A 57,671-nucleotide genomic window follows, 5' to 3' on the forward strand; every position below is an offset into this window, starting at 1 on the left:
GATGTGACATTAACCTATCACGTTACTTTAGCAGACGCACAATCAGGTGCTAACCCAATAGCTAACGTCGGTAATTATACCAATACTAGTAATCCACAAACGATTTATGTGAGACTAGTAAGCAATACTAATGGTTGTGTCGATACAGGTATGTTTGATATTAGAGTAGAATTACCACCAGTAGCAGTACAACCAACACCATTAGAATTATGTGATGATGAGGTTGCAGATGAAATCACAGTCTTTGACCTAACCGTAAAAGACAATGAAATCACTGGAGGCGAAGGCAGTTGGAGTGTAAGTTACTATGAAACTCAAGCAGATGCTAATGCACAAGACAACGCAGTAGATGCAGAAGCCTATACCAATACAGCAATAGGCATAGCACCAGCAAACCCACAAACCTTATATGTAGTCGTAACAGATACCGATACAGGATGTACAGATCAAGTTACTCTTACGATACGAGTATTACCAAATCCTACACCAACAGAAGTGCTACCAGATTTAATTCTCTGTGATGATATCAATCCAGGAGATATGGAAGAAGTGTTTGATTTAACCACAGACGAAGTCTTATTACTCAATGGAGAATTAGGTGTCACACCAACCTATCATGAAACAATAGAAGATGCCGAAGATGGCATTAATGCCATAGCAGACCCAACGATGTACACCAATACGAGTACACCACAAGTGATCTATGTACGAGTGACCAATGATATCACACAATGTTATACGATAGTGAATTTCACCATCATCGTTAACCCGTTACCAGATGTGATAGCAGTAACCGATTTTATCGCCTGTGAATTAAATAATGATGGTTTCTACGATTTTGACTTAACAATGAAAGATGCAGAAGTCTTAAACGGACAAGATGCCAGCTTATTCACCGTGACCTATCACGTGAACCAACAAGATGCAGACGATTTAATGAATGCACTAGTTAGTCCATATACCAATGTGACCAATCCACAACAGATTTTTGTAGCCATTACCAATAATGATACAGGCTGTTCTATTAGCACACCAAGTTTCAATGTAGAAGTCCAAGAAGCAGCCGAAGCCAATAGTGATATGGAAACGATACTATATGAGATTTGTGATGATGAAATGGATGATGATAACGATCCAACCAATAACAGTGCACAATTTGATTTAACACTAGTTACAGACCTAGTAGATTTAGATCCAGATAGTGTTCAAGCACAAGTGTTAGATGGTCAAGACCCAGCCAACTACATCATCAGTTATTATGAAACAGAAGCTGATGCCGAGTTAGGTGTAAACCCATTACCATTCTTGTATGAGAACTTAGTGAACCCACAAGTGATTTGGGCAAGAGTAGATAATGATACACCAGATGTTGCAGGTATGGATACCTCTATTTGTTATGCAGTAGCACCATTAACTTTAGAAGTTAATCCGTTACCAGTATTTGATTTAGAAGACAGTTATATCTTATGTGTAGGACTTAATGGAACAGAAGTGTTAAGCCCATTAGTTATAGATACAGGCTTAAGCACACCAACCTATACATTTGAGTGGTTATTAAACGGAACAACAATACCAGGCGCAACCGAAGGCAGCTACATGCCAACCCAAGGAGGAACCTATACTGTAAACGTTACCGATATTACCAGCTCACTAAACACGATGTGTGTAGGTACAGACACGACAGAAGTTATAGAAAGTGCACCACCATCAGTATTGGCAACCGTAACAACAGATGCCTTTGCAGATACTCACGTTATAGAAGTTACAGCAGACGGACCAGGAGTATACGAGTATAGCTTAGATAATGGACCATGGCAAGAAGAACCAATCTTTGTAGATGTTTCATTAGGAGAGCATGTTGTCACAGTACGAGACATCAATGGATGTGGAGAGGCAAGTGCAAATGTTACCGTGATGGATTACCCAAAATTCTTCACACCAAATGGAGATGGATATAATGACACATGGAACATTAGTGCAATAAATGGACAACCAAACGCAAAAATTTATATATTTGACAGATACGGAAAGTTACTCAAACAACTCAGTCCAACAGGAGCAGGCTGGAATGGTACCTACAATGGTAACCAACTGCCTTCTAGTGACTACTGGTTTGTAGTAGAGTACAATGAGCCTAATACAGGTGACCGTAAAGAATTTAAAGCCCATTTTACCCTGAAAAGATAAATCGATATGAATCTAAAAAAGTTTTGTTTAATAGCAATTTTAGCTCTGTTCAGCCAAATAGGAACAGCACAAGAAGGATTACCCATTTACTCAGATTATTTAACTGATAATTATTATTTAATCCACCCTTCAATGGCTGGAGTAGCTAATTGTGCTAAAGTGAGATTGACTGCTCGTGCACAATGGTTTGGTCAAGATGAAGCACCAAATCTTCAAACTTTAAGTATTAATGGTAGAATAGGAGACTCTCCTTCTGCAATTGGTGGTATTGTTTACAATGATAAAAATGGATATCATTCTCAAACAGGTGCTTATTTTACGTATGCTCATCATTTAATGTTTTCTCGTAACACGATTGATTTAAATATGTTGTCATTTGGTTTAAGTGCTGGATTTATTCAATATAAATTAGATGAAACAGAATTTCTAGCAGATGGCTTTGATCCAATTATTGCAGGAGTGGAGCAAAGTGCTACTAACTTTAATGTTGACGTTGGACTTTCATATCACTTAATTGATTTTTATGCACATGCAACGGTTAAGAATGTATTAAGTAACGAAGGTATTAACTTTAATGAACAAGGTTTGAGTTATGATAACTTAAGAACTTATATAGTCTCTGCTGGAAATACATTTAGTAAATTTAATAGCGATTGGAGTTTTGAACCGTCAATGATGTTTATTTATAAAGACGCAACTGAAGAAGCATCTATTGATATCAATGCTAAAGCTTATAAAAAAATGGACTTTGGTAACGTTTGGGGTGGATTATCATATAGAAGAAGTTTAGATGGTGCAGAGTTTTTAGATGGATCTGGAGTAAGCAGTCAAAAACTACAATATTTCACACCATTTGTAGGTGTAGATTACAATAACTTTGTATTTGCATATACATATTCATACCAAGCAAATTCTGTAGTGTTTAATAATGGTGGATTTCACCAAATAACTTTAGGTTATAACTTTAATTGTAAGAGAGAGAAATACGAATGTAATTGTCCAGCAATTAATTAGAAAATCAACTTTATATACATAACAAAAAGTCCCGATCATTAGTCGGGACTTTTTAGTTTAACACATAAGGAATTGATTATTACCATGTGTATTTCTTTGCTTTGGCTTGAGTTTTAATAGCGTTAATCATAGCTTTCTCTAAACCATTATCCTCTTCTTTTTGTTGTGTTTTAATATACTGTCTACGCTTTTCATTTAAGTTTTGAATTTCTGTTTGAATTGCCTCACGTTCGCTGCTTTTTTTTGCGATATAAGCTTTAATTTCTTTGGTGCTCTTATCTTTTAGTTCTGCTGGTAACTCTTGCTTTTTTAAATCACTGTATTTGAAATCTTTTTCTTTTTCAGCATCTACTAAATCCCAAGAGGAGTTTTTATACAAATGTGAACTTTTACTTACTGTTCTACTCACAGCATTTTCTTCGCTATAACCTTGTGCATTATCATCTTGTTCTGCTTGAAGCGCCATTTTTGTTCGTCCGATATTTCCGTAGGCAACATAAGTCTTATTAAGTTTATGATTTAATTTTAATATTTTATCATCATAAGGTGTAGCAACATAAGTTGTTGCATGGTTGTGATTAATGGCCATATAATCACCATGTGATAAGTCTGCACCATCTTTCCAATAGGATGAAATGCCTTGATTATAGTCACCACAAAAAATAGTATTTACACTAACACCATTTTTATGCGCTTGTTTTGCAGCATCTTGATAACTGATTTTACCTTGTGAAAAAGGTTCGTTACCTGCAATGAATATAAGTTTTAAATCATCTTCATTTTCTCCCCATTTTAATTGGTTTAATGAGGTTTGTATCACCTGACCGCAATATTCATTTCCTCCATTTGTAGTGAGAGAAAATAATTGTTTTGAAATTTCATCTAAATCGTCACTAAAAGCAATGACTTGTCTAATAAAACCTTCTTCTCCATTGAGATTATCATTACCATATTCATAAAGAGCAATGTTAAGATTTGGTTGTTCATTACCACATTTTGCATAGGATAATTCATTAACTATGTCCCAAAGTTGCGCTTTTGCTTGGTCAATTAATCCATCCATACTATTACTTGTATCGAGCAATAGAGCCACTTTAATAGATTGCTTATTTGGATGGTGTGTTTCGGTTTCTAAAAGTGCTATTTGCTCTTTTTCTTTTTTCTCATTGGCATTGCAGGACATAAACCCAATCATGCAGAATAAGAAGACGAGTGTTTTAAATTTTGTTTTCATGTGTTCGTTATTTATTATTTATTGTTGTGTATTCTTGATTAATTGTAGTGCCTTCATACACGATTCTTTGATCTAGGATGGAGATTAATTCATCTAACTCGTAGACGTTTTTATAACCGTAGCCATATAAATTGATATAGGTTGGAATATTTAATGCCAATGATAATGTCTTCTTTTTGTCTTCTTCGGAAGGAGGAAGCAACAAAGTTTTGCTCATAAAGTGAACTTCGTCTCCATCAAAATTATTATTGCAATAAATTAGAATGGTCGTGTTTGTATCTGGAATTAGCTTTGCCAGATTACTTTGAGAAAAGTCTGAGAAATTTAAATGCAGAGCACCTTTTACATGTTTCTTGTCATACATATCCTTAGAACGTGTGTCTAGAATAATGACATTTGGATTTTTGCTTTTCTCTGAAAATTCTTCAAAACTTATTAGTCTTTTTGCTCTGTGATCTTTGACTACATTCACCAAATCTTCAAAATCGCTATAACTTACTTTAGCTTTTGGGAAGTTGGGTTTTTGAGTTTCCGAAGTAGAACACATTAAGAGTGTCATTGATAATAAAATAAATGTTTTCATTATGGTTTTGGTTTAATCGGTTTGTAATGCTTTAATATCTAAAGTTCCGTTTGGAGACACCACATAGTATTTGTGTTTGATTTCTGTCTTAACTACAGGCTCAGCTTTAGCTTCCTTAGGTTTTGGTGTGTATTGTAATCTTATATTCATACCTATTTGTACAACAGGCTCCAAAATTGACGGATTTACAACCACATCATAATTTTCATAAGACAAAGGTTGGTAGTAATACGACGTTTGCTTTTTAACAGCAGTAACTCCTTTTTTCTTATGAATAGCTTCAAAAGAAACGCTGTTAAATGCTTGGTAGCTTTGGTAAAAATCTTTTGGGAAATAACAATATTGATCATCTGCAATGGCTACATTATAATCTGCTAAATCAAAACCTAAAATCTTGTAATACGCTTTCTTCTCTTCTATAAGTTTAAGGAGTTTGGTTTGTAAGTTTTTATAGACTTCGGCAATGTTTTCAATGTAGTAATCCACTTTTACCAAATTGTAGATTTCGCTTTTAGCGCAAGCAGTTAAAATGGTTTCAAATTGATTGGTTTTTGTAAACTGAATGTGTAAATTTTGCTGTAATTCAAATCCGTTAGGAACTTCAGTATACGTTTTACTAAATAACTTTTTTTGTACCTCGATTTCATAGTTTGGAACAAATGAAATCACATCAACAGCAAAATCATCATCTGTAATCCCAACCGATTTTAATTGGCTTTTAATTTTATCAATTCTTTGATTGATTAATAGGTTGGTACTATCTGCTGTTGGACCAATTTGTGAAATATTAAAAATAGCAGTGTAGGTTGTGGCTTCTACATTTTGTAATGCCTTAACATCAATAAAAACATGTGTACTTGGACTAAGAACTTTATTGATTTGTTGTTGTACAGTAGGATTGTAAATGGTTGCATTACCAGAGTGTAATACATTTTGGCGAGAAATTTGATCGTAATTTCCTTTGTGTTGTGCTGTTACATTTCCGAAGAAAAATAAAATGAGTAACACACTTAATACATTGTTTTTCATTCTTTGATTTGTTTTTTGAATTGCTGTAAATCTAGAAGCATCTTAATTTGAAAAAAAACTAGAATGAGTAAAGAGGTCGTTTGATTTAGGCAAACCGATTGGTAAATGAGTGAGTTCGCACATTTTGAAGTTCAAATGTGATGTATTGGTACGACTCCATTTTATTTAATCAATTAAAGTATGTAAGTTTATTCCGTTCAATAAAAATAGACCCAATTAAATGGGCATAAGATGAAACAATTAGTTACATATAGTCTCTTAGTTTTACTGTTTTTTTCCTTCGGAAATATTACTGCTCAACAAGATGATAAAGCTTACGAGAAAAAAGAAACTACATTATTTACAATTAGAGGTTCGGTTAGAGAAAGTGATACTTACAAGCCCATTTCAAAAGTAAATATTGAAGTTAATGGAGGCGCATATACGATGACGAGTATAGACGGAAGTTTTATTATTAGAGCTAGAAAAGGTGACGAATTAGTGTTAAGACATAAAGACTTTGAAACAGTTTATTACACGATTGAAGATGATGAACGGATTACTGTAGAAGTAGAACCAGCAATAAAAAGCAAACAATCTAGATCAAAGTTTAAAACAGATGTAAAAACATTTAATGCATTAATTGATTCTATTGGTAAATACAAAAAACTAAATATTGGTAAGAGTATAAATTTTGCAGGTGAAGCCATATCTCAAAGTGGATCACAGCAACAAAATGCTGAAGCATATTTAGTTTTAGCCGAAGTCTACATGCATTGGAAACAATTTGATTTGGCAGTTACAAATTATCGAGTAAGCCTACAAAACAATGAATCCAATGAAGCAAAATTAGGATTAGCAAAAGCCTACGAACGTAATAAAAACTATCAAGAAAGTATTGATACTTATAAAGCGATAGATAAAAAACAATTGAGTAATTATCAATTGGTGACTTTATATGAAGGTTTGGGAGATACTTATTTTAGTATTAAAGATTATGATGCTTCAATAAACGCTTACAAAAAGGGACTTGAAATTTCTAACAAACATTTGATCAAACCTAAGGTTGTTGATTTAAATTCAAAAATTGCGCAATCTTATAATAGTAAAGGTAGCGTTGATGAGGCAGAGTATTTTTTTGATAATTCTCTTAATCTCGCTGAAGAAGGTACCAAAAAACGAGCCCTAGAAGAAAAAGAAACGGTAGCAGAATTTAATAATACCAATCGCAATTATTCCGAAGAAATTCAACTTAGAAAAGAAATTGTAAAAGATGTTGAAGATGTAGAACGCGATTCTATCGTAGAAAACGAAAGTGCACTTACACTTCAAAAGCAAAACTATAAAATTGGTAATGCTTATTTCTTGCAAAAGGATTATGCAAATGCTATCCCTTATTTAGAGAAGAGTAGAGAAGAGGCAGATGCAAAAGGAGATTTAGTTGTAAAAAAGGATGCGATTCGTAAAATCTCTGATGTATATGTTGATGCAGGAGATTTTGAAAACGCTAAACTAGCTTTTGAAGCTTATAAATTAGTCGTTGATGAGTTATATATAAAACGTGAGCAAGAGTTGTCTCAATCTGATCGTTTTAGACGCAATATTGTAGAACAACAAAATAGAATCACCAGTTTAGAAAGTGATCGTCAGCTCAATTCTAGTTTAGCAAATGAGCGTAGTAAAAATCAAGAATTAATTATTTATTCTTTGGTTGCAGGTTTGGTGTTATTGACTATTACAGCATTTTTTATGTATAAATATATTAAGCAACAGCGTTTTGCTAATAATTTGCTGGCTTTAAAATCATTGCGTAGTCAAATGAATCCGCATTTTATTTTTAACGCCTTAAATTCAGTAAATAGCTTTATTGCGAGTAATGATGAACGTACTGCAAATAAATATTTAAGTGATTTTTCACATCTTATGCGAGCAGTTTTAGAAAATAGTGAGGAAGATTTTATACCGTTGCAAAAGGAAATTGAACTGTTAGAACTATATACTAAGTTGGAGCATTTCAGATTTCAAGATAAATTTGATTATGATATTACGGTAGATGCCAATGTGGTTGTTAGTGAGTATCAAATTCCGCCAATGCTATTGCAACCCTATATAGAAAATGCAGTTTGGCATGGATTACGTTATAAGACCGAAAAAGGCCATCTACAAATTACAGTAGCAAAAAAGAGTGCTAACGAAATAACAATCACAGTAGCAGATGACGGTATTGGACGAACAAGATCTAAAGATTTAAAAACCGAAAACCAACAGAAACAAAACTCAAAAGGCATGGGTAACATTAAAAAACGTGTTGCTATTCTTAATGATATGTATAAAGATAAGGTAGATGTGTTTATTGATGATAATTCTGCGGATGAAGATGCAGGAACAAAAGTGGTGGTAACTTTAAAAAAAGATTAATTATGAGAAATTGGATTTTATTGTTTTTGGTTTTTTTATCAGGAATATCATTTGCTCAAACAGATGACAAGCTAAAATTAGTTTATACTGAAAAAAGAGTAATGTATTCTGATAGTTCTCAATTAAAAGTATATGACAATACTAGCAAAAGTGTAATAGAAGATCCTAAAGTGGCATTTTATATAAACGGAGATTTTATAAGTAATGCTTCAATATTGAAAACTATAAACCCAAAAAAGATACAATCGTTATCGGTAGAAAAAGATTCAATAACAATTAATGATGATTTATATATTGGAAAAATATTTATCAATTTAGTTGATGGTTATCAGCCAAAATTAATTTCCTTGAAGGATTTTATTGCAACTCATTTAGAATTGAATGATCTACCACAAATTTTTCAATTAGATGAAACTATACTTAATGTTAATAGTGATGACTTTTTGATTGATGAACATTTTATAATGGTGGTTTCTGTAGAAGAAATTAAAACTTCCGAAGAAAATGTAAGTGTAAATCTCATAAGGCTTATTACTAGAACGGAAGAAAATATTAAAAAAGGTAATACTGTCATTATTAAGTAAGAATTTATACTATGAAACTAAAATCAATAATCGTAGAAGACGAAGAAACTAGCAGAAAAATCCTGAGGAATTATCTCAACAAGTATTGTCCAAATGTTGAAGTTTTAGGAGAAGCTGCCAATGTAGAAGAGGCTTTGGTTTTAATTCGTAATACAGAATTAGATTTAGTATTTCTAGATGTAGAGATGCCTTATGGTAACGCGTTTGATTTATTAGATAAAGTTGGTGATGTTAATTTTGAAACGGTCTTTGTAACCGCATATAATCATTATGCAATTGATGCTTTAAATGCACATGCATCGTATTATTTGATGAAGCCTATTTCTATAGACGAACTCATTAAAGCTGTAGATTATGTGACCGAAATTAGAACCAAAGAAGACGCACTACAAGATCAAGTTCTAGTTCCAAAAATGACAACTGTTAATGGTAAAATTACGATTCCGCAGCAAGATGGGTTTGAAGTCCTGCAAACCGCAGATATCATGTATTGTAAAGCAGATGATAATTACACCGAAATTTATCTCAACAACAATAAAAAGAAACTCGTTAGTAAAACCTTAAAGTATTTTGAAGATGCCTTGACAGAAAGTGGTTTCGCCAGAGTTCACAAAAGTTACCTCGTCAACGTTAATGAAGTGACTAAATACATCAAAGGAAAAGGCGGAAGCGTTGTTTTAAGCAGCGGAAAGGAAATTATGGTATCTGCCTCTAAAAAGTCTGATTTGTTGTCTTATTTTAAGTAGTATGAGTTTTAAAAACCAAATTTATATGTTATCTCTTTGTATCTCATTTTTTATGTCATGCAATTCTAATGAAAAAGTGGAAAAAGTAGATGTAACTACAAGTGAAATTAAAACAGATAATAAAACTGAAATCACATCAACTAACATTGAAAAGCTAAGTAAGATTCTAGATTTCGAAACGCATAAACCAATTAAAGTCCATTATAAATATGTGTTTATTGACAATTCTGGGCAACATGAAAGGCTTTCCGTTTCTGGACCATCAGATTATTATTTAGAAGCTATTTTATATTTTGATGAAGAAACGTTTAAAGCAATGAACGATTTTGAATTGAATTTAGAATGGATGGAACAAAATCATAATAAGCGAGATTTCAATTTTGATTGGTTGCCAAAATCCATAAAAAAAGAGTTAGCAAATCACAACATTAAAAATTATAAAGGACATCCAGATTTTTTCTTCGGAACAGGAGTAAACGGAAAAGTTTGGTATCTAGACAATAAACTATTACTTCAAGAATACACCAACTAATACCAACAAATCATGCCAATTATAAAACCAGTAAAAGGAAAACATCCACAAATTTCAGATGATTGTTACATCGCAGAAAACGCAACCATTGTTGGTGATGTTTCTATAGGAAAACAATGCAGCATTTGGTTTAATGCAGTCATTAGAGGCGATGTGCATTTTATAAAAATAGGAGATAAGGTTAATATTCAAGATGGAGCTGTGATTCATGCAACCTATCAAAAATCACCTACAACTATTGGAAACAATGTCTCAATTGGTCATAATGCAATAGTTCACGGTTGCACGATTCATGATAATGTACTTATTGGTATGGGAAGCATTGTCATGGACGATTGTATTATTGAAAGCAATAGTATTATTGCTGCAGGAGCAGTGGTTACAAAAAACACGATTGTTGCGTCTGGAAGTATTTACGCAGGTGTTCCAGCGAAAAAGGTAAAGGATATTAGTCAAGAATTAATTTCGGGTGAGATTAATCGTATTGCAGATAATTATGTAGAGTATTCTAGTTGGTTTAAAGAGTAAATGAAATGTCATTCAGAAGGAAGAATAACTGAAGAATCTAATATTAATCAAGAGTTTCTACGCTCACGCTTTGAATGACAATGATTTTTTAACAATAATTTCAGTCCCGATAATTATCGGGATGAATACTTAAAAATCTAACCCTTTCACAGTAAACTTATCCTCTAAAATACTTTTCAAGACCGTTACATTTCCGTTGGAATAAAACATATTCTTAGTGTTTTGAGTCGTGATATTTAGAAGTTCATGTTGCCTTAATACAGCTTTAGTTTGTTTGGCAACCGCTAAACCAGAATCTATAATTTTAACATGCTTTGGAAGCATTTCTAGTAACTGCGGAATGAGATAAGGGTAATGTGTGCAACCTAAAACCAGATAATCTATATTTGCCTTTAGCATTGGTTTTAGATACTCGTGCAATAGTGATTTCATGGCATCACTATTAGTTTTACCTTGTTCAATTAGAGGAACAATGCCTTCGCCAACTTGTTCAATAACGGTGATGCCATTACTATATAGATCTGTTGTTTTATGAAACAAGTCGCTACTAAGTGTACCTTTAGTTGCAAGAATTCCAATAGCTTTCGTTTTAGTGTTTAACGCAGCTGGTTTTATTGCAGGTTCAATACCAATAAACGGTACATTAAAAGTTTCTCTGAGTGTTTTTATAGCATTGGTTGTCGCTGTATTGCAAGCCACAACAATAATTTTACAATTTTTTTCTAGAAGTAACTCAGTGTTTTTGATACTTAAAGCAATAATCTCATCCTTTGATTTATTACCATAAGGTGCATTTTTACTATCTGCTAAGTACATGGTGTGTTCATGAGGTAATAGCGCATTAATTTCTTTGAAAATGGATGTACCTCCAATTCCAGAATCAAAAATGCCTATTGCTTGTGTACTCATATTACAAAAATAAAAAAGCCACTTATTAAAAGTGGCTTCTTTGTATTTTATTTAAGATGTTCTTATTAGAATCCTAATTCTTTCTTTACATCTGCTAAAAGGTCTTTTCCATCTGCTACTAAAACACCACCACCTTGAGTAGAGTCTAATACATATTCATAACCTTGAGCTTTAGCTACTGCTTGAATAGCTGCTTTAGCTTTTTCAAAGATAGGTTTTAATAAAGCTGCTTCTTTTTTACCAAGATCTTCTTGAGCACCTGCTTGAAACTCACGAATACTTTGTTCCATTTGTTGTACTTCTTGAGCACGTTTAGTGTTCTCTTCTTCTGTTTTAGTATCAACTTCTGCTCTATACTGTGTTACTTTGTTTTGAAGCTCAGTCACATTATCTTTATATTGAGCATCATAAGTTTTAGATAATTTTTCAATTTCTGCTTGTGCTGCTTTCATTGCTGGCATAGATTGAACTAGCTCAGTCGTGTTAATATGTGCAATTTTACTTTGTGCTGTTGCAAGACTTGTTGTTCCAACAAATAGTATAGCTACTAATACAAGGGTTTTTAAATGTTTCATTTTTAAATTTGTTACGTGTTATAATTATTATTTTTAGTTATCGTCAGGAACGGAGTCGTTTTCTTTTGCTTTTTCCTCTCGTTCTTCTTTAGCTTTTTTACGGTCTTCTAATATTTTCTTTTTTCTCGCTTCGAGTGCTTTTTTACGCTCTTCACGATCTTTTGCTTTTTGTTGTTTCTTCTCTTCGGCTATTTGAGCTGGTGTTTTTTCACCTGTACTCACTTTAGCTTTCGTAGAATCTGTTTTTTTAGTGTTCTCACCTTTTTCTGCAGTTGGTACCGATTTACCACTTGCACTATCTCTCTTTGCTTTGGCTGCTGCTCTTTCGTCTAATATTTTTTGACGCTTCTCTGCTGCAGCTGATTTTAAAGAATCTCTTCTTTTTAATTGTGCTTCTTGTCGTTTAGCAATTTCTGCTTCACGAGCTGTTTTTTTATCTTCAATGGCTTGTTGACGCTCATCTAATTCCTTATTTACAACTGGTACAACATCTTCCTCTTCAGCTTTTTTACGTTCAGATCTAGATTTTGCTTGAGTTCGTTTAGATGATCTAGTAATGCTTCTAATAACAAGTTCACTAAGGTCAAAACGTTCTGCTGAATACAACATCACTACATCTGCAGATTTATCAAATATAAAATCATATTTTTTTCCACCTGCAATTTCTTGTACAGCTGCAAAAATTTGATCTTGGATAGGTTGAATCAATTGCTTCTTTTGAATCATCAAATCTCCATTTGGTCCAAATCGCTTTTGTTGGTAATCTAAAATCTCTGCTTCTTCAAATGAGATGTCTTCTAAACGTTCTTCGTATAACTCTTTCGTTAACAGAACACTTTCACTATTTAATTGTTTCTTTTTAGAATCAATTACACTAAGACGTTGTTCGATCTCTGTTTTCCATTGTTGAACTTTACTCTCTAGTTGTGAATTAGCTTCTTGATATTCTGGAATATTCTCTAAAATATATTCAGTATCTATATAACCTATTCTTACACCACGTTGTGCATTGGAAACAAAGCTCATTAGACTTATTATGGCCACTAAAAAAAGAACTTTACTTTTCATCTGTTTTATTTTATTAGTTATGTAATTACTATAAACTTTTAAAACGACAGATTAAATTACGATTCTGTCATTGTGTTTAGTTTTTCAAATTAACGAAATATATTTAGAAAAATTTTAACACACACATTAAATCGTCAAATTGTTATTAGAAAAAATCGTGCCAAGATTAAAATTGCTGTCCAATAATGAAGTGAATTTCTTGACCGTTCTTTTGAGTTTCTCCAGGTAGAGCGTCAAATCCATAACCAAAATCAATACCTAATAATCCAAATGCTGGCATGAAAATTCTAAGTCCAACACCTGCAGATCTTTGAAGGTTAAATGGGTTGTAATCTCTAAAGTTATCAAATGAAGCACCTGCTTCTACGAAGGTTAAACCATAAATTTTTGCTTGTGCACCTAAAGTTATTGGGTAACGTAACTCCATAGAGAATTTGTTGTAAATCGTACCACCATCTTGAGAAGATAATGATTGATTAGGATATCCACGAAGTTGTACAACCTCTCTACCATCTAGTGCAAAGTTACCTAAACCATCACCTCCTAAGAAGAAACGTTCAAAAGGTACTACTCCTCTATCTTGGTTGTAAGCACCAAGGAAACCAAATTCCATTCCAGATTTGATAACCAATTTATCCCAAATTCTAGTATACCAATCTCCTTTGAATTTTACTTTGTAAAATTCTAACCAATTAAAACGTTCTTGATCTATTTCTCCAATTCTAACTAGATCATCAGCATTGGTTTGATCAAGCCCATCACGTTCGTTCTTTAGAGCTTCATAATCCACATCATTAAATAATGAATATGGTAATGATAATTTACCTGTTAATGAAAAACTAGAACCTCCAGTTGGATAAATTGGATCAACAGATAAGTTATTTCTAGATAAACCTATAGTATATGATAGGTTATTAGAATACCCATTTCCAAATGTAAATAATCCAGTATTATAATTTTTTAAATTATAGTGTTGAAAAGCTACAGCTTGAGATAATGTAAAGTAATCATCTGGTACTTTTAAACGTTTTGCAATCCCAACAGAAATACCTGTGATATTAAATCGTTTGTCTTTATCAGCATCTCTAGTTACAGCATTATATAAAAACTGTCTTGTATGTGAAAGAGACGTAGATAATTGCACAGGACGTTTTCCTCCTAACCAAGGTTCAGAAAACGAGAAGCTATACGTTTGGTAAAAACGAGACGCTTGTAAACGTAATGCTAAACTTTGACCATCACCAGAAGGGATTGGTTTATAAGCCTCTTTATTAAAAATATCTTTTATTGCAAAGTTGTTAAATGATAATCCTAAGGTTCCAATGAAACCACCACCACCATAACCACCTTGTAGTTCAATTTGGCTAGAGCCACGTTCTACAACTTGATAATCAATATCTACAGTACCATCCTGAGTATTGAAATTTTTCATGTTAGGTGTTAACTGCTGTGCATCAAAGAATCCTAATTGACCTAATTCTCTAATAGTTCTAATAACATCACTTTTGCGATATAGTGTACCTGGTTTTGTTCTTAATTCTCTGTAAACGACGTGGTCATTTGTTTTATCATTTCCACTAACACTTACATTATTGAAGTAGGCTGGTTTTCCTTCGGAAATTCTAATCTCCATGTCAATAACATTCCCATCAGCACTTGTTTCTACTGGGTTTATAGTAGAAAATAAATAACCATTATCTTGATATAGGTTAGTAATGTCTACTGCATCAGGTTTAGTGTCATCAGCAATACGTTTACGTAATTCAACACCATTATAAGTAGTCCCTTCTTTAATTTTTAATATAGAATGTAATTGTTGGTCAGTAAATACAGCATTACCTACAAACTTAATTTCACCAAACTTGTATTGTTCACCTTCTTCTACATCTATAAATAGACTAATCGTTTTATCATTTTGATAAACGATAGAATCTCCAATAATTCTAGCATCACGATAACCGTTTTCTTTGTAAGTATCAATGATGCTTACTAAATCTTCTTTGTAATCGTCCTTGATATATTTTGAACGTTTTAGAATACGGATAGGATTTTTTTGCTTGGTATTCTTCATAGATTTTCTGAGTTTTTTATCAGAAATCTTATCATTACCATTAAAGTTGATTTTATCAATTTTCACCTTTTGTCCTCTATCAATGAAAACAAGCATATCAACTCTTAATTTTTCAACTGAATCATTCGTAACTTCTTTAGTCGTTACTGTTGTCTTCGCATTTAAAAAACCTTGCTTTTTATATTTGTTAGAAATGTAATTACGTGTAGTCGTAACTAAGTTTTCAGTGACTTTAGCTCCTTTAGATAGGTTGTTTTCAGTTTTTAAACCGTCAATTTTACCTTTTTTAACACCTTGAATAGTAACTTCATTTAATTCTGGTAAGTCAACAAGATTAATTTCTAAATACGCTTTGTCCCCATCTGTTTTAGCTAAGTAAACATCAATACTACTAAAAAGGTTAGAGTCCCAAAGTTTTTTAATAGCATTACTAATTTGTTCTCCAGGAATAACAATTTCTTCTCCTATTTTTAATCTAGAAAAAGAGATGACAGTTGATGGATTAAAATTTGTGTTACCAGTAACCTGAACATCTTCTAGGATGTATTTTTTACCTTGATTAAAATCTGATTGTTGTGCAGTTACTACAAAAGATGTAATAAAAATAAATGCTGTAAGTAGTGACTTAATATATGTTTTCAAAAGTAAGTTGTTAGCTAAGTTGTTCACTTGTTTTTCCAAATCGTCGTTCTCTATTTTGATAATTAATCAAAGCTTCATAAAGGTCCTTCTTCTTAAAATCAGGCCAAAGAATGTCTGTAAAATATAATTCAGCATAAGCAATTTGCCATAGCAAAAAATTGCTTATCCTTTGTTCACCACTGGTTCGAATTAACAAATCAACATCTGGTAAATTTTGCGTGTAAAGATGCTTATTAATAATTGATTCGTCAATACTTTCAACAGAAATTATATTATTTTTAACTTTATCTGTTAATTCTTTGATAACGTTAACAATTTCTTCTCTAGAACCGTAACTAAGAGCCAAAGTCAAGGTCATTCTTGTATTATCTTTTGTTTTATCAATAACCTCTAATAATTCTTTATGAGCATTTTTAGGTAGGTCACTAAGATTTCCAATGGCAGATAACTTTATGTTGTTTTCTTGAAGTGTTTTAATTTCTTTTTTTAATGACTTTACTAAAAGCTTCATAAGGGTTTGAACTTCTAATTTAGGACGTTTCCAGTTTTCTGTAGAAAACGCATAAAGCGTTAAGTTTTTAATCCCAAGTTCTGCACTAGCTTCAATAACATCTCTTACAGATTTTGTGCCATTTTCATGACCAATGACTCTAATCAACCCTTTTTGTTTAGCCCAACGACCATTGCCATCCATTATAATGGCGACATGTTGAGGTAATTTATTGAGTTGTATTTGGTCTTTTAAATCCATTTAAAAATTGCAATAACAAGGTCGTTGACCAAATGTATAAGTTAATGTAAAGCCTGTAAAGACATACCAATCATTACTGTTGATGTTTCCAAATGAAAACACTTCTAATCCTTCAGAATCTGGTACACTACCATCTAATTCATCAGAAAATGTATAACGTGCACCAACCTCAAATCCTAAAATTAAATGATTAGTAATATTAGATTTTACGCCTAAAACCATTGGGATTCCAAATGCCCAACTGTCTGTACCTTCAGATGTGTATGTTCCTGTAGCATCAAAATAATAGTTGCCATGTTTCGCAACAGAAATTCCAGAGTACATATAAGGTACAGCTTTTAATCCACTAGTATGTAAATCAAAATCCCAAAATGTATATTCCATTCCTGCCGAAATTTCAAGCAGATTACTATCAAAAGAATAATTTCGTTCTTTACGTCTTGGGTCATCAGATTTTGAATCCTTTCCCACTAAATCTGAATAAATCAATGATACTCTCCAAGAATGTCTAGGGCTACGATTCCATTTTAAAAGTAATCCTAAAGCAGGAGCATCTGGTGCGATATAGGTTGTTGAACCAATATCACCAATAAAATTACTTCCACCTCCAAACACACCAACCTCATAGATTTGTGAGTGGCTCGTCTGAGTAAAAAGTATACTAAATAAAAATAAGATTAAATACCTCATAAATTTTTAAAAGTTTGCAAATATAATAATTCTGAATTGCCTTTGGTAATTTGAGGCAAATAGTCTTACTAAAAACAGAATATATAAGGTTTTATTGCATACAAAAATAGTGTAACTCTTAATTTCGTTTGTCTTCTCCCCAAAGCATCTTTTGTCTTAAGGTATCAATAAAACGCTCATCAAGGAGTTCCACCATTTTAATTTTAAATGTTGCTTTTTTGATTGTAATTACCGTAGCGTTAGATAAGGTTACGATTCTAGAGTCTAAAGACATTAAGTGCTGATCTTCACGGCCATCAACTTTTAATTGTATCTCTGTATCATCTCTTAAAACTAAAGGTCTTGCGTTTAAATTATGAGGCGCAATTGGTGTCAATACAAAACTGTTAGCATCAGGAGTTATTACAGGACCACCACAACTTAAAGAGTAACCAGTAGATCCTGTTGGTGTAGCAGCAATGAGACCGTCAGCCCAATATGATGTTAGGTATTCACCATTAAGATGAGTTTCTACAGTAATCATTGACGTTGTATTTTTTCTACTCACTGCAATTTCATTGAGTGCAAAATTTGTTTCGGTTAAATCTGCATTTTTAGGGTCAGTCTCAACACTTAACAACGTGCGTTCAGAGGTTTTGTAATTACCATGTAAAATGTGCTCAATAGCAGTTTCTATTTCATCAGTTTGTATGGTTGCTAAAAATCCTAGTCTACCAGTATTGATGCCTACTATTGGGATAGAATAATCTCGTACATAAGTAATCGCTCTTAAAATAGTTCCATCACCTCCAACGCTAATTAAAAGGTCAAAACTTTCGTTTAATTCTGAAAATGTCTGGATATCATTTATTTTTTTTACTTCGGAAATGAGCTGTTCATAAAATTTAGTCTCAATATGAATGTCAACGTTATTTTTCCGAAGCACACCAATAAGTTCATCAAAAGCTTCTGAAGATTTATCTGGATAATACAAACTGTAAACGGCTACCTTCATAATTATATGTCTAAATATTTTTTGAGGTAATCAGACCGTTCCTTCAAATTTTCTATATAGGAGTCCTCTTCATGACCCGAAATGATATTATAGCTATAACGTCTAAACGTTTGTGCCACATCATTAATGCCAGCATTACCAATTTTAAGTGTAATCTGAACAAGATCATTATCCATTTTAGATACAAACGCTCCTAATAGTTTAGCATCATTAGATTCTACAATTTGACTAATTTCACTAAATGAATAATCTTGGATTCCTTTTTCAACAATTAAAATCCCACCAGGTTCAGCAAAAAAAGGTGTTTCATTAAATAAACCAATAATATCACCAAGCTCATAATACCCTAAATAATTATTATGCTTATCAAGAACAGGCATAATGTTACATGAGTTTTGAGCAAAATTCTCAAGTACGTCAAGCCAATTGGTTTCTGGTCTAACAAAAAAACCTTCTATAGAGTAATTACAGTCGGCAATAATTTTATGAGACTCAAAGCAATGTGCATCATTTTCTGAGATGCAACCTTGATAAACACCATCTTTTTCTACAGGAATGTGAGAGTATGTCAACTCATTAAATAGGAGTTGAGCATCACTAACCTTCTCATTAATGTTAAGTGGTTTTATGTCGTTTATAATGTATTCTTGTAATGGCATATTCGTGTTTAATTCTATTGCAAATTAATTAAAAATAACCACAATAAGCAGTACGGACTTTGTATTTTTGTGATTGTAAAATAAGATGCAATGACAAAATTAAGTGTAAATATTAATAAGATTGCTACGTTAAGAAATTCTAGAGGTGGTGACACACCAAACGTAGTGCAGTTTGCAAAAGATGTACAGCGTTTTGGAGCGCAAGGTGTTACGGTTCATCCAAGACCAGATGAACGACATATTCGTTATCAAGATACGAGAGATTTAAAACCAGTTGTGTATACAGAGTTTAATGTAGAAGGGAATCCTATAAAATCATTCATGGATTTAGTTTTAGAAGTCAAGCCAACACAAGTCACTTTAGTTCCAGATGCTGTTGATGCGTTAACTTCAAATGCAGGATGGGATACGATTAAGCATAAGGATTTTTTAGCAGAAGTGATTCAAGAATTTAAATCCAACGGCATACGTACCTCCATATTTGTAGATCCCGTTTTGAAAATGATTGAAGGTGCTAAAATAACAGGAGCAGATCGTATTGAGCTGTATACCGAAAGTTTTGCTCACCAATACAGTCTTGGAAACAAAAGTGCTATTGAGCCTTTCGCTAAAGCTGCCGAATTATCAAATCAAATTGGTTTAGGTGTTAATGCAGGACATGATTTATCATTAGACAACATTAAATTTTTTAAAGAAAACATTCCTGGATTATTAGAAGTATCGATTGGTCATGCTTTAATTGCTGAAAGTTTATACTTAGGAATTGAAAATGTGGTGCAGATGTATTTACAACGACTAAAATAAAAATTTATAGTTGCAGTCTCAATTTTCAGTGGGATTGTCATTACGAACGCAGTGAGAAATCTCATTACTAGATTATATATTAAAAAATGAAACTACACTCTCAAATAATAGGACAAGGTCAACCCTTCATCATTCTCCACGGATTTCTAGGAATGAGCGACAACTGGAAAACCTTAGGAAATAAATTTGCTGATGCAGGATATGAAATCCATCTTGTAGATCAACGTAATCATGGTAGAAGTTTTCATGATGACGATTTTAGTTACGAAGTATTATCAGAAGATTTAAAAATCTATTGCGATGACCACAACCTTCAAGATATCATCTTATTAGGTCACTCCATGGGAGGGAAAACAGCTATGCTTTTCGCTACAGAATATCCAGAATTGGTATCTAAATTATTAATTGCAGATATTAGTCCGCGTTTTTACCCAATCCATCATGATGCTATTTTAGACGGATTGTCTGCATTAGATTTTTCCGAAGTAAAAAGTAGAGGTGAAGCAGATAAGCAATTGTCAAAATATGTTCAAGAGCCAGGAACTCGTATGTTCTTACTCAAAAATTTATATTGGATTGAGAAAGGACAACTTGCGTTACGTATTAATTTAGAGGCTTTAAAAGAAAATGTGTCTGAAGTTGGTGAAGCCTTACCAATCCATTCCAAATTTGAAAAACCTACCTTATTTTTAAGAGGTGATAAAAGTGAATATGTGATGCCAACAGATGAAAAACTCATTAAGCAACACTTTCCGTTGGCAGAAATAGTAACGATTAGTAATGCAGGACATTGGTTACATGCAGAAAATCCATCAGATTTCTATGACGCTGTGATTAATTTTATTACTTTATAATGATTAACAACTAAACTTTATCAATATGAAATTATTAATTAGACTTTTAGTTACCGCAGGCATCGTCATGTTATTAGCTCATTTTTTACCAGGCGTTGCAGTTAGTGGTTTTGAAGCAGCACTAATTGTAGCTGTTGTGTTAGCATTGCTCAATTTTATAGTTAAGCCAATTCTTGTCATTTTAACCATACCAATTACGATCATGACTCTTGGATTATTCCTATTTGTCATTAATGCGTGCATTATTCTATTAGCAGATAAATTTATAGATGGATTTGGTGTGAGTGGATTTTGGACAGCCTTGTTATTTAGTATCTTATTATCCATCTCGCAATCTATTGCGTATTCGATTTTGATGGAGAAGAAAAAATAGTCTGATATACAGAAGTTAAACAATTGTTGGGTTGCAAAAAAAATTGTATTTTTGCAGCCCTTTTTAAGGTAAAATATTAATGCCCTTTTTGGGTTTATAGTTGATACAATGAATATTACAAGAGAAAACATCGATGCATTAAATGCAGTTGTAAAAGTAGACATCGCTAAAGAAGATTATAGCGATCAAGTAGAAAAAATATTAGCAGATTACCGTAAATCGGCAAACATACCTGGTTTTAGAAAAGGTCATGTGCCAATGACAATGGTAAAAAAGCAATATGGTAAAGCCGTATTGGTTGATGAGGTTAATAAGTTATTACAAGATGCTTTAGGTAAATATTTAACTGAAGAAAAATTAGATGTTTTAGGTAATCCATTACCAAAGCCTCAAGATGATTTAGATTGGGATAGCGATAATTTTTCTTTTGAGTTTGAATTAGGTCTAGCACCTGAGTTTGAAGTCAACTTAAAAAGTAAAAAAGCCATCACACATTATAATATCGTTGCTGATAAAAAAATGATTGATGACCAAATCGTTCATATTAGAAAACAATATGGAAAGATAACATCTCAAACAGAAGTTGCTAAAGACTCTGAGATTACAGGAGTTTTTGAAAATGAAGAGAAAGAGATTAACAACTCTACAATGATTACCTTAGATAAATTTAAAGGTAAATCAACAGAGAAGCAGTTTTTAGGTGCTAAGGTTGGTGATGTTGTTACTTTAAAAACGAAAGGGTTATTTAATGACGATCATGATTTAATGAACTTTTTAAAAGTATCTCATGATGATGCTCATGGTTTAGATATAGAAGTTAATTTCACAATCAACGAAATCAACGAGAGAGAATTAGCAGATTTAGATCAAGAATTATTTGATAAACTCTTCGGAAAAGGAGCTGTAACATCAGTAACAGAACTTAAAGATAAAATTAAGGAAGATTCTGAAAAGCAATTTGCTCAACAAGGAGATCAAAAACTATTAAATGACGTTACCGAAAGTTTAGTAGAAAACACAAAATTTGATTTACCAGCTTCATTCTTACAAAAATGGATGCAAACTGCAGGTGAAACTCAAATGGATGCAGATCAAGCAAAAGAAGAATACGAAAAGTCAGAAAAAAGCATGCGTTACCAATTAATTGAAGGTAAATTAATTGAGAAGCATAATCTACAAGTTAAATTTGAAGATTTACAAGCACATGCTAAAGAAATGATTAAAGTGCAAATGGCACAATTTGGTCAAATGAATTCTAGTGATGAAGAATTAGACGGTATTGCAGCAAGAATTTTATCTAATAAAGATGAGGTAAAGCGTTTATCTGAACAATTAATGAGCACTAAATTGTTAAATCTTTACAAAGCAGAAGCTAACTTAAAGACAAAAGAAATAACTTACGACGAATTCGTAAAAGAGTTCTACAGTTAAGTAAATACATTATAAATTAGTATATTTGAGCGTAGAACTTTATAAGTTTTACGCTTTTTTGTTTCACAATAAAATTTCAGAAAAAGATATATGGATTACGGAAAAGAATTTGAAAAATTCGCAATAAAAGATCAAGGTATCAGCAGCACATATTACAATAAGATTGTTAGCAGTATGTATCCAACAAGTATGACACCATACATTATTGAAGAACGTCAATTGAATATTTCTCAATTAGATGTATTCTCACGTTTAATGATGGATCGTATCATTTTTATGGGTACAGCAATTAATGATCAAATTGCAAATATCATACAAGCACAATTGTTGTTTTTAGAAAGTGCAGATGCTACTAAAGACATTCAAATTTATATCAACTCTCCTGGAGGAAGTGTTTATGCAGGTTTAGGTATTTATGATACAATGCAATTAATAAAACCTGATGTAGCAACAATTTGTACAGGTATGGCAGCTTCAATGGGAGCCGTTTTATTATGTGCAGGAGAAAAAGGAAAACGTAGTGGTTTAACACATTCTCGTGTCATGATTCACCAACCACTAGGAGGTGCTCAAGGTCAAGCGAGTGATATAGAAATCACAGCTCGTGAGATTTTAATTCTTAAAGAAGAATTATATAAAATAATTAGTAAGCATTCTGGTCAGGATTACGACAAAATCTATGATGATAGTGATCGTGATTACTGGATGAAAGCAGATAAAGCTAAAGAATACGGTATGATTGACGAAGTATTGTCAAGAGGATAACCTGTTTTTTACTTCGGAAATTGGAACTCATAAAACTTAGTTCATTAGAATGATAGTTTTGGAGTTGTAATAGTTCTGAAGAAACAAATACAATTAGAATAAAGTTATAGTTGAGTTCTATTAGGAACTTATAACTACAATTTATGAGATTTCCATTTTTGTGGGAACTTAAATAAAATTTAGAATGGCAAAGGAAGAATTAGAATGTTCGTTTTGTGGAAGGAAAAAGCCTGAAACCAGTTTATTAATTGCAGGTTTAGATGCACATATTTGTGATCGTTGCATTGAGCAAGCACATGGTATCGTTTTGGAAGAATCTAAGCAAGCTGGTAATGAAGAATTGTCTTCAGATTTAATGCTTAAAAAACCACAACAGATAAAATCGTTTCTTGATGAATATATCATTGGTCAAGAATACACTAAAAAAGTAATGTCTGTTGCAGTTTACAATCACTACAAACGTTTATTACAACCACCAAGTGATGATGATATTGAGATTCAAAAATCAAATATTATTATGGTTGGAGAAACTGGTACAGGTAAAACCTTAATGGCAAAAACAGTTGCTAGAATGTTAAATGTACCATTGGCAATTGTTGATGCTACGGTTTTAACAGAAGCTGGTTATGTTGGTGAAGATGTAGAAAGTATTTTAACACGTTTATTGCAAGCAGCAGATTATAATTTAGAAAAGGCAGAAAAAGGTATCGTTTTTATTGACGAGATTGATAAAATCGCACGTAAAAGTGATAACCCTTCTATTACAAGAGATGTTTCTGGAGAAGGTGTACAACAAGCCCTATTGAAACTTCTTGAAGGTACGGTTGTAAATGTGCCACCAAAAGGTGGACGAAAGCATCCAGACCAAAAGTTTATTGAAGTCAATACCGAACATATTTTATTTATAGCTGGTGGAGCGTTTGATGGAATTGATAAAAAGATATCTAAGCGTTTAAATATGGCAGCAATTGGTTATAAAGCTGATCATGATGATGGTGCAATTGATAAAGATAATTTATTGCAATATATCATACCTAAAGATTTAAAAGATTTTGGATTAATACCAGAAATTATTGGTCGTCTTCCGGTTTTAACTTTTATGGATCCTTTAGATGCCAAGACGTTAAGAGCTATTCTAACTGAACCTAAAAACGCCATCATCAAACAGTATAAAAAACTCTTTGAAATGGATGATGTAGAAATGTCCATTACAGAAGGAGCTTTAGATTATATTGTTACTAAAGCCATAGAGTATAAGTTAGGAGCCAGAGGTTTACGTTCACTTTGTGAAGAAATATTAACAGATGCTATGTTTGAAATGCCTAGTAATGATGATAAAAAGCTAAATGTAACTAAGTCTTATGCTGAAGATAAACTGTCTAAAACGACACTTAAAAAGTTGAAAGCAGTATCTTAAGTTATTACTTTCTAGACTAGAAAAAGTTGAGATAAAATCTATAAAAAAAGAAACCACTCTTTTCCCGAGAGTGGTTTTTTATTGGATTTAAAAATTAATATTGCTTGACAATATTTTGAATACTTTTTTGTAATTTTTAAGGTCTTTAAACAACGAGATAGTAGTGTTGTTTTTTTAGGACTTTGTAAATATAGGTGCATTACTTTCATAAAAAAAACGACTTTTCCACCTTTTGGATGAACACTTGTTTATTCTCGTTGTGTGGGAAAATTAATTGTATTTCGTCGGGTTTTTAATGTAATCAGTTATCTTTTTAATGTCCTAAAAAGGGTTTCAGTTGATTTTTCCGTAGTGATTAGTGAGTCAACAATTACATAATCTAAGACATGGTATTAAGATTTAGAAGCTCGTCAATATATTCTCTACTGTTTGAGAGTCTAGGGATTTTATGTTGTCCTCCCAATTTATCATGTTGTTTTAACCAATCATAAAAAAGACGCTCTCTTGCAATATGAATTGTTGGCATATTTAAAGTCATATTATTTAGACGCTTGGCTTCATAATCAGAATTTAATGACTTAAGTGTTGTGTCTAACAACTCATTAAAGGTGTTAAGGTCATGTGGAGGCGTTTTAAATTCAATAAGCCATTCATGCGATCCTTTATCTCTACCTTTCATAAAAATTGGAGCTGCGGTATAATCTACAATTTCAGATTGTGTTGATTTACAAACTTCTCTCAGAGCATCTTCGGCATTTTCAATAATTAATTCTTCACCAAATGCATTAATATGATGTTTTGTACGTCCTGAAACTTTTATACGATATGGGTTTGTTGATGTAAATCTAATAGTATCTCCAATTTTGTAACGCCAAAGTCCTGCGTTAGTCGTTATGATGACTGCGTAATTTTTATCAACTTCAACTTCGCTTAAAGGGATTACCCTTTGCTCTAGTGTTCCGTAAGTGTCCATTGGGATAAATTCATAGAAAATTCCATAGTCTAACATCAACAATAATTCACTGCTATTGTTTTGGTCTTGGATGGCAAAAAATCCTTCCGAAGCATTATAAGATTCATAATACCTAAAATTAGATTTAGGTAAAATCACTTTATATTGATCTGCATACGGCACAAAACTCACACCTCCATGAAAATAAACTTCTAGGTTTGGCCAGATTTCAAATAGATTTTCTTTTCCTGTAGCTTCTAGAACATTATTTAGTAAAACGAGCATCCAGGAAGGAACACCAGCTAAACTCGTTACATTCTCATTTCGGGTCTCTTCAACAATAGCTTGCATTTTATGTTCCCAATTATTCATAAGGGATACTTTATTGCTTGGTGTGCTGCTAAACTCTGCCCAAAATGGCATGTTATCAATTAATATGGCAGACAAATCGCCAAAAGCTGTTCCGTTTTCTTTATAAAGTTCTTTGCTACCTCCTAAGCGCAAACTTTTACCTGTGAATAATTGTGAGTCTTCATTATTATTAAGGTACATGCACAATAAATCTTTACTTGCTGCATAATGGCAATCTTCTAAAGACTCTATGCTTACAGGAATAAATTTACTTTTTGCATTTGTAGTTCCACTAGATTTTGCAAACCATTTTATTGGGTTTGGCCAAAAGATATTATGTTCGCCTTGACGAGAACGTTCGATTAGATTTTGGCACTCTTCATAAGTTGAAATGGGTACACGTTCACTAAACGTTTTGTAATTAGAAATGGTGCTAAATTGGTGCTTCCTACCAATTTCAGTATCCTTTGCCGTTGAGAGGAGTTGAAACAGTAATTCATTTTGGACTTCGTTTGGGTATTTTAAAAACAATTCAATTTGATGAAATCGTTTTTTCAAAAACCATGAAGCAATAGAATTCACTAATGGAATCGCCATATTTAAGTATCTTGAACTATCTTTATGCTTTAAAAATAATACTTTTTTTTATATGTTTTATCAAGGTGTTTTAACAAAGATGCAAACTGAGTTTGCAGAACCTATTCAATATTATTTAATCTTAGAGAATGATTTCTTGAATATGAATCAGTTACTAGGAAAAACCATTACGATGGAGTTTGTAAAACATCAATGTTTAAAATGCGGATTAGATAAACCTATTTACCGTCAAGGGTTTTGTAAAGAAGATTTTTTTGATATTCCTCAAGCTGGCGATTGGATTATGAGACCAGAATTGAGTACTGCACATTTAGATGTTGAAGATCGTGATTTAGACTACGAAAAGAAAGTGCAACTGCAGCCACATATTGTGTATTTGGCAAATTCTAGCAACATAAAAGTAGGAGTGACGAGAAAAGGACAAGTGCCAACACGTTGGATAGATCAAGGTGCTCATGAAGCCATTGAAATTGTAGAAGTACCAAACCGTTATCTTGCTGGTATTACAGAAGTCGCTTTAAAAGATCACGTCGCAGATAAAACCAATTGGCGCAAAATGCTCAAAAATGATAATGTGGATGAAAATCTTGTAGAATGGCGAGAAAAATTAAAAGTTTTTATTCCTGCGGAAGCTCAAGATTACTATATCGCGTCTAATATGGAAACAAATATTGAATTTCCAGTTATTAAATATCCAGAGAAACCAAAAAGTCTCAATATTGAAAAAGAGAAACAGTATACCGGAAAACTAGTTGGGATTAAAGGGCAATACCTCATTTTTGAAGATGAGAGAGTTTTTAATGTAAGAAGTAATGAAGGTTTGGTTGTTAGGTTCTCAATCTCTTAAATATTAACTAAATTTTATAAGAGTAATATCTTTTTAAGTAGCTGTTGTTTAGTATCTTGTAAATAAAAATGCTATGAAGTTTTCTGTCATGTTTTATGTGGCACTTACCACATTACTATTAGTTACTATCACAATTGCAGTCGCAATGAATATGCCTCTGGGTTGGGTTTTTTATCTAACTTGTATTGGACAAGTTTTTGTTTTAGTTATGGTCTATAAAGTATTAAGAGATAACTATGCTACTGATAAAACATTTGATGATTTTTATGAAGATCATCCAATTGGTCAAAATGAAAATTATAGATAATTAGTTTTATTTTAAAAACTCAATTTAATGGCTTGAGCAACTCCAATGACTAACAGTAAAATTCCAGTGACTTTATTAATAATCAAAGTTATATTTTGAACTTTGTTTTTGATGACAATACTAAATTTGCTGTAAAGGTATAATGTGAGCAATTTTCCGAAGTAAACTCCTGTGAAAAATAGAAACAACACCAATAATGGTGAGTCTAATGACAACATTAAATTATTGTTTTTGATAATGCCAAAAGCTACAATCCAATAAATTAGTACAGGTGGATTTAATAACCCTAAAAGAAAACCTGTTAAATATTTTGAAGAAGTGAGCTTACTTTTTTTAGGAGATTTTTCTTTTTGTTTCTTAAAGATTAAAAAACTGCCTACTGCCATTAAAATTATGACGATTACAATTTGAATCCACATGTTGTGATCAAAAAAATCTCTTACCACCATATTGCAATGAAGCGCGTAATAAGACAATACAACTTCTGAGATACCAGCTGCTATTGCAATTTTGAAAGCTTGTTTTGCACTTTGCTTTATGGTTGTGTTTATGACAGCTATATTAGAAGCTCCCAATGGTAAGGCTCCAATAAAACTTGCTAAAACTCCTATTAAGAAATATAACATTATCATGTGGAGTTGGTAGGTTTTCTGCGGAAAAACTTACAACCAATAAAAAACAACAAAAGGCGCATCTATTTTAGATGCACCTTTTATATATTATAAAGCTAAAAAACTACTAAATATCCTCTTGATCTCTCAAGTTTTGGATATATCCAGCTTTTTGAATTTCACGTCTTCTTTTTACCGATGGCTTTGTGAAGAACTGTCCTTCACGTATGTTTTGCATCGTCTTTACGTTACGGTGTTTTCTTTTGTAACGTTTTAAAGCACGTTCAATGCTTTCTCCTTCTTTTACTAAAATTTTGATCATTGTAATACTTGTAATTATTGGTTTAGGACTATCCTAAATACGTTTTTAATATTTTACTTTTTGAATCTTGACGTAAACGCTTAATTCCTTTTTCTCTAATTTGTCTAACACGCTCTCTAGTTAAATCAAATGTCGCTCCAATTTCATCTAATGTCATTGGTGGCTCATCACTTAATCCAAAGTTTAAACGAATCACATCACTTTCTTTTTGTGATAATGTGTCTAATGCTCTGTTGATTTCAACATTTAAAGACTCTTTCATCAATTGATTGTCAGGATTTGGTGATTCACCAGATTTGACAACATCATATAAACTTGATGTTTCACCTTCTTTTAAAGGTGCATCCATTGATAAATGTCTCCCAGAATTCTTTAAAGATTGTTTCACTTCTGAAACCGTCATATCCAATTCTTGTGCTATTTCTTGAGCACTAGGAGGTCTTTGATGCGTTTGCTCTAAAAACGAAAATGCTTTGTTGATTTTGTTTATAGAACCAATTTTGTTCAAAGGTAATCTAACTATTCGAGATTGTTCTGCTAAAGCTTGTAAAATTGCTTGTCTAATCCACCAAACTGCATAAGAGATAAATTTAAAACCTCTTGTTTCATCAAAACGCTTTGCAGCTTTAACAAGTCCTGCATTTCCTTCATTAATTAAATCTGGAAGTGTAAGTCCTTGATTTTGATATTGTTTAGCAACAGATACTACGAAACGTAAGTTAGCTGTCGTGAGTTTATCAAGTGCTACTTGATCACCTTCTCGAATACGCTGAGCCAATTCAACTTCTTCTTCAGCAGTAATCATTGGGAGTTTACTAATGTCTTGTAGGTACTTATCTAGGGATTTCGATTCACGGTTAGTAACTTGCTTGGTAATTTTTAATTGCCTCATATATTCTGTCTTGTTTTAAAAAGTTTGCAAGAGTCTAATGTAACTTTTAATTTGACAAAAGCAAATAAATGTTATCTTACTTATGGAAAATAGCCAAAAAAGACGATTTTTTAAGAGTAATTTAACACTTACCACCAATTTGAGCGTCAAATATCGTATTAAAGACGACGTTATTTATGAATTTAAAAACGCTGAGATTGAATTTCATAATATCGCAACGGAATTCATAAACAAGGCATTTAAATTTAATAAGAACAAGTCGACTTACAACATTTAATGTTCATATTGGTGAATACTTAAAATCACTGTTTTTTAGTTGAGTCTTGTTTCTTTTTTCTATTGTTTAATAATCCTCCTAAAATATTTTTTACACCTTCTGTAACTGTATTTGAAGTTGCTGTTTTAGTGGTATCTGTTTTTACAGTAGTAGTGTCTTTTGTAGGTTCATTTTTTGAACCTCCTAAAAGTCCGCCTAATATATTAGTAATTTCATCTTTACCTTTATTTATAAGTTTTGTCTTTTCAATCTCAATGAGTTGCTTTGTTAAGTTTGAAACAGCACTTGTTAAATCGGTTTGTATTTTCGGACTTGTATAATTCCCTGAAATGTTTGCAGTAACAGGAATTGTAATTTTATTTACTTCTGGATCGTTGATTTTACCAAGTAATTGGTTGACATCACTACCTAAATATTTAGCTGGCACTTCAAAAACCGCATTGTACTTTAAAGTTTTATCAAATCCATGACCTCCAGAAACGACGATATTGATGTCTTTATATTTAAGGTTAAATGGTTTAACGTTAACCTGACCATTAGAGAAGTCTAAATGGGCTTTTAAATCTTTCAGGTCTAATTTGCTAAAATCTATGAAATTTAATGCACCATCTAATTTACTTAAAATAGAAGATTCGTTCTCATTAATACTAGTAGTTAATAACTCAGCAAAGGCATCACCAGAAACCGAATTTAAATTAGGAGTAAAATCGCTTCCTAAAGTTCCTTGTAACTTAATAACAGTATTTAATTTTCCTTGAAGCGCTTTTGCAATTGGTGCAATATTTTGCAATAATTCTAAACTTTGAAACGATTGCGCAATATCAAAACCATCTGCTCCTATATTAAGGTCAAAAACTGGTGTGTCAGTTTTTGTAGATACTTTTCCAGTTAATGCTAAAACACCATTAAATAGATTTGATGTTAGATTTTTTAAATCAGCTTCTTGATCTTTAATTAATAAAGTACCATTAACATCCTTTAAAGTTAAATTGTCATATATAACTGTATTTGCTTTTGCGTTAATTGTACAATCTAGAAAATCTGGAATTTTCATAGATTGAGAAGCAGACGTTGTTTTGTTAGATGTTTCCGAAGCAGTTTCATCTTCAACCATAAAATCACTAACAACTAATTTGTTGGAGTCCAGATTAAAATTTCCTTGTAGTTTTTTATCACTTAGTAAAAATCCAAGTAAGTTTTTTATAGTTCCAGTAGCTCTAAAATCACTTGTTCCTGTTTTAGCATCAAAACTATTAAGAGACACGTTTCCTGGATTGAATGTCATATCTGCTTTATTAATTTGAATTGGGTTAACAATGTCTTCCGAAGAAAAAATAAAGTCACTAAGACTCGCGCTTCCAGTATTTTTTATGCGCTCATAAGCATTGGTCTCAATCGCATTCATATCAAAGGAAGTATTGAGTTTTGCTTTTAAAATTCCGCTTAATTCCTTATCAAAATCAATAGGATACGCTTTTGTCAAATTAGCAAGATTTAAAGTTCCATCAATATTAGCATTCACCAACATGTTTTTGGTTAAATTTTTAATAATAGCACTCGATTTAAAGACATCATTATCAATTTTGAAATTGAGCGTTTGAAGATCTACAAAGGTGTCGTCAATATTTCCAGTTGTGTTTTTAATAGAGGTGTTAATGTTGATGTTACTCACACGTTTTGGTAAATCTGGATATTTAAATGAAGCATTATTGGATGAAATATTAATGTCTAATGTTGGAATTGTTTCTTCGGAAATATTCCCTTTTATAATACCTTTAACTTTAAAATCACCCGAAGTCTCAACGTTTTCAATGTTTTTAGAATACGTTTCAGGAATCACAGCAAGAAAATCTTTAAACGATGATTCTGGATTTTCAAATGTGATATCAATGTCCTGACCACCTTCAATTATCTGCACATAGCCATCAAAAACAAGAGGTAGTTGATTGATAAACCCTTTGTTTTCCATGAAGGTATATTTCTGCTCGTTGAGGTTCATCCCGATAAGTGCATCTAATTTAATTTTATTCTGATTGAGATATTGTACGCTATCCATGCTCATGCTCACATTAGCATCAGTTTTAGTATCGAGTTGTGATGCTTCTCCAGAAAACGTACCATTCCCAGAATGATTTAGCTCTGTCACATAAATTTTAGTGTTAGAGATCTCATCTATATAGGTTAATGCACTTTTACTGATAGTATAATCTTTGATATCGAATGCAAATCCAGCAGAAGAATCTGTTGTGGCTTGCGCGTTCTCTTTTTCTTTTGTGATATCATAATTATTATTTCCTAGAGCATCGGTTTTTAAAGTTAATAGTGCTTCTTCAATAGAAATGGAGTTCACTACAATTGGATCGTCACTAGCATTTTTAAATACTTCTTTAATAGACATATCAAAAGCAATATTTTTTGCAGTTACAAAAGTCTCACCTTCAAAAGGCTTAAAATTGGTAATCACCAAATCTTCAACGGTTACATGAGCTTGTGGGAAACTACGAATGAAACTTAAACTTACATCGCTAAACTCTACGTTTGCGTTAAGGTTTTCATTCATCAAATTTTTAACCATATCCTTTATTTTTCCTTGAAATGCAAAAGGAATAGCTACCAATAAGGCTAGAATTATTAATAAAGTAATACCAATTATTTTAAATGCTTTTTTCATGTGTTAGTTTGGTTGTTTTTAATGTTCACTTGCAGTTCGATATCAATTTTTGAAGTGCTCGTGTCATAATTAAGTTCCGCATGAGCGGTAAAATTTTGTTATTTCGATTCAATTTCCGAAGAAAACCGAAGCGTTAGTTGTATATATACGACGAGATTAGAGTTTAAGACGAATTAAAACAAAAGTTTAATAAAACTTTAACCCATATCATATTATTAATGATGTGTTAGATTAATTCTATCTCTTCATTAATTTTTAAATTAAATCGTTTTCTAAATAAATACACACCTAAATATAAAAATGGCGTGTCTAGAAATGCGACGATAACTTTAAATAGAAATCCGCTAATTAATAAACCCTTAAAACTTTCCCATGGTAAAATTTCAAAAGCACATAATAAAAACACGACAGAAAAAGTATCAATAAATTGCGAAAACCAAGTCGAGAAATTATTTCTAAGCCATAAGTGTTTTCCTTTGGTTAACTTTTTCCAGAAATGATACACTTGAATATCTATAAATTGAGCAAAAAGATAAGCACTCATACTTGCAAAAACAGCAATGATAGAGTTGCCAAATACTTTTGTAAACAACGAATCCTGTACTGGAGAATTTGGTATTGCAGGCACGCTATCTGCCACCAATATAATTAGTAACGAAAAGACTGAAGCAAAAATTCCTGCAATTACAACTTGGTTAGCTCGCTTCTTTCCATAAATCTCACTAATTAAATCAGTAATTAAAAAGGTAATAGGATATGGTAAAATCCCAACAGAGATTTCAAATAACTTAGATCCAAAAATTTCAATGTCAAAAGGATACCAATAAAAAAACTTTTGAAAAATTAAATTAGAAACCACCAAAGACGTGATAAACAGTGCAGCAAGAAATAAATAGATTTTTTGAGCAGCAAGTTTGTCTTTTATGGTCATAAATTGTGAATAAAAACTTGGTGCAAATATACGCTAATCCCATTTTGTTTTCATTTATTTGATGATTCAATATGAATACGATCCACCACATTTACATCGCTCTTGGGAGCAATAAAGGCGACAGAATGAAATATCTGCAAGACGCTGTAGATGCTATTTTTACTGAAATAGGCAAGGTGAACACCATCGCAAAAGTTTATAATACACCAGCTTTTGGGTTTGAAGGTGATGATTTTTTGAACACCTGTATTTATGTCGAATCTGTTTTTTCGGCAGAAGTTGTATTAGAAAAACTCCAAATCATAGAAAAGCGATTAGGTCGAGAACGTAACCAAACCGATGGTTACCAATCACGAACCATAGATTTAGATATCTTGTTTTATGATGACGAGATAATGTCTTCGGAAACTTTAAATATTCCACACGCGCAACTTGAAAAACGAAAATTTGTTCTAAAACCATTACATGATATCGCTTCAAAACTAAAACATCCGCAATTAGAGAAAACAGTGGTAGAGCTTTTAGAAGCTTGCGAAGATGACAGCGACGTTGAAGCGATTAATATTTGGTTAAAGAATCCAGCAAAGCAATTTGACTTTTCAAAATATAATTATATCGCAATAGAAGGAAACATTGGTGCAGGAAAAACGAGTTTATCTCATCAAATTTCTAACGACTTTAACGCAAAACTCATACTAGAACGTTTTGCAGATAATGCCTTTTTACCAAAATTCTACGAAGAGCCAAAACGCTATGCGTTTACTTTAGAAATGTCATTTTTGGCAGATCGTTATCAACAAATTAGTGACGATTTATCACAGTTAGATTTGTTTAAGGATTTTATCGTGAGTGATTATGATATCTATAAATCATTAATTTTTTCAAAAATCACATTGCCAGAAGATGAGTTTAAACTCTATCGTAAACTCTTCTATTTAATGTATAAAGACATCGCGAAACCAGAATTGTATGTCTATTTGTATCAAAACACACAACGACTGCAAGAAAACATTAAAAAACGCGGACGCGATTACGAGAAAAACATTGATGACGAGTATTTAGATAAAATCAACTCAGGATATCTAGACTTCTTAAAAAATCAAAGCGAACTCAATGTGAAAATCATCGATATTTCAGATCGAGATTTCGTGAATAATCGTGCAGATTATTTATGGGTTTTGAGTGAGATTTGTGGAGAGGAAAAAAGTTAGAAGACTGGAAGCTAGAGATGAAAGTTTGTTGTTCTGTCATTCAGAAGGAGGTACGACTGAAGAATCTCTTTCTTCTTAAAACAAAAGATTCTTCGCTTTGCTCTGAATGACAATTATAATTTTATTTAGTCATCTTGCTAAACAAATCCCAAACCACAACACCACAACTCACAGAAATATTTAGCGAATGCTTCGTCCCGAATTGTGGGATTTCTATCACGATATCACTAGCATCAACCACGTCTTGAGCCACACCTTTTACTTCATTGCCAAAAACTAGTGCATATTTTTGATCAGCTTCAGGTTGAAACGTGTTAAGCATTGTTGCTCGTTCTGCTTGCTCAATAGAAATCACTTTGACGTTTTTAGATTTTAGTTTATTGACAACATCTATTGTGTTTTCAGCATATTCCCAATCTACAGTTTCGGTACTTCCTAAAGCGGTTTTCCTAATGTCGTTGTGTGGAGGCGTTGCTGTAATTCCGCAGAGATAAATCTTCTCCACCAAAAACGCGTCACTTGTTCTAAATACTGATCCAATATTGTTTAAACTTCTAATATTATCAAGTATAATAATGATAGGTGTTTTTGTGGCTTCTTTAAATTCGTCCACATTTAATCTATCGAGCTCGCTATTTTTTAATTTTCTCATCTTTAGTTTCCGCGAAAGCGGTAATCTTTTTTAATCTGTTATTCCTGTGAAGGTAGGAATGACAATTTTTGTTGAAATCTACCAATAATTGTAGATAACTTCTAGGTGTCACATTTCAGAAAACATCAAAATATAAGTAATTTAGCAATCTTACGGTTTTGAGAATTTCCGAAGTAAAAATACAAGGAAGTGATTTAAACTTTTAGCATTTAAGTGAAAATTATTGATTTTTTGACCAGTTGAAGACTTTCTTTATTTGCATAGCATCGCAACGGAAATAAAAAAAAGACAAAAAGTGGGTGAAAAAGCGGTTTTTTATCGAATGGGAAAAGGCTTAAATCACTTCATAATTTAAAAGAGAAGCAACTTGGCTAAAAAAGTAAAAAAAGTAACGCCTTTAATGAAACAATATAATGCCATCAAGGTAAAATATCCTGATGCATTACTGTTATTTAGAGTGGGCGATTTCTACGAAACATTTGGTCAGGATGCCGTAAAAGCCTCTAAGATTTTAGACATTATTTTAACCAAAAGAGGTGCAGGAAGCGAGAGTGAAATTGAGTTGGCTGGTTTTCCGCATCATTCATTAAACACCTATTTACCAAAGCTGGTTAAGGCTGGTGAGCGTGTTGCTATTTGCGATCAATTAGAAGATCCTAAACTGACTAAAAACATTGTAAAACGTGGTGTTACAGAGTTAGTAACTCCAGGGGTGGCACTTAATGATGATATTTTACATTCTAAAACCAATAATTTTTTAGCAGCCGTTTATTTTCCGTCAACAAGTTCTGCTTCACAATCCAACGGAACCGTTTTTAACAGTGTTGGTGTGTCATTTTTAGATGTCTCAACAGGAGAATTTTTTATCTCACAAGGCAACAGTGAATATGTAGATAAGCTCCTTCAAAATTTTAGACCAAGTGAAGTGTTGGTATCAAAACCCAACCGTAAAAAATATAATGAAGCTTTTGGTAATGATTTTCATGCCTTTTATTTAGAGGATTGGGTATTTCAGGATGATTATGCAAATGAAACCTTACTCAAACAATTTAATACAAAGTCACTCAAAGGTTTTGGGATTGAAGATTTGTATGAAGGTATCGTCGCCTCTGGAGCCATTTTACATTACTTAGGAGAAACGCAGCACCATAAATTACAACATATCACATCTATTCAACGCTTAACAAAAGGCGAACATGTTTGGATGGATCGTTTTACGATTAAAAATTTAGAGTTGTATCAATCTACCAATCAAAATGCAGTGACACTTGTAGATGTGATTGATAAAACGATTTCTCCAATGGGTGGACGATTACTCAAACGTTGGTTGGCATTGCCATTGGTTAATATGTCGCAGATAAATCAACGTCATGATGTGGTTGAGTATGTTAAAAGCGATGCTGTGATGTTGGGCAAATTTCAGCAGCAATTAAAGCAAATTGGTGATATTGAGCGATTGATTTCAAAAGTGGCTACAGTAAAAATTTCGCCTCGAGAAGTCATTCAGCTTAAAAATGCATTAGAAGCTATTGTGCCAATTAAAGCATTAGCGCTGAATACTAAAAATAAAGCCTTGCAGCATTTGGGAGATCAATTAGATGCTTGTGAAGAATTACGTACACGAATCAAAGCGACTTTAAATGAAGAAGCTCCAGTTAATATTTTAAAAGGGAATACGATTTCATCTGATTTTTCTTCGGAATTAAAAGAGCTTCGAGGTTTATCAGCTTCTGGAAAAGATTATCTCGATAAAATGTTAGAGCGCGAAAGCGAACGTACAGGAATAACCTCACTCAAAATAGCATCAAATAACGTATTTGGTTATTATATAGAAGTGCGTCATACGCACAAAGATAAAGTTCCCGAAGAGTGGATTAGAAAACAAACACTCGTTAGCGCAGAACGCTATATTACAGAAGAACTCAAAGAATACGAAACCAAAATTTTAGGCGCAGAAGAGCGTATTTTATTAATTGAGCAACAGTTATTTGGGGAATTGGTGAATTGGATTATTAATTTTATTCAGCCTGTTCAAAAAAATTCGGCATTAATAGCGCAACTCGATTGTTTAACTGGTTTTGCACAACTTGCTATTGAGAATAATTATACAAGACCAACACTTACCGAAGGTTATGAATTAGATATTAAAAACGGAAGACATCCAGTTATAGAAAAACAGTTACCTCATGGTGAGCCTTATATTGCCAACGATGTGTATTTAGATAGAGAGGAGCAGCAAATTATAATGATTACAGGTCCAAACATGTCTGGTAAATCAGCAATTTTGAGACAAACAGCTTTAATTGTGTTGTTGGCGCAAATGGGAAGTTTTGTTCCTGCGGAAATTGCAACTATTGGGCTAACAGATAAAATTTTCACAAGAGTAGGAGCCAGCGATAATATCTCTATGGGAGAATCGACGTTTATGGTTGAAATGAATGAAACGGCTTCTATTTTGAATAATATCTCAGATAGAAGTTTAGTGCTACTCGATGAAATTGGTCGTGGGACAAGTACTTATGATGGGATTTCTATTGCTTGGGCAATTAGCGAATATCTTCATGAGCATCCAAGTAAAGCAAAAACATTATTTGCAACGCATTATCATGAGCTAAATGAAATGTCTGAAACATTTGATCGCATCAAAAATTTCAATGTCTCTGTCAAAGAATTAAAAGATAATGTCTTATTTCTTCGGAAATTGGTTGCAGGCGGAAGTAATCATTCTTTCGGAATTCACGTTGCTAAAATGGCAGGAATGCCTCAGCAAGTGATTCATCGAGCAAATAAAATACTCGCTCAATTAGAAAAATCTCACTCCACAGAAGAATTAACCGATAAGGTGAAAACCTTAAACGATGAGATGCAATTAAGTTTCTTTAATTTAGACGATCCTTTGTTAGAGCAGATAAAGGAAGAGATTGTCAACATTGATATCGATACTTTAACACCTGTTGAAGCACTTATGAAACTCAATGAAATTAAACGTATGTTGCTGAAAAAGAAGCGTGCATAAAAAAAGTTTATTTTTTTTATTAAAAGGCTTTGCTTTTCTTAGAAAAGTCTTAAATTTGCCCTCGCAATTACAACAAACGTTCATTTAAAAAATTGCTATACTGCGAAAGTAGCTCAGGGGTAGAGCATCACCTTGCCAAGGTGGAGGTCGCGGGTTCAAATCCCGTCTTTCGCTCTACAACTTAAAAAAATATACCAAGCTGAAGTGGTGGAATTGGTAGACACGTTGGACTTAAAATCCAATGTCCATTAGGACGTACGGGTTCAAGTCCCGTCTTCAGTACAGATGAAAAGTCGAAACGAAAGTTTCGACTTTTTTGGTTTTAAAAAGTTCCGAATGCTTGCATTCAAGGAAACTTTTTAAAACCAAAAAATCAATCCAAGCTATTGGATTGATTTTTCTCAAGATGTTAATTTGTATTTGTCTTCTGAAAGATAGGCTAGCTGAAGTCAATTTATAATTCTTACCCTTATATCAAATTCAAGTTACCAAAAGATGCAGATTGTTCTATAATCTGCAACATTCTATATGAGCATTAACTATTAATAAGCAAGGTGTCTTAGTTTCATCTCTATATTATGTTCCAAATGACTGCTGTTATTTATATATTTGAAAGTAAATAGGATTCTATTTTTCACTATTCATATTAATTAATCTAAAGCTTATATAACTTTGAAATCTAAAAAAGATAAAGATCTTCTTTTATGGGCAAAACTCAAAGATGGAAATACTGAGGCTTTAGGTAAGTTGTATGACCTTTATATTGATGATTTATTTAGTTATGGTATTCAATTTAGCTCTAATAAAACAGAGGTTATAGATAGTATTCATGATGTGTTTTTAAACCTTTATAAGTATAGAACTAAACTAGCAGATACCAATCATGTTAAATTTTATTTGTTACGTTCAGTAAAAAATCAAATTTTTAAGAAAGGTAGAGGAAAGTTTCAAATAGAATCTATTGAAGATAATCCTCTTTTATTATCAGATTTTAGTGCTTCCGTAGAAGAAGAAATTATTGTTAATGAGATTAAAAATGAGCGTACTTATAGGTTGTCTAAATCAATAAACTTGCTAAGTAAAAAGCAGAGGCAAGGATTGTTTTTAAGATTTAACGAAGAATTGGATTATGAAGACATTGCGAAAATCATGAATGTCTCTGTTCAAACCTCCAGAACTATTATTTATAGAGCGATTAAAGCTTTAAGAAAGAACATGTTATCTATAGTGTACACTGTCCTTCAAATTTTTTATTAAAATTTCTCATATTTTTTTGTCTATGTTTTTTATACATCTGACTTATTATAATAAAGGCCATTGGGTTTTTATATTTTAATCAGTGTTCCAAATCACAAAGGTTTAAGACAAATGAAAGACAATACTTCTCTAAACATGAATTTTAATGAGATCTCAAAAGAAGAGAAATCTCAATTAAAACATAAAATCACAAACTCTATACATGTTCACAAGCAAAAAAAGCGTCGTATAAAATATGCTATGAGCTTAGCTGCAGCTTCGATAGTGCTCTTGTTTTCAATAGGTGTTTTTAGTTATATGAAACAAGATTTTTCTCCAATAGAGAAATTTGTTAATACAACAAAAGATCAAGGTGACTCAAATGAGGTAAAGCTTATTTTAAATAATGTAAAGGATGTTGAAATAACCGAAAAAGATTCCGCAATTACATATTCTAATAATGGTCAAAATGTTTCACTCGGAAATTCTAAAACTATAAGTCAAGAGCTTTCAAAAGCGAATCAAGTTATCTTTAATACCTTAATTGTTCCTTATGGTAAACGTTCAGAAATTGTATTATCTGATGGAAGTAAGGTTTGGCTTAATTCTGGTTCAAAATTAGTGTTTCCTGCTTCATTTTCCGAAGATAAGAGAGAAGTCTATCTAGAAGGTGAAGCTATTTTTGAAGTGACTCACAATAAAAAACAACCGTTTGTAGTGAAATCAAAAGATCAAGATATTGAGGTATTAGGTACCGTATTTAATGTGAGTAATTACGCTGATGATGATTCTATATTCACAGTGCTTAAAAGTGGAAGCGTTCAAATACATTATAAGAATGATAATCTAATTTCTTCTAAAAGTCACTTGAAAATAACTCCAAACACATTAGCAGCTTATAATAAAAAAGATAAGACTATGCATTCAAAAACAGTTGAGGTAGAAACTTATTTTTCGTGGAGAGATGGTGTTTTTATATTTAAAAATGACGCTTTAAAATCTATTATGAAAAAATTGTCAAGATATTATAATGTAGATATTATCATTAATGATGACAATTTATCTAACCAAACATTCTCAGGATACTTAGATGTAAATGAAGATTTAAATCACGTATTGCAAATCATTAATGAGGCAGAAACGTCTCCCTTTACATATAAACTGACAAAAAACAATCAACTAATCATAAATTAAAAAACGAGCTATTATGAAACAAAATCAGTAGAAATGAAAAACTAGAAGATGCGCCAACACCTTCTAGCTTAAAAAATTAACACAACTGCATGAAGCAGTAATATTAACCACTAAAACAAAATTATGAATAAAAATAAGAACCTTTGTGCTTTTGAACGCACAAAGCCTTTAAGATACTATTTGGTAAATATTATGAGAATCTTTCTATTATTAATAACCATTGGTTTAAGTACTGCTTTTGCGAATACTTCAAATGCACAGACTAAAATAGATGTAAACGTAAGTAATGTAACTTTAGAAGAATTATTTAAAGATATACAGAGCAAAAGCGAGTTTATATTTTTTTACAAAGATGATGTATTGAAATATAATGTGTCATTAAATCTTAAAGACGCAACAATCTCTACAATTTTAGATACTGCATTGGCTGGTACTAATTTAACTTATAAAGTAGATGAAAGGCAAGTTGTGATTAAAGAAGATGTGAATGCAAAAGAACAATCTAACACATCTAAAAATAATCAACAGAAAAAAACAATCAAAGGAAAAGTCGTTGATGATACGGGAATGCCATTAGTTGGTGCGACAGTAATGGTTAAAGGTGCCAATACTGGAGTGATCACAGATTTTGATGGTAATTTTGTATTATCGGTTCCTGAAGACACAACAACATTAATCATTTCTTATTTAGGGTATTCTCCTCAAGAAGTTGATATCACTGGTAAAACTACAATTGATGTTAAAATGATACCAGACAATGCTACCTTAGATGAGATCGTAGTAATTGGATATGGTACAGAGAAAAAAGCATTATTGAGTGATGCTGTAACCTCTATCAGTTCTAAGCAAGTAAAAGATTTGCCAGTATCTTCAGTTGATGGAATTCTTCAAGGTCAGGCAGCAGGAGTGCAAGTGCAACAAAATTCTGGAACTCCTGGTGGAGAAATGTCAGTTAGAATACGTGGATTGAGTTCAATTAGTGGCTCTAACCAACCACTTTATATTATTGATGGTATTCCGGTTACTACTGGTAATTTTGGACAAATTGGTTATTCTGGTCAAGGCTCTAGTGCACTAACAGATTTAAATCCGAGTGATATAGAATCTATTAGTGTTTTAAAAGATGCATCTGCAACTGCAATTTATGGTGCTAGAGGTTCAAACGGTATTGTATTAATCACAACAAAACGTGGTAAAGAGCAAAAATCAGTAGTTAATGTCAATGTGTATTCTGGAGTACAACGTGCTTGGAATAAGTTAGATATGCTTAATGCCAGAGAATGGATGGAGTATAGAAATGATCTTACTAATAGTACTGTTTTTACTGAAGAACAAATGAATAACATCACTGTAGATACAGATTGGCAAGATGTTATTTTTAGAAATGCGCAAGTAAATAGTTATGAGTTATCCACTTTAGGAGGTTCAGAAAAGACTCAGTTTTTTATTAGTGGAACCTTTTTTGATCAAGAAGGCATTTTAATAGGTACAGATTATCAAAGAATAAATGGTCGTGTTAATGTAGATCATCAATTATCTGATAAGGTGAAAATTGGAACAAGTGTTGGTTTAACCTACGCAAAAACAAATCGTGTAGAAAGCGATCAAACATTACATGGTCCTTTACCTAATGGGATTTCTACACCAGCAATATATTCGGTGTATAATGAAGATGGAACTTACAATCAAAACGGTCCATATTCTAATGCTGTATCTATTGCTAACGAAGCTATAAATCAAAACTTTTCTTATAGAACGAACTCAAATATCTATTTAGACTATAAAATTTTTGATGACTTAACATTTTCGTCAAAATGGGGAATTGATTTCTTAAACTTTAGAGAGCATGCTTATGAATCTACTAAAACAGTTCAAGGTGCAAAATATAATGGCTTAGGTTTTGAAACTTATAGTAACGTTTCAAATATTGTATCTAATAACTTATTAAAGTATAATAAGAAAATCAACAATCATAAATTTGAAGCTTTAGTAGGTTATACTTTTGAAAAGTACCAATATAGATCTTCATTTATTAGAGGACAGGATTTTGCTGATGATAATTTAGAATATATAAGTTCTGCTTCAACGATAGTTTCGGCTAGTGCTAATGCTTCAGATGCTGGAATTAGATCGTATTTAGGAAGGGTAAATTATAATTTTGATGATAAATATATTCTTGCAGTTTCTGGTCGTTTTGATACATCAACCAAATTTGGAGAAAATAATAGAACCGGATTTTTCCCAGCTGCATCTGTAGCTTGGCGAGTTTCCGAAGAAAGCTTTTTGAAAAATCAAGAGTTCATTTCAGAGCTTAAATTAAGAGTGAGTTATGGTCTTACAGGAAATGATGATATTAGTCCGTTTTTGTTTTCAGAACTCTACGGAAATACTTCTTATGGTGGCCAACCAGCAATTTATCCAAGTAATATCCCAAACCCAGATTTAAAATGGGAAAGTACTTCTCAGTTTAATTTAGGACTTAACATCGGACTTTTTGACGACAGAATTAAAGTAACCGCAGACTACTATAATAAACAAACTAAAGATTTATTACTAAGTAGACCGTTGCCTTCTAGTTCTGGTTTTTCTTCAATTACTGAAAATGTAGGTCGTGTAGAAAATAAAGGAATTGAAATCTCAATTGCGACTAATAACTTTATTGGTGACAACTTTACTTGGGATACAAATTTTAATATTTCGGGTAACCGAAATAAAGTGTTAGAACTTTACAATGGTCAACCTATTGATGATATTGGTCGTGGAGGAAATAGAATTATGGAAGGTCAACCTATTGGGATTTTCTACAGCTATGAATCTCTAGGAGTTGATCCTTCTACAGGTGATATTGTATATGCAGATACTAATTTTGATGGTGAAATCACATCAGCAGATAGAACAATAGTTGGTAATCCACATCCCGATTTTATTTTCGGATTAACAAATAACTTTTCCTACAAAGGCATCGATTTAAGCATCTTTTTACAAGGATCTTATGGTAACGATGTGTTTAATGGATCTAGATTGTTCTTAGAATCTTTACAAGGAGGAGATAATCAATTAGCAGCAATTACAAGGCGTTGGCAACAACCTGGAGATATTACAGATATTCCACGAGCAACCACAGATCCTATTGCATCTGCACAAAATAAACGAGTGTCATCAAGATTTATTGAAGACGGTTCTTATATGAGAATTAAAAATGTAACTCTTGGTTATACAGTAGATAAAAAAGTGATGGATAAAACTATGTTTACGAGTTTACGAGTGTATGTAAGTGCACAAAATTTATTCACGTTCACAAAGTATACTGGTTTAGATCCAGAAGTAAATTATAGAGGTGATGATAACTCTGTAATTGGTACAGATTTCTTCACGTATCCACAAGCACAAACAATCACAATAGGTGCTAATTTAAAATTTTAACGACATGAAAAAGATAATTTTTATAACCCTAATTTTATGTACAGCACTTTCGTGTGATGTATTGGATGTAGAACCTCAAAATTCTATTTCTGCGGAACAAGCATTTAACACTAAAGATGATATAGATAAAGGAATTTTAGGAGCTTATGCATCGTTTCAGAGTTTAAGTTACTACGGAAGAACATTCGGAATATTTTCAGACCTAGCTGCAGATAACCTATCTCATCCTCTCGATGCAACTGCTACAGCGTACGCAGAAGTTGATAATAATAGTATTTTACCAGAAAATGGATCGGTAGATGGAATTTGGAGTATTGCTTATGATGGCATCAATGTCGCTAATAATGTCATTGTTAAAGTACCAACTATCGAAGATATGATAGAAGAAGAAAGAAATGAAGCCTTAGCAGAATTGTATTTCATTAGAGCTTTAAATCATTTTAATCTGTTAAACTATTTTGGAGGTGTTCCAATAAAAGTTGCACCAACCGTAGGTGTTGGAAATTTAGATGCTCCTAGAAATACTAAAGAAGAAGTGTATAACCAAATCATTAACGATTTACTCTTTTCTGTCGAACATCTTCCTGCATCAGGAGCAAAAATTAGAGCGTCTAAAGCGGCTGCAAAAGCGTTATTAGCAAAAGTGTATTTATATAAGAGAGACTATCCTTTAGCGATTTCAATGGCTTCGGAAGTGATATCAGATGGTGGTTACACATTACCAGATAATTATCGTGATGTATTTGAAGATGATGAATCAGACGAATCTATTTTTGAAATATCATTTTCAGAATTAGAGAGAAACCGTATCGCAGAGTATAATTTTCCTACTTCACTTAACGGAAGAAGAGAGGTTGAACCTTCACAAGATTTATTAGATGCTTATGAAGCTAATGACGAAAGATTTGAAGGTAGTATTGCTTTTGAAGGTGATAAGGCTTACGCTATTAAATATGACGATTTAAGTTTAGGAACTGGGAATTTTATTGTGCTAAGATTAGCAGATATGTATCTTATTAGAGCAGAAGCAGAAGCGAGTTTGCCTAATCCGATAGTATCATCTGTTCAATCAGATATCAACGAGATTAGAGTTCGTGCAAATTTGCAACCAACGTCAGAATCGTCAATAACTCAACTACTCAGAATTATTGAAAATGAAAGACGCATAGAATTTGCTTTTGAAGGTCAACGTTGGTTTGATCTTGTAAGAACAGATCGTGCCATTGCTGTATTGCCAAATGTAAATAGTACAAACCAAATGCTTTTTCCAATACCTACAGACGAAATTCAAACCAATAACAGTCCAGGAATGACTCAAAACCCTGGATATTAAAAACGACTCATCATGACAAATATAAAATTTATGACAACTAAATATTTCAACTACATTTTTATAGTCCTTTTATCTTTCACATTTTTTACTTGTGAAGACGACGATACTGTGCCACCACAATCTCAAGCAGAGTTTACTGCTAGTGCAACTCAAGTTGCGGTTGGTGAAGAAATTCAGTTTACTAATAATTCTCAAAATGCTACAGCGTATGCGTGGAGTTTTGGAGATGGTACAACATCAAATCAAGTATCGCCAAGAAAAACGTATGAGACGAGTAATGTCTTTTTAGTGAGCTTAGTGTCTACTGGAGCTGGAGGATCTACAATTTCTAATTTAGAGATTACAGTAACACCAGCAAGTTTGTTTTCCGTAGAAAATGAAGAAGATCTTATTGCAACAATACCAGTTCAATTTGTAAATACATCTGCTGGTGCTGATAGTTATTCTTGGAATTTTGGTGATGCAGATAACTCGACGTCTACCGAAGAAAATCCAATGTTTGCTTTTCCAACAGCAGGAACATTTACAGTAAGTTTAACAGCAAGTAGCGCTTTTGGTTCACAAACATTTACAAAAGATGTTGTTATTGGTGTTGCACCAGAAAGTCCAGCCGAATTATATTATATGGCTATTGGAGATGAATATGTGAGAAAACTAATTTTGGATGGATCAGGAACTGTTAATGATGTTTATAATGCTGTTGGTAAAGGTGGTGTTGGTATGGCTTATGACGAAGTAAATGAGAAATTATATTTTAGTGATTTTGATACCTATCCTTTTGGAAATATCTGGAGAATGAACCTTGACGGAACAGGAATTGAAGCTATTGCGACCAATATTGGTGATCCTTATGCAATTGCTTTAGATGTTGCTGGAAACAAAATTTACTGGGTGGATGATGATGGCAATGTGTCAAAAGCTAATTTAGACGGTTCTAATCCAGAAATCGGATTCTTTAATGTGCCTGGAGTGAATTGGAGAGCAATTTCTTTAGATATTGAAAATGGCAAAATGTACGTTTATGATGTGAATATTGAAGAGATTTATGAAGTTAATTTAGACGGAACAAATCCGAATGTTATTATCACAGGAAACTATGGTTATGCACTTTTAGTTGATACCGTAAATGACAAAATTTATTTCGATGATCAAAATGATGATTTGCTTAAAGTAGCTAATCTAGATGGATCAAATATTCAAACTGTAGATGCAGAAGGTACAAGAATTTATGGGATGCAAATTGATCATGAAGCTGGAAAATTATATTGGTCTGGTCGTGACTCTGGAGAATTGTACAGTGCTAATTTAGATGGTTCTGATCGTGTAGTGTTAAGAACAGGAATTGCAAGCCCAAGAGGAATTGCATTAATAAAATAAAATGTATACAGATGAAAAATTTAATTTATATAGTCATAATACTGTTTACGGTTGGAATGTTTCAATCATGTTCTGATGATGATTTTCCGGTACCACCTGCGAGTACTGTGCCTCAATTTACATTTGTAATAGATAATGACGAGTTTGCACCTGCAACCGTAACATATACAAATAACTCTATCGTGCCAGATAATGTTGGTACAGCTACGTTTTATTGGAATTTTGGAGATGGAGAATCTACTTCCGAAGAAAATCCAACGCATTTATATACTGAGCCTGGAGCTTATAATGTGAATTTGGTGGTGACAACGTCTGAGTCCTTAGAAATAAATGAAATCACAAAAACAGTGGTTATTAAAGATCCTAATGCAACAGGAGTTCCTATTTATTTTATTGATGGTGTTCAGGTTTATCAAGGATTGATAAATACACAAGCTCCAATTTTTACACCTTTAAATGGAGTGGTAGCACAATCGTCTTACGGAATGGTGATTGATAATGTAAACAACAAACTTTACATTAGTGATTATGGTGGAAATAAAATTTACAGATCTAATTTAGATGGCAGCAATTTTGAAGACTTTAGAATTGGCGTCGATGCACCTAACGGAATGACTATTGATTATCAAGAAAACCAAATTTATTGGGATACCAGTTCTGGGATTCAAAGAGGAAATATTGATGATACAGATGTGAATCAAGTAGAAGATTTTGTAACAGGTCAAGCTAATGATCCTGACGGATTGTCAATAGATTTAGTGAACAGAAAACTGTATTGGGTGAATTATAATGGAGGCGTTTGGGTCAAAAATTTAGATGGTACAGGCGAATCTGAATTAATTCCAGATGTTGAAGGCGGAAGTATGTTAGTTATTGGTAATAGAATTTTTTATGATGAATATGTGGCTTCTGGTGATATTAGATTAAAATCTGCAGATTTAGATGGTACAAACGTTACAACGATTGCTGTTAATATTGGTAGAGTTGTTTATGGTATAGGTTACGATGCTAACGAAAACAAAATTTATTGGGGAGATCGTAATACTGATGTGATGATGAGAGCTAATTTAGATGGTTCAAGTCCAGAAGCATGGTTTACTCATACAGGAGATACAAGAGGAATTGTTATTGGTGAATTAGAGTAACATGATACTAAAAAAAATAATATTATTTAGTTTGTTTTTTGGGCTAGTTCTGCAAAGTAGTGCTCAAAATTCAGAAGCAAAAGGAAAACTATTTATCATAGGTGGTGGCTCAAGACCAGCATCTATGGTAGATCGTATTGTTAAAGAATCTGGCATTGATAAAAGTGGTTATGGTGTTGTGTTACCAATGTCTAGCTCTATTCCAGATTCTTCTGCTTATTATGCGACTAATCAATTCTATAAACAAGGTATTACAAATGTTTATGGGTTGAATTTTATTAAAGATGAAAAATTAACTTCATCAAAATTAGATTCTCTTCGGAATGCAAAACTGATTTATATTTCTGGAGGTGATCAAAGCAGATTTATGGATATTGTTGCAGGAACAGATATTGAAAAAGTTATTCATGAAGCCTACAAAAATGGATCGCTAATAGCAGGAACAAGTGCTGGAGCTGCTGTTATGAGTAAGATGATGATAACAGGAACCGAATTAAAACATCCTAAATATGCTTCTACCTTCAGGCATTTAGAAACTGAAAACATAGACACAAAAACAGGTTTAGGTCTCATAACGACTATTATTGTTGACCAGCATTTTGTAAAACGTAGTAGATACAATCGTTTGTTAACAGCAATAATTGAATATCCTGAATTAGTAGGAATTGGGATTGATGAATCAACTGCAATTTTAGTAACTAGCGATTCTATGGAAGTTGTTGGAGAGTCACAAGTTATCGTTTTTAAAAATCCAGATAAGTCCAAAAACACATTTAATGACAAACTAGGTACTCAAGGTGTAATATTGAATATATATTTGCCAGGAGAAACATTTACAATAGATTAATATGATGATTTTAAAATTCAATTATAAAAGTTTAGTTTTTACAGCACTTTTTTGCTTTTCACTTTTAGGTTTTTCTCAAAATAATAAAAAGGAAAAGAAGATTATAAAAGCTGTAGATAATCATACAGATAGTGCTATTCAACTGATAAAAAAATCAGTGAATATGAATAGCGGTACAATGAATTTTGAAGGTGTTAGAGCTGTAGGAAGTCTGTTTCAAAAAGAACTTGATAAATTAGGTTTTAAAACAGAACTCACTAATGGAGACGCTTATGGTAGAGCAGGACATTTAATAGCAACTAGAAAAGGAAAAAAAGGACCAAAATTTCTTTTAATCGGTCATTTAGATACCGTTTTTGAATTGGAAAGTCCGTTACAAGAATACACCATGCTCAACGATTCTATCATGAAAGGTCCAGGAGTTGCAGATATGAAAGGTGGTGATGTTATTATCATTTTAGCAATGCAAGCGCTTGAAGAAGCAGGTGTTTTAGATGATATGTCTATAGAAATTGTCATAACTGGCGATGAAGAAAAAAGTGGAGATCCATTAGAATTGTCTAAAAAAGATTTGATTGATGCAGCCAAACGATCAGACATTGCTTTAGGTTTTGAAAATGGAGATAACAATCCTAAAACAATAGTAGTAGCTCGAAGAGGTTCTGCAGATTGGGAATTGAGAGTTACTGGTAATCCAGCACATTCGTCACAAATTTTTACTGAAGATATAGGAGCAGGAGCAATATATGAAACCTCAAGAATTCTAAATGAATTTTACCTTCAACTTTCAAAAGAGAAGGACTTAACGTTTAATCCAGGATTTATTATTGGAGGTACAACCTTAAAGCCAGATGCAGACGAAACTGGAGGTCATGCTTTTGGGAAAACAAATGTAGTCTCGCAAGAAACTATTGTTAGAGGTGATTTAAGAGCAGTATCTTTAGATCAATTAATAAAAGCTAAAGAAACAATGAGAAAAATTGTTTCAGATAACTATCCAAAAACGAATGCTGAACTTATTTTTGGTGAAGGTGCTTATCCACCATTAACTTTAACTAAAGGAAATACGCAATTGTTAGAGTATTTTAACACAGTGAGTCAAGATTTAGGTTTTGGATCAGTAACTGCTGTAAATCCTAGAAATGCTGGAGCAGCAGATATCTCATTTACTTCAGAATATGTAGACATGGCAATTGATGGTCTTGGACTTACAGGTGGAGGAGGAGACCATACTATTAATGAAACTGGAAATTTAAATACTGTCGCTACTCAAGCAAAAATAACAGCAGTATTAATGTACAGATTAGTAAATTCTAAACTGTAATAAATCAAAAAAAAACAATGAGAAAAATTACACTACTATTTTTATTTAGCTTACAATGTGTTGTAGCTCAAAATTATACCGAATATCATACAGGTAGCTCTACAGATGTGACAACAAATCATCAACCAGGAGCTTGCTTAATGGGTGGAGCATCAGAACACGATAATGCAATGATTTGGTTTTTAAATAAAGCAGATGGAGGAGATGTTGTCGTACTTAGAGCATCTGGAAGTGATGGTTATAACGATTATTTTTATACAGACTTGGGTGTTACAATTAATTCAGTAACCACATTTGTGATTGATAATGCAGCAGGAGCAACAGATCCTTATGTTCTACAAAGCGTAGCAAATGCAGAGGCAATTTGGTTTGCTGGAGGCGACCAATACGATTATGTGAGCTATTTTAAAGACAATGCAATGGAAGATGCACTCAATAATTTTGTTAATGTAAAACAAGGTGTTATTGGTGGTACTAGTGCTGGTTTAGCAATTTTAGGAGGTTCTTATTTTTCTGCTCAATATGGAACACTTACTACTGAAGTTGCATTAAGTAATCCTTATCACCCAAGAGTAGCTATAGGAGAAAACGATTTTTTAAATATTCCATATTTAAGCAATGTCATCACAGATTCTCATTACGATGATCCAGATAGAAGAGGTCGTCATAGTGTATTGTTAGCAAGATTAGCAACAGATAATTCTGCTCGTTCATTTGGGATTGCTTGTAATGAATACACAGCAGTTTGTATAGAGCCAGACGGGAAAGGTTATGTCTATGGAGATTATCCAGCATATGATGAATTTGCTTATTTTTTGCAAGCTAATTGTGTGACAGATTTTGAACCAGAAACTTGTGTTTCAGGTACGCCTTTAACTTGGGACAGAAACAACGAAGCAATTAAAGTATATAAAGTGCCTGGTACAAATACAGGTGTTAATTATTTTGATTTGTCAAATTGGGAAACCGGAAGTGGAGGCGAATGGAGAAACTGGTCAATTGAAGCAGGAACTTTTACTAGCACTGCAGGAGCTAATCCGCTTTGTGGAGCTTTATCAGTTGAAGATTTTGAATTGGCTAGCATCAAAGTATTTCCTAATCCTTTTGAAGATACCATTCAGATTTCTTCGGAAAAGGAATTATTAGAGATTCAAATCGTTGATATTTTAGGGAATTCTAATAGAGTAAAGTTAAATGCAGATTATACTATTGACACGTCATCTTTAAGTTCTGGTATTTATTTTTTAAAACTAAAAACAGATACAACAGTTCAAACCTTTAAACTTGTTAAAAAATAATGTGTTAGAGTAATTTAACTTTTCTAATGTATAATTACAGCTTAATGTAATCCAATAAAAAAAGGTCTGATTTTCATCAGACCTTTTTAATGTTTAAGATTAGGGTTTAATCTTAGTTATCTTTCAATTTGTCAGCAGCATTGTTTAATGCTTTAGCTCCTTTTTCTTTTGCATCATCAGTAGTTTTGTTAACCGCATCCTTAGCATCTTTAGCTAAATCTTCAGCTCCTTCTTTTACAGAATTTGCACCATCTTTAATAGCATCTCCAGCAGAATCAACAGCTTCACCTGCAGCATCCTTAGCATCTTCAGCTCCTTCTTTCACAGCGTCAATACCATCTTCAATAGCATCACCAGTTGCATCAGCAGCATCTTCAATAGCATCTCCTGCTTCATCAGCAGCATTTTCAATTGCGTCTGCAGCATTTTCTGCTCCTTCTTTTGTTTCTCTACATGATGTTACAGACACGACAAGTGCCAATACTAATGCGATGTTTAAAATCAATTTTTTCATTGTAATAGTTTTAGTGTTAATTATTGTTCAAAATTAATATTTAAATTGAATAAATCGTTAAAATTTTAACATTTCTAAAAATGATAACCTTCAATCAATGCACTATATACGTATGTAGTTCATGATTTGGACTACTGCTCCCTTACTTTCTTTTATGAATTTTAGATTTTTTTCACCCAAAATATTACAGTTTTGATTTGATGTTAAAAGGGTTGTGAATGTGTCATGAAGTTGTTTCCCATCTTGTATTGATATAACACCAGCATTTTTGATCATAGCTGATGCTTCAGGGAATTTCTGATGATTTTTACCAATAACCACAGGGACACCAAAAATTGCAGGTTCTAATATGTTATGTAATCCAGTTTTGCCCATTGCACCACCAACATATGCAATATCTGCATAACTATATATTTTAGACAATAAACCTATAGTATCAATAATAAAGACGTTATAATCTTTTAGTGTTTTACCTTCTTTTTCTGAAAATAAAACTGTTGAGACCTTTAGTTTAGAACTAATAGAATTAATATGATTGGAGTTGATCTCATGAGGAGCTATTATGAATTTTAGAGTTTCCGAAGCATTATCATTTATATAAGGAATGAGTAACGCTTCATCTTCTTCCCATGAACTTCCTATCACAATACAAATGCTATTGGCTTTAAATTCTGAAATAAATTCTAACTCATTATGTTGATTTAATTGATTATAAACACGATCGTATCTCGTATCACCAGAAACCGTAACAGCAGTGTAATTGATAGTTTCAAGTAGCGTTTTAGAGTTTTTATCCTGAACAAAAATATGTTCAAAAGCAAATAAAGCTTTGCGTAGCCTATTTCCGTAGAACTTAAAATAAGATTGATATTTTCTGAAATGTGCCGAAATTAAAATCGCTCTTCTGTTTTGATTTTTCAACTCTAAAAGTAGGTTTGGCCAAATGTCATATTTGACAAAAACTGTAAATTCTGGATGTGTAAGATCTAGAAAACGTTTGGCATTCGCTTTTGTGTCTAACGGAAGGTAAACAACAACATCTGCTACTTTGGTGTTTTTTCTAATTTCATATCCTGAAGGAGAAAAAAAACTTAAAATTATTTTATGCTGAGAATACGTTTGACGTAACTGCTCAAAAACAGGGAGACCTTGCTCGTATTCACCTAAAGACGAGCAATGAAACCAGATTGTTTTATCAGTTTTGCTAATGTTTTGACGTAGAATATCAAAAGTTTGCTGGCGACCTTTAACACCTAATTTAATCTTGGAATTAAAGAGTGAAAGAATCTTCAGAAAAAATGAAAATATATAGATGCTTAAATTGTACAATGCTTAAATTCTATTATTCATGCTAAAATAGGGTTCTTTGAAATAAATTCATTGCTTAATGCTAATGAATTTCGTAAATTCGTTACCTATGAAAAAAATTCAAATGGTTGACCTTAAAGGTCAATATAGCAAAATAAAAAATGAGGTAGATAGCTCTGTTTTGGAGGTGTTAGATTCTACAGCATATATCAATGGACCTAGAGTTCATGAGTTTCAGAAAAATTTAGAAACCTATTTAGGTGTTAAACATGTAATCCCTTGTGCAAATGGTACAGATGCGTTGCAAATTGCTATGATGGGATTAGGTCTCAAACCAGGAGATGAAGTTATTACTGCAGATTTTACATTTGCAGCTACTGTTGAGGTTATTGCACTTTTACAATTAACTCCAGTTTTGGTAGATGTAGATCCAATCAATTTTAATATTGATATTGACGCAATTAAAAAGGCAATAACTCCTAAAACAAAGGCAATTGTACCTGTTCATTTATTTGGTATGTGTGCAAATATGGAAGCGATTATGCAAATTGCAAGTGACCATAATTTATTTGTTATAGAAGATAATGCACAAGCCATTGGCTCAACATATACTTACAGTAATGGTACAAAAGCCAAAGCAGGTACTATAGGTCATGTGGCTTCAACATCATTTTTCCCATCTAAAAACTTAGGATGCTATGGAGATGGAGGAGCAATATTTACAAATGATGATGATTTAGCTCATGCCATTAGAGGTATTGTAAATCATGGTATGTATGAACGCTACCATCATGATGTTGTGGGTGTAAATTCTAGATTAGACTCTATTCAGGCAGCAATTTTAGATATTAAATTAAAGAAATTAGATATCTATAATAAAGCGAGACAAAATGCGGCAAGAGCCTATAATAAAGCTTTTGAAGGACAAACAAATATAATTACACCAACTGGTAAAGATGTATGTTCTGGTATTTGTGATACTTGTGATTGTCATGTGTTTCATCAATACACATTGCGTATCATAAATAGTGATAGAGATGCTTTAGTAAAACACTTGAACGAAAAAGGAATTCCATGTGGTGTGTATTATCCAATTCCGTTACATCGTCAAAAGGCATATCTAGACGAACGTTATAATGAAGACGATTTTAAAGTGACCAATCAATTGGTAAAAGAGGTTATATCTTTACCTATGCATACCGAATTGGATGATGAACAAATTGAGTTTATAACAACTACAGTTATAAATTTCATTACTGCTTAATATGAAAAAAATTCTTGTAACTGGAGGACTAGGTTTTATTGGTTCTCATACAGTCGTTGAGCTTCAAGCTGTAGGTTTTGAGGTTGTTATAATTGATGATTTATCAAATTCTTCGGAAAGCGTCTTAGATGGAATCACATCCATTACAAATAAAAAGCCCATTTTTGAGAAATTAGATTTAAAGGAAAAATCGTCAGTAGAAAACTTTTTCAGAAAACACAACGATATTTCTGGTGTTATTCATTTTGCAGCAAGCAAAGCTGTAGGAGAAAGTGTGGAAAACCCATTACTTTACTACGAAAACAATTTGAATACGCTTATATACATGCTCAAAGAAGTTTTAGGTTTACAAGAATCAAATTTTATCTTTAGTTCGTCATGTACCGTTTATGGTCAGGCAGATAAAATGCCTATAACCGAAAGTGCTCCTGTAAAACCAGCCGAATCACCTTACGGAAACACAAAACAAATTGGTGAAGAAATTATTTCAGATACTTGCAAAGTAAACCCAAATCTTAATGCGATTGCTTTGCGATATTTTAATCCTATAGGTGCGCATCCAAGTGCTAAAATTGGAGAACTGCCAATTGGTGTTCCCCAAAATTTAGTACCTTATATCACACAAACTGGAGCTGGATTGAGAGAAAGTTTATCTGTTTTTGGCGATGATTATCCAACAGCAGATGGCACATGTATTCGAGATTATATCCATGTTGTAGATTTAGCAAAAGCACATGTAATTGCTTTGCAACGATTACATAACCATAAAAATGATTCTAATTTTGAAACCTTTAATGTAGGTACAGGAGTTGGGAGTTCTGTTTTAGAAGTAATCCATGCATTTGAGAATGTGTCTAACCAATCGTTAAATTATAAAATTGCGCCAAGACGCGAAGGAGATATAACGTCTGCTTTTGCAGATACCAAAAAAGCAAACACAGTTCTAGGTTGGAAAGCTAAATCATCCCTTAATGATGCCATGGATTCTGCATGGAAATGGGAACAGAAAATTAGAAATTTATAAACCATATATAATGATGAGAGTATTTCAACTTATTATCCTTTTGCTGACGATTTCAGTAACTGGACAGAATACGTATTTGCACTGCGGAAAAGTGATAGACACAAAAAATGGAACCATTTTAACTGAGAAAACGATTATTATTTCTGGAGATAAAATACTTTCTATTGAAAACGGATATGTTAACGGAAAGACTTCCGAAGATAAAATCATCGATCTAAAATCGAAAACGGTTATGCCTGGATTAATAGACATGCATGTACATCTTGAAGGTGAAACAAGTCCGACAAGATATTTAGAGACGTTTACTAAAAATGAAGCAGATGTTGCATTTACTTCCGCAGAAATAGCTAAAAGAACATTGATGGCAGGTTTTACAACTGTTAGGGATCTAGGTGGAAGTGGTGTAAATGTGTCACTACGTGATGCTACAGCTAGCGGAAAAGTACCTGGGCCACGAATTTTTACTGCTGAAAAAGCAATAGGAACAACAGGAGGACATGCAGATCCAACGAATGGAATGAGAAAAGATTTAATGGGAAATCCTGGGCCAACCGAAGGTGTAATCAATAGTCCTGAAGATGCCAGAAAAGCAGTCAGACAACGCTATAAAAATGGAGCAGATCTAATCAAAATTACAGCAACAGGTGGTGTTTTAAGTGTCGCTAAAAATGGCGCGAACGCTCAATTTACGCAAGAAGAGGTAAATGAGATAGTAAAAACAGCTAAAGAATACGGAATGAATGTAGCTGCTCACGCACACGGAAAAGAAGGTATGAAGCGTGCTGTAATAGCTGGAGTTCAAACTATTGAACATGGATCATTTATGGATAAAGAAGTGGCTACTTTGATGAAGCAAAACAATTGTTATATGGTTCCAACTTTATCTGCTGGACGTTATGTAGAGGAAAAAGCTAAAATTCCAAACTATTATCCTGCAGTGATTCTTCCTAAAATAACAAGTACAATGGCTGTATTAGATGATACAATCAAAATGGTAATTAGTGAAGGTGTTCCAATCGCTTTTGGAACAGATGCTGGAGTGTTTCCTCATGGAGAGAATGCTAAAGAATTAAGATATATGGTTGAAGCTGGATGGACTCCAATATTTTCTTTGCAAAGTGCAACAATAACAAATGCAAAGTTACTAGACATGGAGAATCAATTGGGTCAAATTAAAGCTGGATTTATTGCAGATATTATAGCAGTAAATGAGGATCCTACAAAAGACATTTCTACAATGGAAAACGTGATTTTTGTTATGAAAGAAGGAAAAATCTATAAAAGCGCATTGTAAATTTCATAATTTATATCCAATTAATTAAAAATATGACAACAATAACCCCTTTTTCTTAAGGGTCTTGTATTTAACAAATTGATTAACAATGATTTAATGTTTATAACTTGGTGTTGGTAGTTCATCTTTGTTTCTTTGGAGCTAATGATAAATGAAATCCAATGAAATTGATAAGTATTAAAAGAGAAACTAAACCAGAAGCTAGGTTTACAAAAAAGATGGGTGTATTGACAACAAACGTCACCTACATCAAGAAACAATTCTTGAGTATACCTTACAAAACAATACACAAATACAGAGAAACGTATTACGGTGAAATTAAAGATTGTGAAACTATAAGTTTAGCAAAATAATTTTAAAAACCCTCTTCAACTGAAGAGGGTTTTTTTATGCTATTTGATTTTTTTCTTAGAAAATATTGTGGCAAATAGTAGTACTATCATTCCGAAGGTGACAGACATATCTGCTACATTAAAAATACCAGTTCTAAATACACCTCCTAAATCAATATGAAAGAAATCTGTAACAGATCCAAAAGCAATACGGTCAAACACATTAGCAATTCCACCTCCTGCAATACAGCAAAGTGAAATAAGACTCAGTTTGTCTAGTGATT

General features: G+C 32.6%; 51 protein-coding genes and 2 tRNA genes (1 of these 53 running past the window's edge). 32 read left to right on the forward strand and 21 right to left on the reverse strand.

Going from position 1 to position 57,671, the window contains the following annotated elements; all coding sequences use genetic code 11:
- Both WNY78_RS12080 and WNY78_RS12085 read left to right on the forward strand, forming a co-directional pair.
- Positions 1-2,187: T9SS type B sorting domain-containing protein (locus WNY78_RS12080; protein WP_342873464.1), on the forward strand; the 2,187-nt coding region annotated here is incomplete at its 5' end.
- Between the two features lie 6 nt (positions 2,188-2,193).
- Complete coding sequence (locus WNY78_RS12085; RefSeq protein ID WP_342873465.1) at positions 2,194-3,201, forward strand: type IX secretion system membrane protein PorP/SprF; 1,008 nt, start codon at positions 2,194-2,196, stop codon at positions 3,199-3,201.
- A gap of 79 nt (positions 3,202-3,280) precedes the next feature.
- On the opposite strand, the gene WNY78_RS12090 is transcribed toward WNY78_RS12085, so the two are convergent.
- Genes WNY78_RS12090 through WNY78_RS12100 form a run of 3 tightly spaced genes read right to left on the reverse strand, consistent with a single transcriptional unit; the run spans position 3,281 to position 6,047 of the window.
- A complete protein-coding gene (locus WNY78_RS12090; protein ID WP_342873466.1) occupies positions 3,281-4,435 on the reverse strand; it encodes a vWA domain-containing protein in 1,155 nt (384 codons plus the stop codon).
- A gap of 7 nt (positions 4,436-4,442) precedes the next feature.
- Complete coding sequence (locus WNY78_RS12095) at positions 4,443-5,018, reverse strand: rhodanese-like domain-containing protein (RefSeq protein ID WP_342873467.1); 576 nt, start codon at positions 5,016-5,018, stop codon at positions 4,443-4,445.
- Between the two features lie 12 nt (positions 5,019-5,030).
- Positions 5,031-6,047 carry an SIMPL domain-containing protein gene (locus WNY78_RS12100; RefSeq protein WP_342873468.1) on the reverse strand — a complete coding sequence of 339 codons (1,017 nt, stop codon included), beginning with the start codon at positions 6,045-6,047 and terminating at the stop codon, positions 5,031-5,033.
- A 231-nt stretch (positions 6,048-6,278) separates the two neighbouring features.
- Between WNY78_RS12100 and WNY78_RS12105 the strand changes: the two genes are divergently transcribed.
- From WNY78_RS12105 to WNY78_RS12125, 5 genes are read left to right on the forward strand one after another with little or no spacing between them, the layout of a single operon-like run.
- Positions 6,279-8,444 (forward strand): histidine kinase, encoded by a 2,166-nt coding sequence (locus WNY78_RS12105; protein ID WP_342873469.1) that lies wholly within the window; start codon positions 6,279-6,281, stop codon positions 8,442-8,444.
- A 2-nt stretch (positions 8,445-8,446) separates the two neighbouring features.
- Positions 8,447-9,028 carry a hypothetical protein gene (locus tag WNY78_RS12110; RefSeq protein ID WP_342873470.1) on the forward strand — a complete coding sequence of 194 codons (582 nt, stop codon included), beginning with the start codon at positions 8,447-8,449 and terminating at the stop codon, positions 9,026-9,028.
- Positions 9,029-9,039: 11 nt separating this feature from the next.
- Positions 9,040-9,774, forward strand: coding sequence for a LytTR family DNA-binding domain-containing protein (locus tag WNY78_RS12115; protein WP_342873471.1), 735 nt, complete (start codon positions 9,040-9,042; stop codon positions 9,772-9,774).
- A 25-nt stretch (positions 9,775-9,799) separates the two neighbouring features.
- Positions 9,800-10,306 carry a hypothetical protein gene (locus WNY78_RS12120; protein ID WP_342873472.1) on the forward strand — a complete coding sequence of 169 codons (507 nt, stop codon included), beginning with the start codon at positions 9,800-9,802 and terminating at the stop codon, positions 10,304-10,306.
- A gap of 12 nt (positions 10,307-10,318) precedes the next feature.
- Entirely contained in the window at positions 10,319-10,834 is a 516-nt protein-coding gene (locus tag WNY78_RS12125; RefSeq protein ID WP_342873473.1) for a gamma carbonic anhydrase family protein, read from the forward strand.
- Positions 10,835-10,963: 129 nt separating this feature from the next.
- Here WNY78_RS12125 and murI read toward each other — a convergent pair whose 3' ends face one another.
- The 8 genes from murI to WNY78_RS12165 all read right to left on the reverse strand — a co-directional run bounded on the left by murI (position 10,964) and on the right by WNY78_RS12165 (position 19,193).
- Positions 10,964-11,743: a glutamate racemase gene (gene murI, locus WNY78_RS12130; RefSeq protein WP_342873474.1), complete on the reverse strand. Its 780-nt coding sequence runs from the start codon at positions 11,741-11,743 to the stop codon at positions 10,964-10,966.
- A gap of 65 nt (positions 11,744-11,808) precedes the next feature.
- Positions 11,809-12,318: an OmpH family outer membrane protein gene (locus WNY78_RS12135; RefSeq protein WP_342873475.1), complete on the reverse strand. Its 510-nt coding sequence runs from the start codon at positions 12,316-12,318 to the stop codon at positions 11,809-11,811.
- Between the two features lie 33 nt (positions 12,319-12,351).
- Positions 12,352-13,386, reverse strand: coding sequence for an OmpH family outer membrane protein (locus tag WNY78_RS12140; RefSeq protein ID WP_342873476.1), 1,035 nt, complete (start codon positions 13,384-13,386; stop codon positions 12,352-12,354).
- Between the two features lie 166 nt (positions 13,387-13,552).
- The gene (locus WNY78_RS12145; RefSeq protein ID WP_342873477.1) at positions 13,553-16,099 is read right to left on the reverse strand and encodes a POTRA domain-containing protein; all 2,547 of its coding nucleotides are present in this window, start codon (positions 16,097-16,099) and stop codon (positions 13,553-13,555) included.
- A gap of 10 nt (positions 16,100-16,109) precedes the next feature.
- Positions 16,110-16,850: an isoprenyl transferase gene (locus WNY78_RS12150; protein ID WP_342873478.1), complete on the reverse strand. Its 741-nt coding sequence runs from the start codon at positions 16,848-16,850 to the stop codon at positions 16,110-16,112.
- Entirely contained in the window at positions 16,851-17,540 is a 690-nt protein-coding gene (locus tag WNY78_RS12155; protein ID WP_342873479.1) for a DUF6089 family protein, read from the reverse strand. It abuts the gene before it with no gap.
- Between the two features lie 118 nt (positions 17,541-17,658).
- Complete coding sequence (locus tag WNY78_RS12160; protein ID WP_342873480.1) at positions 17,659-18,534, reverse strand: NAD kinase; 876 nt, start codon at positions 18,532-18,534, stop codon at positions 17,659-17,661.
- A 2-nt stretch (positions 18,535-18,536) separates the two neighbouring features.
- Complete coding sequence (locus tag WNY78_RS12165) at positions 18,537-19,193, reverse strand: CBS domain-containing protein (protein ID WP_342873481.1); 657 nt, start codon at positions 19,191-19,193, stop codon at positions 18,537-18,539.
- Positions 19,194-19,283: 90 nt separating this feature from the next.
- Here WNY78_RS12165 and WNY78_RS12170 point away from each other — a divergent pair, with 90 nt between their 5' ends.
- From WNY78_RS12170 to clpX, 6 genes are all read left to right on the forward strand, one after another.
- Complete coding sequence (locus WNY78_RS12170) at positions 19,284-19,997, forward strand: pyridoxine 5'-phosphate synthase (RefSeq protein WP_342873482.1); 714 nt, start codon at positions 19,284-19,286, stop codon at positions 19,995-19,997.
- 86 nt (positions 19,998-20,083) lie between these two features.
- Positions 20,084-20,851 carry an alpha/beta fold hydrolase gene (locus WNY78_RS12175; RefSeq protein WP_342873483.1) on the forward strand — a complete coding sequence of 256 codons (768 nt, stop codon included), beginning with the start codon at positions 20,084-20,086 and terminating at the stop codon, positions 20,849-20,851.
- 25 nt (positions 20,852-20,876) lie between these two features.
- Positions 20,877-21,224, forward strand: a complete 348-nt coding sequence (locus WNY78_RS12180; RefSeq protein WP_342873484.1) for a phage holin family protein — start codon at positions 20,877-20,879, stop codon at positions 21,222-21,224.
- Positions 21,225-21,332: 108 nt separating this feature from the next.
- Positions 21,333-22,655, forward strand: a complete 1,323-nt coding sequence (tig, locus tag WNY78_RS12185; RefSeq protein ID WP_342873485.1) for a trigger factor — start codon at positions 21,333-21,335, stop codon at positions 22,653-22,655.
- A 90-nt stretch (positions 22,656-22,745) separates the two neighbouring features.
- A complete protein-coding gene (gene clpP / locus WNY78_RS12190; protein ID WP_342873486.1) occupies positions 22,746-23,420 on the forward strand; it encodes an ATP-dependent Clp endopeptidase proteolytic subunit ClpP in 675 nt (224 codons plus the stop codon).
- A 184-nt stretch (positions 23,421-23,604) separates the two neighbouring features.
- The gene (gene clpX / locus WNY78_RS12195) at positions 23,605-24,837 is read left to right on the forward strand and encodes an ATP-dependent Clp protease ATP-binding subunit ClpX (RefSeq protein WP_342873487.1); all 1,233 of its coding nucleotides are present in this window, start codon (positions 23,605-23,607) and stop codon (positions 24,835-24,837) included.
- Positions 24,838-25,216: 379 nt separating this feature from the next.
- Here the strand turns inward: clpX and WNY78_RS12200 are convergent, their stop codons facing one another.
- Positions 25,217-26,737: a GH3 auxin-responsive promoter family protein gene (locus WNY78_RS12200; protein WP_342873488.1), complete on the reverse strand. Its 1,521-nt coding sequence runs from the start codon at positions 26,735-26,737 to the stop codon at positions 25,217-25,219.
- 52 nt (positions 26,738-26,789) lie between these two features.
- Here WNY78_RS12200 and WNY78_RS12205 point away from each other — a divergent pair, with 52 nt between their 5' ends.
- Both WNY78_RS12205 and WNY78_RS12210 read left to right on the forward strand, forming a co-directional pair.
- Positions 26,790-27,584, forward strand: coding sequence for a DUF2797 domain-containing protein (locus tag WNY78_RS12205; protein ID WP_342873489.1), 795 nt, complete (start codon positions 26,790-26,792; stop codon positions 27,582-27,584).
- Between the two features lie 73 nt (positions 27,585-27,657).
- Positions 27,658-27,891, forward strand: a complete 234-nt coding sequence (locus tag WNY78_RS12210) for a hypothetical protein (RefSeq protein WP_342873490.1) — start codon at positions 27,658-27,660, stop codon at positions 27,889-27,891.
- An 11-nt stretch (positions 27,892-27,902) separates the two neighbouring features.
- Here the strand turns inward: WNY78_RS12210 and WNY78_RS12215 are convergent, their stop codons facing one another.
- The 5 genes from WNY78_RS12215 to WNY78_RS12235 form a co-directional block, all read right to left on the reverse strand.
- On the reverse strand, positions 27,903-28,523 hold the full coding sequence (locus WNY78_RS12215; protein ID WP_342873491.1) for a LysE family transporter: 621 nt from the start codon (positions 28,521-28,523) through the stop codon (positions 27,903-27,905).
- Positions 28,524-28,629: 106 nt separating this feature from the next.
- Positions 28,630-28,824 (reverse strand): 30S ribosomal protein S21, encoded by a 195-nt coding sequence (rpsU, locus tag WNY78_RS12220; RefSeq protein WP_342873492.1) that lies wholly within the window; start codon positions 28,822-28,824, stop codon positions 28,630-28,632.
- A gap of 28 nt (positions 28,825-28,852) precedes the next feature.
- Complete coding sequence (locus tag WNY78_RS12225) at positions 28,853-29,716, reverse strand: RNA polymerase sigma factor RpoD/SigA (RefSeq protein ID WP_194509439.1); 864 nt, start codon at positions 29,714-29,716, stop codon at positions 28,853-28,855.
- Positions 29,717-30,018: 302 nt separating this feature from the next.
- Positions 30,019-32,664, reverse strand: a complete 2,646-nt coding sequence (locus WNY78_RS12230; protein ID WP_342873493.1) for an AsmA-like C-terminal region-containing protein — start codon at positions 32,662-32,664, stop codon at positions 30,019-30,021.
- Positions 32,665-32,890: 226 nt separating this feature from the next.
- Positions 32,891-33,595, reverse strand: a complete 705-nt coding sequence (locus WNY78_RS12235; RefSeq protein ID WP_342873494.1) for a queuosine precursor transporter — start codon at positions 33,593-33,595, stop codon at positions 32,891-32,893.
- A gap of 71 nt (positions 33,596-33,666) precedes the next feature.
- On the opposite strand from WNY78_RS12235, the gene folK reads away from it, so the two are divergent.
- The gene (gene folK, locus WNY78_RS12240) at positions 33,667-34,806 is read left to right on the forward strand and encodes a 2-amino-4-hydroxy-6-hydroxymethyldihydropteridine diphosphokinase (protein WP_342873495.1); all 1,140 of its coding nucleotides are present in this window, start codon (positions 33,667-33,669) and stop codon (positions 34,804-34,806) included.
- Positions 34,807-34,927: 121 nt separating this feature from the next.
- Here folK and WNY78_RS12245 read toward each other — a convergent pair whose 3' ends face one another.
- Positions 34,928-35,458 carry an RNA methyltransferase gene (locus WNY78_RS12245; RefSeq protein WP_342873496.1) on the reverse strand — a complete coding sequence of 177 codons (531 nt, stop codon included), beginning with the start codon at positions 35,456-35,458 and terminating at the stop codon, positions 34,928-34,930.
- Between the two features lie 367 nt (positions 35,459-35,825).
- Here WNY78_RS12245 and mutS point away from each other — a divergent pair, with 367 nt between their 5' ends.
- The 12 genes from mutS to WNY78_RS12305 all read left to right on the forward strand — a co-directional run bounded on the left by mutS (position 35,826) and on the right by WNY78_RS12305 (position 51,651).
- Complete coding sequence (mutS, locus tag WNY78_RS12250) at positions 35,826-38,474, forward strand: DNA mismatch repair protein MutS (protein ID WP_342873497.1); 2,649 nt, start codon at positions 35,826-35,828, stop codon at positions 38,472-38,474.
- A gap of 102 nt (positions 38,475-38,576) precedes the next feature.
- Positions 38,577-38,648, forward strand: a tRNA-Gly gene (locus WNY78_RS12255).
- A gap of 24 nt (positions 38,649-38,672) precedes the next feature.
- A tRNA-Leu gene (locus WNY78_RS12260) sits at positions 38,673-38,756 on the forward strand.
- 390 nt (positions 38,757-39,146) lie between these two features.
- Complete coding sequence (locus tag WNY78_RS12265; RefSeq protein ID WP_342873498.1) at positions 39,147-39,731, forward strand: sigma-70 family RNA polymerase sigma factor; 585 nt, start codon at positions 39,147-39,149, stop codon at positions 39,729-39,731.
- 111 nt (positions 39,732-39,842) lie between these two features.
- Positions 39,843-40,904 (forward strand): FecR domain-containing protein, encoded by a 1,062-nt coding sequence (locus WNY78_RS12270; RefSeq protein WP_342873499.1) that lies wholly within the window; start codon positions 39,843-39,845, stop codon positions 40,902-40,904.
- A 123-nt stretch (positions 40,905-41,027) separates the two neighbouring features.
- On the forward strand, positions 41,028-44,327 hold the full coding sequence (locus WNY78_RS12275) for a TonB-dependent receptor (protein WP_342873500.1): 3,300 nt from the start codon (positions 41,028-41,030) through the stop codon (positions 44,325-44,327).
- 4 nt (positions 44,328-44,331) lie between these two features.
- Positions 44,332-45,660, forward strand: coding sequence for a RagB/SusD family nutrient uptake outer membrane protein (locus WNY78_RS12280; RefSeq protein ID WP_342873501.1), 1,329 nt, complete (start codon positions 44,332-44,334; stop codon positions 45,658-45,660).
- Positions 45,661-45,672: 12 nt separating this feature from the next.
- Complete coding sequence (locus tag WNY78_RS12285; RefSeq protein ID WP_342873502.1) at positions 45,673-47,037, forward strand: PKD domain-containing protein; 1,365 nt, start codon at positions 45,673-45,675, stop codon at positions 47,035-47,037.
- Between the two features lie 11 nt (positions 47,038-47,048).
- Complete coding sequence (locus tag WNY78_RS12290) at positions 47,049-48,182, forward strand: PKD domain-containing protein (protein WP_342873503.1); 1,134 nt, start codon at positions 47,049-47,051, stop codon at positions 48,180-48,182.
- 1 nt (position 48,183) lies between these two features.
- The gene (locus WNY78_RS12295) at positions 48,184-49,029 is read left to right on the forward strand and encodes a cyanophycinase (protein ID WP_342873504.1); all 846 of its coding nucleotides are present in this window, start codon (positions 48,184-48,186) and stop codon (positions 49,027-49,029) included.
- A 1-nt stretch (position 49,030) separates the two neighbouring features.
- Positions 49,031-50,353: a M20/M25/M40 family metallo-hydrolase gene (locus tag WNY78_RS12300; RefSeq protein ID WP_342873505.1), complete on the forward strand. Its 1,323-nt coding sequence runs from the start codon at positions 49,031-49,033 to the stop codon at positions 50,351-50,353.
- A gap of 17 nt (positions 50,354-50,370) precedes the next feature.
- Positions 50,371-51,651: a T9SS type A sorting domain-containing protein gene (locus WNY78_RS12305; protein ID WP_342873506.1), complete on the forward strand. Its 1,281-nt coding sequence runs from the start codon at positions 50,371-50,373 to the stop codon at positions 51,649-51,651.
- Between the two features lie 112 nt (positions 51,652-51,763).
- Here WNY78_RS12305 and WNY78_RS12310 read toward each other — a convergent pair whose 3' ends face one another.
- Positions 51,764-52,165: a hypothetical protein gene (locus tag WNY78_RS12310; RefSeq protein ID WP_342873507.1), complete on the reverse strand. Its 402-nt coding sequence runs from the start codon at positions 52,163-52,165 to the stop codon at positions 51,764-51,766.
- 102 nt (positions 52,166-52,267) lie between these two features.
- Positions 52,268-53,494, reverse strand: a complete 1,227-nt coding sequence (locus WNY78_RS12315) for a glycosyltransferase N-terminal domain-containing protein (RefSeq protein ID WP_342873508.1) — start codon at positions 53,492-53,494, stop codon at positions 52,268-52,270.
- A gap of 88 nt (positions 53,495-53,582) precedes the next feature.
- Between WNY78_RS12315 and WNY78_RS12320 the strand changes: the two genes are divergently transcribed.
- From WNY78_RS12320 to WNY78_RS12335, 4 genes are all read left to right on the forward strand, one after another.
- Positions 53,583-54,737, forward strand: coding sequence for a DegT/DnrJ/EryC1/StrS family aminotransferase (locus WNY78_RS12320; protein ID WP_342873509.1), 1,155 nt, complete (start codon positions 53,583-53,585; stop codon positions 54,735-54,737).
- 1 nt (position 54,738) lies between these two features.
- Entirely contained in the window at positions 54,739-55,761 is a 1,023-nt protein-coding gene (gene galE / locus WNY78_RS12325; RefSeq protein WP_342873510.1) for a UDP-glucose 4-epimerase GalE, read from the forward strand.
- Between the two features lie 10 nt (positions 55,762-55,771).
- Entirely contained in the window at positions 55,772-57,055 is a 1,284-nt protein-coding gene (locus WNY78_RS12330) for an amidohydrolase family protein (RefSeq protein WP_342873511.1), read from the forward strand.
- Positions 57,056-57,216: 161 nt separating this feature from the next.
- Positions 57,217-57,408: a hypothetical protein gene (locus WNY78_RS12335; protein ID WP_342873512.1), complete on the forward strand. Its 192-nt coding sequence runs from the start codon at positions 57,217-57,219 to the stop codon at positions 57,406-57,408.
- 39 nt (positions 57,409-57,447) lie between these two features.
- Here WNY78_RS12335 and lspA read toward each other — a convergent pair whose 3' ends face one another.
- Positions 57,448-57,671 carry the 3' end of a signal peptidase II gene (gene lspA / locus WNY78_RS12340; RefSeq protein WP_342873513.1) on the reverse strand. The gene runs 268 nt beyond the window's last position, so 224 of the gene's 492 nt are visible here — the last part of the coding sequence; its start codon lies beyond the right edge, outside the window — the gene reads right to left on this strand; its stop codon occupies positions 57,448-57,450.

The organism is Psychroserpens sp. AS72 (assembly GCF_038900375.1).
GTDB lineage: Bacteria > Bacteroidota > Bacteroidia > Flavobacteriales > Flavobacteriaceae > Psychroserpens.

Coding starts and splice junctions, on each gene's coding strand:
- WNY78_RS12085 (WP_342873465.1), top strand. CDS start 2,194: ATGAATCTAAAAAAGTTTTGTTTAATAGCAATTTTAGCTCTGTTCAGC.
- WNY78_RS12090 (WP_342873466.1), bottom strand. CDS start 4,435: ATGAAAACAAAATTTAAAACACTCGTCTTCTTATTCTGCATGATTGGG.
- WNY78_RS12095 (WP_342873467.1), bottom strand. CDS start 5,018: ATGAAAACATTTATTTTATTATCAATGACACTCTTAATGTGTTCTACT.
- WNY78_RS12100 (WP_342873468.1), bottom strand. CDS start 6,047: ATGAAAAACAATGTATTAAGTGTGTTACTCATTTTATTTTTCTTCGGA.
- WNY78_RS12105 (WP_342873469.1), top strand. CDS start 6,279: ATGAAACAATTAGTTACATATAGTCTCTTAGTTTTACTGTTTTTTTCC.
- WNY78_RS12110 (WP_342873470.1), top strand. CDS start 8,447: ATGAGAAATTGGATTTTATTGTTTTTGGTTTTTTTATCAGGAATATCA.
- WNY78_RS12115 (WP_342873471.1), top strand. CDS start 9,040: ATGAAACTAAAATCAATAATCGTAGAAGACGAAGAAACTAGCAGAAAA.
- WNY78_RS12120 (WP_342873472.1), top strand. CDS start 9,800: ATGTTATCTCTTTGTATCTCATTTTTTATGTCATGCAATTCTAATGAA.
- WNY78_RS12125 (WP_342873473.1), top strand. CDS start 10,319: ATGCCAATTATAAAACCAGTAAAAGGAAAACATCCACAAATTTCAGAT.
- murI (WP_342873474.1), bottom strand. CDS start 11,743: ATGAGTACACAAGCAATAGGCATTTTTGATTCTGGAATTGGAGGTACA.
- WNY78_RS12135 (WP_342873475.1), bottom strand. CDS start 12,318: ATGAAACATTTAAAAACCCTTGTATTAGTAGCTATACTATTTGTTGGA.
- WNY78_RS12140 (WP_342873476.1), bottom strand. CDS start 13,386: ATGAAAAGTAAAGTTCTTTTTTTAGTGGCCATAATAAGTCTAATGAGC.
- WNY78_RS12150 (WP_342873478.1), bottom strand. CDS start 16,850: ATGGATTTAAAAGACCAAATACAACTCAATAAATTACCTCAACATGTC.
- WNY78_RS12155 (WP_342873479.1), bottom strand. CDS start 17,540: ATGAGGTATTTAATCTTATTTTTATTTAGTATACTTTTTACTCAGACG.
- WNY78_RS12160 (WP_342873480.1), bottom strand. CDS start 18,534: ATGAAGGTAGCCGTTTACAGTTTGTATTATCCAGATAAATCTTCAGAA.
- WNY78_RS12165 (WP_342873481.1), bottom strand. CDS start 19,193: ATGCCATTACAAGAATACATTATAAACGACATAAAACCACTTAACATT.
- WNY78_RS12170 (WP_342873482.1), top strand. CDS start 19,284: ATGACAAAATTAAGTGTAAATATTAATAAGATTGCTACGTTAAGAAAT.
- WNY78_RS12175 (WP_342873483.1), top strand. CDS start 20,084: ATGAAACTACACTCTCAAATAATAGGACAAGGTCAACCCTTCATCATT.
- WNY78_RS12180 (WP_342873484.1), top strand. CDS start 20,877: ATGAAATTATTAATTAGACTTTTAGTTACCGCAGGCATCGTCATGTTA.
- tig (WP_342873485.1), top strand. CDS start 21,333: ATGAATATTACAAGAGAAAACATCGATGCATTAAATGCAGTTGTAAAA.
- clpP (WP_342873486.1), top strand. CDS start 22,746: ATGGATTACGGAAAAGAATTTGAAAAATTCGCAATAAAAGATCAAGGT.
- clpX (WP_342873487.1), top strand. CDS start 23,605: ATGGCAAAGGAAGAATTAGAATGTTCGTTTTGTGGAAGGAAAAAGCCT.
- WNY78_RS12200 (WP_342873488.1), bottom strand. CDS start 26,737: ATGGCGATTCCATTAGTGAATTCTATTGCTTCATGGTTTTTGAAAAAA.
- WNY78_RS12205 (WP_342873489.1), top strand. CDS start 26,790: ATGTTTTATCAAGGTGTTTTAACAAAGATGCAAACTGAGTTTGCAGAA.
- WNY78_RS12210 (WP_342873490.1), top strand. CDS start 27,658: ATGAAGTTTTCTGTCATGTTTTATGTGGCACTTACCACATTACTATTA.
- WNY78_RS12215 (WP_342873491.1), bottom strand. CDS start 28,523: ATGATAATGTTATATTTCTTAATAGGAGTTTTAGCAAGTTTTATTGGA.
- rpsU (WP_342873492.1), bottom strand. CDS start 28,824: ATGATCAAAATTTTAGTAAAAGAAGGAGAAAGCATTGAACGTGCTTTA.
- WNY78_RS12225 (WP_194509439.1), bottom strand. CDS start 29,716: ATGAGGCAATTAAAAATTACCAAGCAAGTTACTAACCGTGAATCGAAA.
- WNY78_RS12230 (WP_342873493.1), bottom strand. CDS start 32,664: ATGAAAAAAGCATTTAAAATAATTGGTATTACTTTATTAATAATTCTA.
- WNY78_RS12235 (WP_342873494.1), bottom strand. CDS start 33,595: ATGACCATAAAAGACAAACTTGCTGCTCAAAAAATCTATTTATTTCTT.
- folK (WP_342873495.1), top strand. CDS start 33,667: ATGAATACGATCCACCACATTTACATCGCTCTTGGGAGCAATAAAGGC.
- WNY78_RS12245 (WP_342873496.1), bottom strand. CDS start 35,458: ATGAGAAAATTAAAAAATAGCGAGCTCGATAGATTAAATGTGGACGAA.
- WNY78_RS12270 (WP_342873499.1), top strand. CDS start 39,843: ATGAAAGACAATACTTCTCTAAACATGAATTTTAATGAGATCTCAAAA.
- WNY78_RS12275 (WP_342873500.1), top strand. CDS start 41,028: ATGAATAAAAATAAGAACCTTTGTGCTTTTGAACGCACAAAGCCTTTA.
- WNY78_RS12280 (WP_342873501.1), top strand. CDS start 44,332: ATGAAAAAGATAATTTTTATAACCCTAATTTTATGTACAGCACTTTCG.
- WNY78_RS12285 (WP_342873502.1), top strand. CDS start 45,673: ATGACAAATATAAAATTTATGACAACTAAATATTTCAACTACATTTTT.
- WNY78_RS12290 (WP_342873503.1), top strand. CDS start 47,049: ATGAAAAATTTAATTTATATAGTCATAATACTGTTTACGGTTGGAATG.
- WNY78_RS12295 (WP_342873504.1), top strand. CDS start 48,184: ATGATACTAAAAAAAATAATATTATTTAGTTTGTTTTTTGGGCTAGTT.
- WNY78_RS12300 (WP_342873505.1), top strand. CDS start 49,031: ATGATGATTTTAAAATTCAATTATAAAAGTTTAGTTTTTACAGCACTT.
- WNY78_RS12305 (WP_342873506.1), top strand. CDS start 50,371: ATGAGAAAAATTACACTACTATTTTTATTTAGCTTACAATGTGTTGTA.
- WNY78_RS12310 (WP_342873507.1), bottom strand. CDS start 52,165: ATGAAAAAATTGATTTTAAACATCGCATTAGTATTGGCACTTGTCGTG.
- WNY78_RS12320 (WP_342873509.1), top strand. CDS start 53,583: ATGAAAAAAATTCAAATGGTTGACCTTAAAGGTCAATATAGCAAAATA.
- galE (WP_342873510.1), top strand. CDS start 54,739: ATGAAAAAAATTCTTGTAACTGGAGGACTAGGTTTTATTGGTTCTCAT.
- WNY78_RS12330 (WP_342873511.1), top strand. CDS start 55,772: ATGATGAGAGTATTTCAACTTATTATCCTTTTGCTGACGATTTCAGTA.
- WNY78_RS12335 (WP_342873512.1), top strand. CDS start 57,217: ATGAAATTGATAAGTATTAAAAGAGAAACTAAACCAGAAGCTAGGTTT.